Origin of the sequence: Microbispora sp. CSR-4, assembly GCF_008033685.1 — a bacterium.
Classification (GTDB): Bacteria; Actinomycetota; Actinomycetes; order Streptosporangiales; family Streptosporangiaceae; genus Microbispora.
The window spans coordinates 1-57,671 of record NZ_VJVX01000007.1; the positions used below are offsets into that span (position 1 = coordinate 1).

Annotated in this window: 49 protein-coding genes (1 of these 49 running past the window's edge); 21 read left to right on the top strand and 28 right to left on the bottom strand. The window is 70.6% G+C overall.

Annotated features, from left to right (window positions below):
* Positions 1-479: 479 nt before the first annotated feature.
* From FLV34_RS08495 to FLV34_RS08505, 3 genes are all read right to left on the bottom strand, one after another.
* On the bottom strand, positions 480-854 hold the full coding sequence (locus FLV34_RS08495) for an FKBP-type peptidyl-prolyl cis-trans isomerase (RefSeq protein WP_142645787.1): 375 nt from the start codon (positions 852-854) through the stop codon (positions 480-482).
* Between the two features lie 155 nt (positions 855-1,009).
* Complete coding sequence (locus tag FLV34_RS08500; RefSeq protein WP_187280576.1) at positions 1,010-1,702, bottom strand: general stress protein; 693 nt, start codon at positions 1,700-1,702, stop codon at positions 1,010-1,012.
* Between the two features lie 50 nt (positions 1,703-1,752).
* Positions 1,753-3,192, bottom strand: a complete 1,440-nt coding sequence (locus FLV34_RS08505) for a GuaB1 family IMP dehydrogenase-related protein (RefSeq protein WP_147942810.1) — start codon at positions 3,190-3,192, stop codon at positions 1,753-1,755.
* A gap of 104 nt (positions 3,193-3,296) precedes the next feature.
* On the opposite strand from FLV34_RS08505, the gene FLV34_RS08510 reads away from it, so the two are divergent.
* Entirely contained in the window at positions 3,297-3,806 is a 510-nt protein-coding gene (locus tag FLV34_RS08510) for a GyrI-like domain-containing protein (RefSeq protein WP_142645785.1), read from the top strand.
* A 7-nt stretch (positions 3,807-3,813) separates the two neighbouring features.
* Here the strand turns inward: FLV34_RS08510 and FLV34_RS08515 are convergent, their stop codons facing one another.
* The 6 genes from FLV34_RS08515 to FLV34_RS08540 form a co-directional block, all read right to left on the bottom strand.
* Positions 3,814-4,359: a hypothetical protein gene (locus FLV34_RS08515; RefSeq protein ID WP_142645784.1), complete on the bottom strand. Its 546-nt coding sequence runs from the start codon at positions 4,357-4,359 to the stop codon at positions 3,814-3,816.
* A complete protein-coding gene (locus FLV34_RS08520) occupies positions 4,356-4,589 on the bottom strand; it encodes a helix-turn-helix transcriptional regulator (protein WP_076434397.1) in 234 nt (77 codons plus the stop codon). Before FLV34_RS08520 ends, FLV34_RS08515 begins: the two co-directional genes overlap by 4 nt.
* Positions 4,590-4,619: 30 nt before the next feature.
* Positions 4,620-5,411, bottom strand: a complete 792-nt coding sequence (locus tag FLV34_RS08525) for an ABC transporter permease (RefSeq protein WP_142645783.1) — start codon at positions 5,409-5,411, stop codon at positions 4,620-4,622.
* Positions 5,408-6,280, bottom strand: a complete 873-nt coding sequence (locus FLV34_RS08530) for an ABC transporter ATP-binding protein (RefSeq protein WP_147942811.1) — start codon at positions 6,278-6,280, stop codon at positions 5,408-5,410. The genes FLV34_RS08525 and FLV34_RS08530 overlap by 4 nt, the downstream gene beginning before the upstream one ends.
* A 96-nt stretch (positions 6,281-6,376) precedes the next feature.
* Positions 6,377-7,024: a nitroreductase family protein gene (locus tag FLV34_RS08535; RefSeq protein WP_142645781.1), complete on the bottom strand. Its 648-nt coding sequence runs from the start codon at positions 7,022-7,024 to the stop codon at positions 6,377-6,379.
* 211 nt (positions 7,025-7,235) lie between these two features.
* Positions 7,236-8,354, bottom strand: a complete 1,119-nt coding sequence (locus tag FLV34_RS08540; protein WP_142645780.1) for a CaiB/BaiF CoA-transferase family protein — start codon at positions 8,352-8,354, stop codon at positions 7,236-7,238.
* 76 nt (positions 8,355-8,430) lie between these two features.
* Here FLV34_RS08540 and FLV34_RS08545 point away from each other — a divergent pair, with 76 nt between their 5' ends.
* From FLV34_RS08545 to FLV34_RS08555, 3 genes are all read left to right on the top strand, one after another.
* The gene (locus FLV34_RS08545; RefSeq protein WP_142645779.1) at positions 8,431-9,420 is read left to right on the top strand and encodes a 2-hydroxyacid dehydrogenase; all 990 of its coding nucleotides are present in this window, start codon (positions 8,431-8,433) and stop codon (positions 9,418-9,420) included.
* 185 nt (positions 9,421-9,605) lie between these two features.
* Positions 9,606-10,976: an FAD-binding oxidoreductase gene (locus tag FLV34_RS08550; RefSeq protein ID WP_147942812.1), complete on the top strand. Its 1,371-nt coding sequence runs from the start codon at positions 9,606-9,608 to the stop codon at positions 10,974-10,976.
* 25 nt (positions 10,977-11,001) lie between these two features.
* Positions 11,002-12,261, top strand: a complete 1,260-nt coding sequence (locus FLV34_RS08555; protein ID WP_142645777.1) for a class I SAM-dependent methyltransferase — start codon at positions 11,002-11,004, stop codon at positions 12,259-12,261.
* A 6-nt stretch (positions 12,262-12,267) separates the two neighbouring features.
* On the opposite strand, the gene FLV34_RS08560 is transcribed toward FLV34_RS08555, so the two are convergent.
* Positions 12,268-13,794 (bottom strand): long-chain fatty acid--CoA ligase, encoded by a 1,527-nt coding sequence (locus FLV34_RS08560; RefSeq protein WP_142645776.1) that lies wholly within the window; start codon positions 13,792-13,794, stop codon positions 12,268-12,270.
* 147 nt (positions 13,795-13,941) lie between these two features.
* On the opposite strand from FLV34_RS08560, the gene FLV34_RS08565 reads away from it, so the two are divergent.
* A complete protein-coding gene (locus tag FLV34_RS08565) occupies positions 13,942-15,210 on the top strand; it encodes a cytochrome P450 (RefSeq protein WP_147942813.1) in 1,269 nt (422 codons plus the stop codon).
* Between the two features lie 9 nt (positions 15,211-15,219).
* Here the strand turns inward: FLV34_RS08565 and FLV34_RS08570 are convergent, their stop codons facing one another.
* Positions 15,220-15,639 carry a hypothetical protein gene (locus tag FLV34_RS08570; RefSeq protein ID WP_142645774.1) on the bottom strand — a complete coding sequence of 140 codons (420 nt, stop codon included), beginning with the start codon at positions 15,637-15,639 and terminating at the stop codon, positions 15,220-15,222.
* A 203-nt stretch (positions 15,640-15,842) separates the two neighbouring features.
* Here FLV34_RS08570 and FLV34_RS08575 point away from each other — a divergent pair, with 203 nt between their 5' ends.
* Positions 15,843-17,117 carry a cytochrome P450 gene (locus tag FLV34_RS08575; protein WP_147942814.1) on the top strand — a complete coding sequence of 425 codons (1,275 nt, stop codon included), beginning with the start codon at positions 15,843-15,845 and terminating at the stop codon, positions 17,115-17,117.
* Positions 17,118-17,145: 28 nt separating this feature from the next.
* Here the strand turns inward: FLV34_RS08575 and FLV34_RS40290 are convergent, their stop codons facing one another.
* On the bottom strand, positions 17,146-18,777 hold the full coding sequence (locus FLV34_RS40290; RefSeq protein ID WP_187280577.1) for a hypothetical protein: 1,632 nt from the start codon (positions 18,775-18,777) through the stop codon (positions 17,146-17,148).
* 440 nt (positions 18,778-19,217) lie between these two features.
* Here FLV34_RS40290 and leuS point away from each other — a divergent pair, with 440 nt between their 5' ends.
* The 3 genes from leuS to FLV34_RS42260 all read left to right on the top strand — a co-directional run bounded on the left by leuS (position 19,218) and on the right by FLV34_RS42260 (position 26,927).
* Positions 19,218-21,680 carry a leucine--tRNA ligase gene (gene leuS / locus FLV34_RS08585; protein WP_147942815.1) on the top strand — a complete coding sequence of 821 codons (2,463 nt, stop codon included), beginning with the start codon at positions 19,218-19,220 and terminating at the stop codon, positions 21,678-21,680.
* An 81-nt stretch (positions 21,681-21,761) separates the two neighbouring features.
* On the top strand, positions 21,762-24,953 hold the full coding sequence (locus FLV34_RS08590; RefSeq protein ID WP_147942816.1) for a S41 family peptidase: 3,192 nt from the start codon (positions 21,762-21,764) through the stop codon (positions 24,951-24,953).
* A 312-nt stretch (positions 24,954-25,265) separates the two neighbouring features.
* Positions 25,266-26,927: a cellulase family glycosylhydrolase gene (locus FLV34_RS42260; protein ID WP_147942817.1), complete on the top strand. Its 1,662-nt coding sequence runs from the start codon at positions 25,266-25,268 to the stop codon at positions 26,925-26,927.
* Between the two features lie 9 nt (positions 26,928-26,936).
* Here FLV34_RS42260 and FLV34_RS08600 read toward each other — a convergent pair whose 3' ends face one another.
* On the bottom strand, positions 26,937-28,031 hold the full coding sequence (locus FLV34_RS08600) for a MalY/PatB family protein (RefSeq protein WP_142645769.1): 1,095 nt from the start codon (positions 28,029-28,031) through the stop codon (positions 26,937-26,939).
* An 88-nt stretch (positions 28,032-28,119) separates the two neighbouring features.
* Entirely contained in the window at positions 28,120-28,833 is a 714-nt protein-coding gene (gene lexA / locus FLV34_RS08605; RefSeq protein ID WP_142645768.1) for a transcriptional repressor LexA, read from the bottom strand.
* A 437-nt stretch (positions 28,834-29,270) separates the two neighbouring features.
* Here lexA and nrdR point away from each other — a divergent pair, with 437 nt between their 5' ends.
* Together nrdR and FLV34_RS08615 are read left to right on the top strand one after the other, a co-directional pair.
* Positions 29,271-29,750: a transcriptional regulator NrdR gene (gene nrdR, locus FLV34_RS08610; protein ID WP_142618207.1), complete on the top strand. Its 480-nt coding sequence runs from the start codon at positions 29,271-29,273 to the stop codon at positions 29,748-29,750.
* Positions 29,751-29,868: 118 nt separating this feature from the next.
* Positions 29,869-32,754: a vitamin B12-dependent ribonucleotide reductase gene (locus FLV34_RS08615; RefSeq protein WP_147942818.1), complete on the top strand. Its 2,886-nt coding sequence runs from the start codon at positions 29,869-29,871 to the stop codon at positions 32,752-32,754.
* Between the two features lie 63 nt (positions 32,755-32,817).
* Here the strand turns inward: FLV34_RS08615 and FLV34_RS08620 are convergent, their stop codons facing one another.
* Positions 32,818-33,624 (bottom strand): alpha/beta fold hydrolase, encoded by an 807-nt coding sequence (locus tag FLV34_RS08620; protein ID WP_142645766.1) that lies wholly within the window; start codon positions 33,622-33,624, stop codon positions 32,818-32,820.
* An 11-nt stretch (positions 33,625-33,635) separates the two neighbouring features.
* A complete protein-coding gene (locus FLV34_RS08625) occupies positions 33,636-35,099 on the bottom strand; it encodes an MFS transporter (protein ID WP_222709449.1) in 1,464 nt (487 codons plus the stop codon).
* Positions 35,100-35,222: 123 nt separating this feature from the next.
* Between FLV34_RS08625 and FLV34_RS08630 the strand changes: the two genes are divergently transcribed.
* A complete protein-coding gene (locus tag FLV34_RS08630) occupies positions 35,223-35,690 on the top strand; it encodes a MarR family winged helix-turn-helix transcriptional regulator (protein WP_240971011.1) in 468 nt (155 codons plus the stop codon).
* 28 nt (positions 35,691-35,718) lie between these two features.
* A complete protein-coding gene (locus FLV34_RS08635; RefSeq protein ID WP_142645764.1) occupies positions 35,719-36,345 on the top strand; it encodes an NADPH-dependent F420 reductase in 627 nt (208 codons plus the stop codon).
* A 79-nt stretch (positions 36,346-36,424) separates the two neighbouring features.
* On the opposite strand, the gene FLV34_RS08640 is transcribed toward FLV34_RS08635, so the two are convergent.
* The gene (locus tag FLV34_RS08640; protein ID WP_147942819.1) at positions 36,425-37,522 is read right to left on the bottom strand and encodes a Gfo/Idh/MocA family protein; all 1,098 of its coding nucleotides are present in this window, start codon (positions 37,520-37,522) and stop codon (positions 36,425-36,427) included.
* Positions 37,523-37,613: 91 nt separating this feature from the next.
* Here FLV34_RS08640 and FLV34_RS08645 point away from each other — a divergent pair, with 91 nt between their 5' ends.
* Positions 37,614-38,249, top strand: coding sequence for a TetR/AcrR family transcriptional regulator (locus FLV34_RS08645; protein WP_142645762.1), 636 nt, complete (start codon positions 37,614-37,616; stop codon positions 38,247-38,249).
* Positions 38,250-38,419: 170 nt separating this feature from the next.
* Here FLV34_RS08645 and FLV34_RS08650 read toward each other — a convergent pair whose 3' ends face one another.
* The gene (locus FLV34_RS08650) at positions 38,420-38,854 is read right to left on the bottom strand and encodes a YbjN domain-containing protein (RefSeq protein WP_168065677.1); all 435 of its coding nucleotides are present in this window, start codon (positions 38,852-38,854) and stop codon (positions 38,420-38,422) included.
* Positions 38,855-38,973: 119 nt separating this feature from the next.
* On the bottom strand, positions 38,974-39,540 hold the full coding sequence (locus tag FLV34_RS08655; protein WP_142645760.1) for a TetR/AcrR family transcriptional regulator: 567 nt from the start codon (positions 39,538-39,540) through the stop codon (positions 38,974-38,976).
* 72 nt (positions 39,541-39,612) lie between these two features.
* On the opposite strand from FLV34_RS08655, the gene FLV34_RS08660 reads away from it, so the two are divergent.
* Positions 39,613-40,335, top strand: coding sequence for an SDR family oxidoreductase (locus tag FLV34_RS08660; RefSeq protein WP_142645759.1), 723 nt, complete (start codon positions 39,613-39,615; stop codon positions 40,333-40,335).
* A gap of 244 nt (positions 40,336-40,579) precedes the next feature.
* Here FLV34_RS08660 and FLV34_RS08665 read toward each other — a convergent pair whose 3' ends face one another.
* From FLV34_RS08665 to FLV34_RS08700, 8 genes are all read right to left on the bottom strand, one after another.
* A complete protein-coding gene (locus tag FLV34_RS08665; protein WP_142645758.1) occupies positions 40,580-41,215 on the bottom strand; it encodes a pyridoxamine 5'-phosphate oxidase family protein in 636 nt (211 codons plus the stop codon).
* 113 nt (positions 41,216-41,328) lie between these two features.
* Positions 41,329-41,514 (bottom strand): hypothetical protein, encoded by a 186-nt coding sequence (locus tag FLV34_RS08670; protein ID WP_147942820.1) that lies wholly within the window; start codon positions 41,512-41,514, stop codon positions 41,329-41,331.
* Between the two features lie 273 nt (positions 41,515-41,787).
* A complete protein-coding gene (locus tag FLV34_RS08675) occupies positions 41,788-42,237 on the bottom strand; it encodes a carboxymuconolactone decarboxylase family protein (protein ID WP_147942821.1) in 450 nt (149 codons plus the stop codon).
* A 2-nt stretch (positions 42,238-42,239) separates the two neighbouring features.
* Positions 42,240-43,151, bottom strand: a complete 912-nt coding sequence (sigJ, locus tag FLV34_RS08680) for an RNA polymerase sigma factor SigJ (RefSeq protein WP_260617127.1) — start codon at positions 43,149-43,151, stop codon at positions 42,240-42,242.
* Positions 43,152-43,202: 51 nt separating this feature from the next.
* Complete coding sequence (locus FLV34_RS08685; protein ID WP_147942822.1) at positions 43,203-44,204, bottom strand: LacI family DNA-binding transcriptional regulator; 1,002 nt, start codon at positions 44,202-44,204, stop codon at positions 43,203-43,205.
* A 44-nt stretch (positions 44,205-44,248) separates the two neighbouring features.
* On the bottom strand, positions 44,249-45,130 hold the full coding sequence (locus FLV34_RS08690; RefSeq protein WP_147942823.1) for a carbohydrate ABC transporter permease: 882 nt from the start codon (positions 45,128-45,130) through the stop codon (positions 44,249-44,251).
* Entirely contained in the window at positions 45,130-46,026 is an 897-nt protein-coding gene (locus tag FLV34_RS08695) for a carbohydrate ABC transporter permease (RefSeq protein WP_142645874.1), read from the bottom strand. Before FLV34_RS08695 ends, FLV34_RS08690 begins: the two co-directional genes overlap by 1 nt.
* A gap of 2 nt (positions 46,027-46,028) precedes the next feature.
* Positions 46,029-47,345, bottom strand: a complete 1,317-nt coding sequence (locus FLV34_RS08700; RefSeq protein ID WP_147942824.1) for an ABC transporter substrate-binding protein — start codon at positions 47,343-47,345, stop codon at positions 46,029-46,031.
* A gap of 205 nt (positions 47,346-47,550) precedes the next feature.
* On the opposite strand from FLV34_RS08700, the gene FLV34_RS08705 reads away from it, so the two are divergent.
* Entirely contained in the window at positions 47,551-49,548 is a 1,998-nt protein-coding gene (locus FLV34_RS08705; RefSeq protein ID WP_261985708.1) for a beta-galactosidase, read from the top strand.
* Positions 49,549-49,932: 384 nt separating this feature from the next.
* Here FLV34_RS08705 and FLV34_RS08710 read toward each other — a convergent pair whose 3' ends face one another.
* The gene (locus FLV34_RS08710) at positions 49,933-50,169 is read right to left on the bottom strand and encodes a hypothetical protein (protein WP_142645751.1); all 237 of its coding nucleotides are present in this window, start codon (positions 50,167-50,169) and stop codon (positions 49,933-49,935) included.
* A 158-nt stretch (positions 50,170-50,327) separates the two neighbouring features.
* On the opposite strand from FLV34_RS08710, the gene yicI reads away from it, so the two are divergent.
* From yicI to FLV34_RS08735, 5 genes are all read left to right on the top strand, one after another.
* Positions 50,328-52,610: an alpha-xylosidase gene (gene yicI, locus FLV34_RS08715; protein WP_147942825.1), complete on the top strand. Its 2,283-nt coding sequence runs from the start codon at positions 50,328-50,330 to the stop codon at positions 52,608-52,610.
* Between the two features lie 20 nt (positions 52,611-52,630).
* The gene (locus FLV34_RS08720; protein WP_142645749.1) at positions 52,631-53,947 is read left to right on the top strand and encodes an extracellular solute-binding protein; all 1,317 of its coding nucleotides are present in this window, start codon (positions 52,631-52,633) and stop codon (positions 53,945-53,947) included.
* Between the two features lie 116 nt (positions 53,948-54,063).
* A complete protein-coding gene (locus tag FLV34_RS08725) occupies positions 54,064-54,978 on the top strand; it encodes a carbohydrate ABC transporter permease (RefSeq protein WP_147942826.1) in 915 nt (304 codons plus the stop codon).
* A complete protein-coding gene (locus tag FLV34_RS08730) occupies positions 54,975-55,814 on the top strand; it encodes a carbohydrate ABC transporter permease (protein ID WP_260617126.1) in 840 nt (279 codons plus the stop codon). The genes FLV34_RS08725 and FLV34_RS08730 overlap by 4 nt, the downstream gene beginning before the upstream one ends.
* Positions 55,815-55,855: 41 nt before the next feature.
* Positions 55,856-57,671, top strand: partial view of a glycoside hydrolase family 3 protein gene (locus tag FLV34_RS08735; protein ID WP_147942827.1) — the 5' portion only. The gene runs 1,115 nt beyond the window's last position; only the first 1,816 of its 2,931 coding nucleotides appear in the window; its start codon is at positions 55,856-55,858; its stop codon lies beyond the right edge, outside the window.

Genomic DNA, 57,671 nt, shown 5'->3' on the forward strand with positions numbered 1-57,671 from the left:
CCGCCGTGTCAACGTCCTGCACGCGATTCTGCGGCACAGGAGGCCGTACGACCCTAGCCATGTCCGGGCTGCGGTGGCTTGACAAAAGCATTAGGCAGCCTCCCGGAAGCCGGCGTTCGCGGGGGGCCGCCCCGCGGGCGGCCGTGAGGGGAGGAACCCCGATCGAAGGGGGTCATGGAGAGGCGGTTCGGGGGGGTATCTGCCACCCGGCCATCATCCTCGAACCGCTTCCGCTCTCCTACCCCCGAATCCGGTACCCCTGAATCCGGGACCCCTGAATCCGGGACCCGTGAATCCGGGACCCGTGAATCCGGGACCCGTGAATCCGGGACCCGTGAATCCGGGACCCGTGAATCCGGGACCCGTGAATCCGGGACCCGTGAATCCGGGACCCGTGAATCCGGGACCCGTGAATCCGGGACCCGTGAATCCGGGACCCCCGAATCCGGGGACGCCGCGGTCGCCTCACCGCGGCTCGGTCAGCCGACGCCGAGCAGGTCGACGACGAAGATGAGCGTCTCGCCGGGCTTGATGACGGCGCCCGCGCCGCGGTTGCCGTACCCGAGGTGCGGGGGGATCGTCAGACGCCGCCGTCCGCCGACCTTCATGCCGGCCACACCACGGTCCCAGCCGGCGATGACCCGGCCGCCGCCGAGCGGGAACTGGAACGGCTGGCCGCGGTTCCAGGAGGCGTCGAACTCCTCACCCGTGGAGAACGCCACCCCTACGTAGTGGACGGTCACGTTCTGCCCCGGCTTGGCCTCCGGCCCGTCCCCTTCGACGAGATCGACGATCTCCAGGTCCGCGGGCGGGGCGCCCTCGGGAAAGTCGATCTCCGGCTTCTCCAGTGCCACGTGGGCCTCCTGCTTCTGTAGTGCCCCAAGCGCTTGCGGTGCCGGTGGTTCCGGCAGGCTGACGACTCTACCGGGGGCGGCCGGCACGACAACGCCTTCCCCACCCGGGTGGGGAAGGCGCCGGAACTCCGCCGATGCCGAGAGGCGGCGAAGGGTCACGGGCGGCGGCCCCTCGGCAGGTCCGCCCGGTCGTCGTCGCGGGCCTGCGCCTGATCCACCGCCCGATCCTCCTCCGCCGGGTAGGCGGCGGCCTGCGGAGCGGTGTCGGCCGCGGCCGGCGACGTCGTGACGGGGCCGGCCGTCGGCGGGCGCTGGACGACGACGGTGTCGGCCGGCGGCGCACCGCCCTGCAGCAGGGCCTGGGCCTGGTCGAGCAGGGAAGAGGCCACCAGCACGTCGTAGCGCCCCGCGACGATCGAGCTCCGGGAGGAGAAGTCGCGCGTCCCGCCGGTGAAGGCGTGGCTGGTGAAACCGAAGGCCGCCCCGGCGATGGCGCCCCAGAGGATCGACCACAGCACCAGCCCGAAGAACGAGGTCGTGGTCGAAGTGAACAGCCCGAGGAACAGGCCGACGACGAACCCGAACACCGCGCCGGTGATCAGGCCGGACAGCGCCGCCCTGCCGTTGGTGAGCCGCCCGGTGACGGTCTCCTCCAGGCGCAGGTCGCTGCCGACGATCGCGGTGTTCTCCACCGGGAACCCGGCGTCGGACAGGGTGTCCACGGCGCGCTGCGCCGCGGTGTAGTTGTCGTAGCTGACCAGCAGCCGTCTGTCGGCCGCCATACTGACCGGCCCTCCGGCCGGGGAGTACTGCATGATCGCCTCCGCGGGGTAGTGCGGTCGGTACACGAACGCACTACCCCCGGAGAGCCCGATATTCCTCTACGGAACAGGAGGGGTCACCAGCTCTGGTGCAGCGGCATGCCCTCGCTGTAGCCGGAGGCGCTCTGCACGCCGATCACCGCCCGCTCGTGGAACTCCTCCAGGGTGGCGGCGCCCGCGTAGGTGCAGGAGGAGCGCAGACCGGCCACGATGGCGTCGATCTGGTCCTCCACACTGGGCCGCGCCGGGTCGAGGTACATCCGCGAGGTCGAGATGCCCTCCTCGAACAGCGCCTTGCGGGCCCGCTCGAACGGCGTGTCGTCGGCGGTGCGCAGCCGTACGGCTCGGGCCGAGGCCATGCCGAAGTTCTCCTTGTACTTCCGGCCGTCGGGGGCGGTGCGGGTGTCGCCGGGCGACTCGTACGTGCCGGCGAACCACGAGCCGATCATGACGTTGGAGGCTCCGGCGGCGAGCGCCAGCGCGACGTCGCGGGGGTGGCGCACGCCGCCGTCGGCCCACACGTGCCGCCCCAGGCGGCGGGCCTCGGCCGCGCACTCCAGCACGGCGGAGAACTGCGGCCGCCCCACGCCGGTCATCATCCGGGTCGTGCACATGGCGCCCGGGCCCACGCCGACCTTCACGATGTCGGCGCCCGCCTCGACGGGGTCGCGTACGCCCTCCGCCGTGACGACGTTGCCCGCCGCGACCGGCACCGAGGGCTTCAGCGCCCGCACGGCCCGCAGCGCCGAGATCATCTTCTCCTGGTGGCCGTGCGCCGTGTCGACCACGAGCACGTCGACACCGGCGTCGAGCAGTTCCTTGGACTTGGCGGCCACGTCGCCGTTCACCCCGACCGCCGCGGCGATCCGCAGCCGGCCGTTCGCGTCCACGGCGGGCTGATAGAGCGTGGAGCGCAGGGCGCCGGTGCGGGTGAGGATGCCGACCAGGCGGCCGTCCTCGTCCACCACGGGCGCCAGCCGGTGGCGGCCCTCGTGCAGCGCGTCGAACGCGGACTGCGGGTCCACGCCCCGCGGCAGCGTCTGCGGCGAGGCGGTCATGACCTGGGAGAGCTGGGTGAACATGTCGACGCCGTGGCAGTCGGCCTCGGTCACCACACCGACCGGGCGGTTGTCCCAGTCGACGACGATGACCGCGCCGTGCGCCCGCTTGGGCAGCAGGGTGAGCGCCTCGCCCACGGTGTCGTGAGGGGTGAGGGTGATGGCCGTGTCGTGGACGAGGTCACGGCTCTTCACCCATTCGATGACGTCGGCCACCACGTCGATCGGGATGTCCTGGGGGATGACGGTGATGCCGCCGCGCCGGGCGACGGTCTCGGCCATGCGGCGGCCCGCGACGGCGGTCATGTTGGCGACGACGACGGGGATCGTCGTGCCGGTTCCGTCGCCGGTGGACAGGTCCACGGCCAGGCGCGACCCGACCGAGGAGCGGGACGGCACCATGAAGACATCGCTGTACGTGAGATCGTAGGGCGGCGTCACATCATTGAGGAATCGCACGTTTGTCCAGCCTACGTTGTGAGCGGGTCATAAACGGCATTCCCGGCCGACGCCTGAGCAGACCCGGACACGGGATACATTGACCTCGCCTGAAAGGAGAGCACGTGATCATCGTTGACCGTCCGGAGGCGCTCGTCGTCGGCTATGCCGTGCGGACGACCAACGCGGCGGAGGCGGACCCGGCCCGCGCCCAGTTGCCGGGCCTGTGGGCCCGTGCCGGAGCGCCCGGAGCCTTCGCGCACGTGCCCGGCCGGGTCGACGAGAACCTGTACGCCGTGCTCACCGACTACGAGAGCGACCACAACGGCGCCTACACCCAGATCGTCGGCGTGGCCGTGCGCACGGCGGCGCGACTGCCCGAGGGCATGGTCGCCGTACGGGTGCCGGGCGTGCCGGCGCTGCTGTTCGAGGCGCGGGGACCGCTGCCGGGGGCGCTCGCCGAGGTCTGGCAGCAGGTGCGGCAGCACACAGAGTCGGGCGGCGTCCCGGCCCGCGCCTTCACCACCGACCTGGAGATCCACCACCCCGACGGCGTCGATCTCTTCGTGGCCACGCTGCCGTCGTTCGGTGAGCCCTCCGGGCCCCCGGCGCAGGCTCAGGCCACGCCGGCCTGACCGCCGGTCACTGCTCGTCGCCGGGGTCGTCGTCCGGCGGCGGGTCGGGCAGCCGCCACCCGGCGACCAGCAACGGCAGCACGTAGTGCGTGAGCCACACCGCGATGAGGCCGAGAGCGATGGCGGCCCCCGGCACCCGGGCCGCGGGGCCGTCTCCCCACATCGCGGCGAGGACCAGGGCCGTGACGACCGTGAGGATCAGCCGCATCAGCGTGTTGGCCACCGTGTAGGCGCGCAGCCGTTCCGCGATCTGCCGTTCGTCCAGGCGGCGCTCCGGCAGCGAGGCCAGTCCGCGCGTGGCGGCGTTCAGCGCGGTCACCGAGGGCAGGTAGCACACGAGCGCGATGGTCAGCAGCACGAAGTTGACCGTCACGGCCGTGTCGCTCGGCGCGATGTACCAGGACACGATGGCGTCGGCCCATATCACCAGCAGGCCGGTCGCGCCCACGGCGACGAGCAGGCGGCGCCGGGCGCGGGTGCGGTACAGCGGCACGAACATCGGGTGTTCCATGCTGCGGGCGGCGTGCGCGTGCCATCTTTCGCCCCAGTTCACGATGTGCTCCCGAGTTTGGGGAACGGCTTGAGGGAGAAGACGACCTCCACGGGCACCTCGAAGAACTCGGCGATCCGCAGGGCCAGGTGAAGGCTCGGGCTGTACTCGCCGCGCTCCAGGTAGCCCACCGTCTGGTAGTGCACCCCGAGCGCGGCCGCCAGATCCCGGCGCGAGACGCCGCGGTCGGCCCTCAGCACCGCGATGCGGTTGAACACCGGCTCCTCGGCCACGTCTCACCTCCGTCGGGCCTGCGAGTCCGCTCACCGTCCACGGACCCGGCGCAGCAACCAGGGGGCTAGAACCATACCGCCGACGGCCCACGCGCCCAGAACGGCCGCGGCCCGGCCGAGCGGCCAGCTGTTCCCGAGCTCGGCCGGGAGGACGGAGTCGGGCAGGAACACCGCGCGCAGTCCGAGGCCCTGCCAGTAGAGCGGGAAGACCTGGGCGATGCCGCGCACTATGCCGGGCATCATCTCCAGCGGGACCATCACCCCGGAGATGAGCATCAGGAGCATCGTCGGCAGGGCGAGCATGGCCGCGGCCGCCTTCGGGCCGGACACCAGGGTGCCGATGGCCGCGCCGATGGGGACGACGGCCAGCGTGCCGAGCACCAGGACCCAGACGAGCGTCAGCCACCGCCCGGGTGTCGGCGGCGTGGCCGCCCCGCCGAGCGGCACGGCCGCCACCAGGACGAGCGCGGCGTTGAGCCCGATCGTGAGCAGCGTCGTGACGGCCCGCCCGGTCAGGTAGACCCGGATGCCTCCCGGCAGCGTCCGGGCGCGCATCAGCGTGCCCTCCTCGCGATCGGCGGCGATCAGCATGGGCAGCCCCATCAGCCCGGTCGAGAACGCCGCGAACGCCAGGAACCCCGGCGTCATGAACGCCGCCATCGACACGGGCGTGCCCGGCACGTTGTTGCCGCCGATGAACAGGATGAGCACCACGTAGGTGCCGACGGTCCCGACAACGGCGTTCAGCAGTTCCTTGCGGTCGCTCCAGAGGTTGAGCTGCTCGGTCCAGCCCCGCCGCAGCCCCAGAATGGTCGCGTTCATCGTGCCCCTCCCACGGTCGCCGTCTCGCGCGTTCCCCGCGCCTCCTCGATGAGATCCAGGTAGCTCTCCTCCAGGGTCGGCCGCCTGATCTCCAGCCCGGGGACCGGGCCGCCGTACCGCTGGTGCAGTTCCCAGGCCACCCCGGAGGGATCGGCGGTCTCCAGCTCGCCGTCCGCCCAGCGGACCAGCGACGGCGCCTGTACGGCGTGCGCCAGCTCGGCGGGGCTGCCGCAGGTGACCACCCGCCCGGCGACGAGCACGGCGATCCGCCCCGACAGCCGCTCGGCCTCGGCCAGGTCGTGCGTGGTGAGCAGCACGGTCAGGCCGTCCTCGCCGGCCAGCCGCTCGATCAGCTGGTGGAACTCCCGCCGGGCCTCGGGGTCGAACCCGGTCGTGGGCTCGTCGAGGAACAGCACGTCGGGGCGGCCGACGATGCCGAGCGCGACGTCGAGCCTGCGGCGCTGGCCCCCGGACAGCACCCCGGCCCGGTTGCGCGCCGCCTCGGTCAGGCCGAGCGCGGCGAGCAGCTCGTCGACGTCGTGGGGATCGTCGTAGTGCGCCGCGACGTGCGCGAGCAGGTCGCGCACCCGCCAGCGGGGGTGGTCGCGCCACGACTGCATGACCACGCCGAGCCGTGCCCGCCAGGCGTCCCCGGCGTGCGCCGGGTTCTCGCCGAGCACCTCGACCTCGCCGGACCAGCCCGTACGGAACCCTTCCAGGATCTCGACCAGGGTGGTCTTGCCGGCGCCGTTGGGCCCCAGCAGCGTGAACACCTCGCCCCTGCGCAGGTCGAGGTCGACGCCGTTCAGGACCTGAACAGGCCCGTACGCCATGCGGAGTCCGCGTACGCGGATGGCGACGTCAGGCATGCGCCCTCCAATGAAGTAGCCGTGCTCTCGAATGTAGTAGATGTACTACATTCGATTCAAGACCTGCTTCATTGGAGGGCGATCAGCGTGATCGGCTCAGGGCGTCCAGAGGGGCTCGGGGATCTCGAAGCCGACCGGCTCACCCCACTGGTTGCGGAAGGACACCTCGTGGGCGGGCCGGCGCGGGGCCACACCCCACCGGCCGGTCGGGTAGCCGAAGGTGACGGTGCAGGCGATCTGCCAGCCCTTGCCCTCGGGCACGCCGAGGATCCGCATGGTCTCCTCGCCGTGGAACAGCCCCAGCACGGTGGTCAGCGCGCTGCCCACCCCGAACGCGCGGGCGGCGAGCTGGGCGCTCCAGACCGAGGGATAGATGGAGCCGCCGCTGGTGTCGTTGCGGGTGAAGGCGAACAGCATCAGGGGATAGGACTCGAAGTGGTCGGCCAGGTGCTGGGCCGACCGCATGACGCTGAGCGTGCGGGTGTCGCCGGTCGCCTCGGCCCGCTCGCGCATCGGCTTGTAGTGCGTCTCGAACAGGACGCCGAGCGCCTGCCGGTAGAGCGGCCCGAGCTGCTCCTTCACCCTGGTGTCGTCCACCAGCAGGAACCGCCAGCTCTGGGTGTTGCCCGGGCTGGGGGCGCGGACGGCGGCGTCCAGGATGCGTTCCTGCACCTCCATCGGGATCGGGTCGGGCTTGACCCGCCGCATGGCGCGGGTCGTGTAGAGGGCTTCGAAAACGTCCATGTGCGGGGGAACTCCTCGATCGTCACAGGGGGGAACGGGGGAAACGGGGGGGCAGGGGGCTAAGGGGCAGAGGCGGCGGGCAGGGGGCGGGAGGCAGGGGGCGGCGGGCAGGGGTCAGGCCGGAACCGCGGGGGAGCCGGTCGGGCCGGAACGGCCGAGGGGGCGGGGCCGGGGTCGAACTGCCGAGAAGGTCGGGCGCTGCGGGAACCGGTCAGGCGAGCACACCGGCGGCGCGCAGGGCCTTCGCCTCGTCGGCGGGCAGGCCCCAGGCGCTCAGGTCGTGCAGCCGGGTGGCCGGGGACAGGTCGCCGCGCGGCGCGCCGACCAGCCGGGGCGCGGGCGCGGCCTGCGGCAGCCCGTCGACCTCCACGAACGTGCCGCGCGCCCGGTTGTGCGGATGCCGTACGGCCTCGCGCGGGTCGAGCACAGGGGACACGCACGCGTCGGACCCTTCGAAGACCGCCTCCCACTCGGCCCGGGTGCGCGACCGGAAGATCTCGGTCAGCCGCTCCCTGATGGCCGGCCAGTTGGCCGGGTCGTCGCGGTCGGGCATGTCCTCCACACCCATCCGGGCGAGCATCTCGGCCCAGAACCGCGGTTCGAGCGGGCCCACGGCGAGATGGCCGCCGTCGGCCGTCTCGTACGTGTCGTACATGGGCGCGCCGGTGTCGAGGAGGTTGGTGCCGCGCGGGCCCCAGTGACCGGAGTGCACCCCGGCGTAGAACATCGAGAACAGCAGCGCCGCGCCGTCGACCATCGCGGCGTCCACCACCCGGCCGCGTCCGGTGCGCTCGCGTTCCAGCAGCGCCAGCAGCACGCCGTACGCCAGCATGAGCCCGCCGCCGGCGAAGTCGCCCAGGATGTTGATCGGCGGGGTGGGCTTCTCGCCCGCGCGGCCCAGCATCGACAGCACCCCCGCGATCGCGATGTAGTCGATGTCGTGCCCCGCCGTGGAGGCGAGCGGGCCGTCCTGTCCCCAGCCGGTCATGCGGCCGTAGACCAGCCGCTCGTTGACCGCGTGGAGGTCGGCGGGCCCGATGCCGAGCCGTTCGGCGACTCCGGGCCGGAACACCTCGATCACCACGTCGGCCCGCTCGGCCAGCCGCTTGAAGGCGGCCACGCCCTCCGGCGACTTCAGGTCGAGGCCGATCGTGCGCTTGCCGCGGTCCATGACGTCGCGGCGCGGGGTGTCGCTCACGGCCTTCACCCGGTCGACGCGCAGCACCTCGGCGCCGTGGTCGGCCAGCATCATCCCGGCGAACGGCCCGGGTGCGAGACCGGCCAGCTCAAGCACCCGGATCCCCGTCAGCGGCCCCCGCGACTCCTCCATCCGAACCCTCCTCGGAGCGGTATCACTTCACGCGCATTAGTAGAACATGTTTCTGTAGGCATGCGAGACTGCGCCCGTGACGTGGAATGTTCTTGCCCTGCCACCGCTCCCGGAGGACGCGGTGCGCGGCCTGCTCGCCGACCTCGACGGCCGCGTCGAGGTGCGCGTCCCCGCCCGCCACGACCGCGCGGCGCTGCTCGACGCACTGCCCGAGGCCGAGATCGTCGTCGGCGACTGGAGCGGGGCCCTGGCCCTCGACGCGGAGGCCGTACGGCTGGCGCCGCGCCTGGCGTTCGTGCAGCAGCCGTCGGTCGGCGTCGACGGGCACGACCTGGAGGCGCTGGCCCGCGCCGGGGTGCCCCTCGCCAACACGGCGGGGGTGAACGCCGCCGCGGTGGCCGAATGGTGCCTGGCCGCCGCGCTGGCGCTGCTGCGCCATCTCGCGGACGGCGACCGGGCCATGCGGGCGGGGGAGTGGCCGCAGTTCGCCTACCAGCGCCGCGAGCTGTCCGGCTGCCGGGTGGGGGTGATCGGTTTCGGGCCGATCGGCGCGGCCTGCGCCCGCATGTTCGGCGCGCTCGGCTGCCGGGTCTCCTACTGGTCGCGCACGCCCAAGCCCGAGACGTACGGCGCGGACTACGCGGATCTCGACACGCTGGTGGCGGGCAGCGACGTGGTCGTCCTGGCCGTGGCGCTCGCGCCCGAGACCGTCGGGCTGATCGACGCGGCGCGGATCGCCCGCATGCCCAGGGGATCGGTGCTGGTCAACGCGGCCAGGGGCGCGGTGGTCGACAACGCGGCGCTGTTGACCGCGCTGGAGTCCGGTCACCTCGCCGGAGCGGCGCTGGACGTGTACGACAGCGAGCCCCCGGCGCCGGACGACCCGTTGCGCTCCTGTCCGCAGGTCCTGCTGTCGCCGCACGCCGCCGGGGTGACGCCCGAGGCGACGACGCGGCTGATCCGGTGCGTGCTCGACAACCTCACCGCCGCGACGGAAGGCCGTCCGGTGGTCAACGTGGTCAACGGCGCCGATCCCCTGGTCCGCCGTCGCGTGCCCGGCGGATGACGAATTCCCCTGTTACGGCAGGGGCGCCGGAGGCGATGAAAAAGAGCAGGATACGATCTACGCCGACGGTGCGCCGCGGGAATTCCAGATAGTTTTCCGGGGCGTAACGTGTCTACTCTGGTCTGCGTTCCCCGCCGGGGATAGCGTGCCAAGAGCCGATCTCTACGATCCATGGGGGTGGTGTCATGCCAGAGCGCACGGCCAGTATGACCGCCCATCAGAAGGCCGTCGAGCAGATCAGGGACTCCTACGCGGCCATACCGGAGGACTCCGCTCCCCGGCTCGCCAAGGCCACGACGAACCTGTTCCGCTTCCGCGCGCCGGCCAAGACGGCGACGCTGTCCGCCCGCGATCTGGACCAGGTCATAGACGTCGACCCGGTGACCATGACCGCCGAGGTCCAGGGCATGACGACGTACGAGAACCTGGTGGACGCGACGCTTCCGTACGGGCTCATGCCCTACGTGGTGCCGCAGCTCAAGACGATCACGCTGGGCGGCGCGGTCACGGGCCTCGGCATCGAGTCGACGAGCTTCAAGGACGGTCTGCCGCACGAGTCGGTCGAGGAACTGGAGATCCTCACCGGCGACGGGCGGATCGTCGTGGCCCGGGCCGACAACGAGCACGCGGACCTGTTCCACGCGTTCCCCAACTCCTACGGCACGCTCGGCTACGCGCTGCGGATCCGCATCAAGCTGGCCAGGGTGAAGCCGTACGTCAAGCTGACGCACATCCGCTTCAGCGACGCCGGCAAGTGCATGCTCGCCATGCAGGAGATCTGCGACAGCCGCGAGCACGACGGCGAGCGGGTCGACTTCGTCGACGGCACGTTCTTCGGCCCGGACGAGCTGTACATCACGGTGGGCTCGTTCTCCGACCGGGCGCCCTACACGTCCGACTACACCGGCATGCGGATCTACTACCAGTCGATCCGCAGCCGCGTCCGCGACTGGCTGACGGTGCGCGACTACCTGTGGCGCTGGGACACCGACTGGTTCTGGTGCTCGCGCGCCTTCGGGGTGCAGCAGCCGCTGGTCCGCTCGCTCCTGCCGCGCCGCTACCTGCGGTCGGACGTCTATCGCAAGCTCGTCGGCCTCGACCAGAGGTACGGCGTGACCGCCCGGATCGACCGCTGGCGGAACAACCCCGTGCACGAGTCGGTCATCCAGGACGTCGAGGTGCCCATCGAACGCGGCGCCGAGTTCCTGGAGGTCTTCCACGACAGGGTCGGTATGACCCCGGTGTGGATGTGCCCGCTCAAGGCGACCGACCGGTGGGCCCTATACCCGCTGGAACCCGGCCGCCTGTACGTGAACTTCGGTTTCTGGGGCATGGTTCCGCTGCCGCGCGGCCAGTACGACGGGTACTACAACCGGCTGATCGAGCGGGCGGTGCATTCGCTCGACGGCCACAAGTCGCTCTACTCCACCTCCTTCTACGAGCGGGAGGAGTTCTGGCGGCTTTACAACGGAGACGCCTACTGGCCGGTCAAGCGCGCCTACGACCCGGGCGGCCGGCTGCTGGACCTCTACGACAAGTGCGTCAGAGGCCGGTAGGCGTCGATACGTCGGGAGAGGTGCAATGACTCTTGCGAAGATCTTCGAGAAGATCGTCGGTCCTGACGCCGGCGTCGAGTTCGTCGCCTATGACGGCAGCAAGGCCGGATCCTCGGGGGCGGACCTCCGCATCGAGGTGAAGTCGCCCGTGGCGGTGGCCTACCTCGCGCAGGCGCCGGGAGAGCTCGGCCTCGCCCGCGCGTACATCTCCGGGCACATCGACGTGCACGGGGACATGTACACCCTGCTCGACCGGATGTGGTCGCTGACCCTGAACGACCTGCCGCTCAGCGAGAAGATCGCCGCGATCCGGTCGCTCGGGATCAAGCCGCTGCTGATGCGCGTCCAGCCGCCGCCGCAGGAGGCGCGGCAGAGCACGCTGGCGAAGCTGGGCAGCCGGCACGCCAAGCAGCGCGACGCCGAGGTGATCCATCACCACTACGACGTCTCCAACCGCTTCTACGAGTGGGTGCTCGGCCCCTCCATGGCGTACACGTGCGCGGTCTTCCCGCGGCCGGACGCGACGCTGGAGGAGGCGCAGTACGCGAAGTTCGACCTGGTCGCCAAGAAGCTCGACCTCAAGCCCGGCATGCGGCTGCTCGACGTCGGCTGCGGCTGGGGCGGCATGGTCATGCACGCGGCCAGGGAGTACGGCGTGAAGGGCCTGGGCGTCACGCTGTCGCGCCAGCAGGCCGAGTGGGCGCAGAAGGCCATCGCGGAGGCCGGGCTGTCCGAGCTCGCCGAGGTCCGCTACATGGACTACCGCGACGTCGCGGAAACCGGTTTCGACCGGGTCAGCTCGATCGGCCTCACCGAGCACATCGGCAAGGACAACCTGCCGTCGTACTTTTCCTTCCTGTACGGCAAGCTCAAGCCGGGCGGGCGCATTCTCAACCACTGCATCACCCGCCCGACCAGCACCGAGAAGACCATCAACAAGGGCGGCTTCATCAACCGCTACGTCTTCCCGGACGGCGAGCTCGAGTCGGTGGGCTACCTGATCCGCCAGATGGAGGACACCGGTTTCGAGGTCCGCCACGAGGAGAACCTGCGCGAGCACTACGCGCTGACGCTGCGCGAGTGGTGCAAGAACCTCGACGCCCACTGGGACGAGGCGGTCGAGGAGGTCGGCCAGGGCACCGCCCGGGTCTGGCGGCTCTACATGGCCGGCTGCGTCGTCGGGTTCGAGCGCAACAAGGTGCAGCTGCACCAGGTGCTCGGCGTCCGGCTCGACGACGAGGGACAGGCACACGTGCCGCTGCGCCCGTCCCTCGACTGGCCGTAAAGAGCTCTAGCGCAACTCGCGCTTGAGGATCTTGCCGGTGGCGGTCATCGGCAGGGACTCGCGGAACTCCACGATCCGCGGGTACTTGTAGGCCGCCATCGTCTCCCGGCACCACGCCACCAGTTCCTCCTCGGTGATCGTGGCACCGGGCTTGCGGATGACGTACGCCTTGACCTCCTCGCCGTGGGAGTCGTGGGGCACCCCGACGACCGCGGCGAGCGAGACCGCGGGGTGGGTCATGAGGACCTCCTCGATCTCCCGCGGATAGACGTTGAAGCCGCCGCGGATGATCATGTCTTTGGCCCGGTCGACGATGAAGTAGTAGCCGTCCTCGTCGCGCCGGGCCACGTCGCCGGTGCGGAACCAGCCGTCCTTCATGACCTGGGCCGTCGCCTCGGGCCGGTTGTAGTAGCCCTTCATGATGTTGTGGCCGCGGATGGCGATCTCGCCGATCTCGTCGGTCGTGTTCCACTCGGCGTCGACCAGCTTCATCTCCACGCCCCAGATCGGCGTGCCGATCGAGCCGGCCTTCGCGGGCCTGCCCGGCTGGTTGAACGAGGCCACGGGCGCGGTCTCCGACAGGCCGTACCCCTCCAGGACGTTCACGCCGAACGTCGCGCTGAAGTCCTTGAGCACCTCGACCGGCAGCGCCGAACCGCCGGAGGCCGCCGTCACCAGCGACGACGGCACCTCGGCCGCGCCGGCGTGCACGGCAGTGAGCATGGCCCAATACATGGTCGGCACACCCGCGAACAGCGTGACCTTCTCCCGGTTCATCAGCGTGAGGGCCTCGACCGGTTCGAAGCGCGGCATCAGCACGAGTGTGGCTGCGCGCAGGAACCCGGCGTTCATCAGCACCGTCTGCCCGAAGGAGTGGAACAGCGGCAGCGCGACGAGATAGGTGTCCTCCCCCTGCCGGGGGAACATGCCTTCGCTGACCATGGCGTTCATGACCATGTTCTGGTGGGTGAGCTCGGCGCCCTTCGGCTGGCCGGTGGTGCCGCTCGTGTAGAGGATCACCGCCGTGTCGTCGGCGGAGGTCTGCACGGTCTCGAACTCGCCGGACACCCCGTCGAGGGCCGCCCACAGCGTCTCGCCGAGCTCGGACTCGGTGGCGAACGGCGTGGCGGGCAGCACGAAGAAGTGCTCGGCGCCCTCGGCGTCGGCGAAGCCGGCCCGGCCCCGCTCGCCCAGCGGCAGCTCCGGCGAACCCTCGAAGCAGAAGAAGGCCTTGGCGTCGGAGTCGTCCAGGTGATAGGCGATCTCCCTGGCCTGCAGCAGCACGTTCAGCGGGACGACGGTCGCGCCCGCCTTGAGGATCCCGTAGTAGACGAACGGGAAGTAGGGCACGTTGGGGCAGGCCAGTGCCACCTTGTCGCCCCTGCCGATGCCGCGCGAGACCAGCAGGTTGGCGACCTGGTTGGCCACGGTGTTCACGAGCGAGTACGGCAGGCGCATGTCGCCGAAGACGACCGCGGTGGCGTCGGGCTTCTCCCGTGCGCTGTCTTCCAGCACGACGGCCAGGTTGAGCATTGCCGCTCCCTCTTCTATCGGACCCCTCGGTCCATACCAACCGGTAGGTACCTCAGCGTAACGGCTCAAGGTCCGGATTTTGAGGGTCTGGTTACAAGGGCGTTCCCGACCCTTGACGATGCCGTGCCCCCGCACAAGAGTGGCGGCATGGACACGGCTGCCGACCTGTCCCGCATCCCGTTCTGGGGCCTGCCCCAGGCCGAGCGGCACGAGGCGTTCCGCCGCCTGCGGGCGCTCGACCACCCCGCCTTCTTCCGCGAGAACAAGATCCCCTTCATCGGTCACGGCGCCGGTTACTACGCGCTGGTGCGGCACGCCGACGTGACCGAGGCCAGCCGCGACCCCGCCGTCTTCAGCAGCGAGCCGACGGCCAACAGCATCCCGGACATGCCCCGCTGGCTGGCGGTCTACTTCGGCTCGATGATCAACATGGACGATCCCCGGCACGCCCGGCTGCGGCGGATCGTCTCGCGGGCGTTCACCCCGCGCATCCTGGCCAAGATGGAGGAGGACCTGAGCCGGGCCGCCCGGGAGATCGTCGGCGCCGCCGTACGGGAGGGGCCGGGCGACTTCGTCACCCAGATCGCCGCCCGGTTACCCGTACGGGTGATCTGCGACATGATGGGCATCCCGGCCGATCATCACGACCGGGTGCTGCGCCGTACGAACACGATCCTGGCCAACGCCGACTCCGAATATTCGGGGGTCGCGGCCGACCCGTCCCGGCCGGACGGCTCCTTCGGCCGCTGGACCACGGCCCGGGGCCTGGCCGCGCTGCTGCGGGCCGGGCACGACCTGAACGCGCTGGCCCGCCGCCTGGCCGCCGAGCGCCGCCGCCGGCCCACCGACGACCTGACCAGCAGGCTCGTGAACGGCGAGGAACGCCTGACCGCCCAGGAGCTCGGCTCGTTCTTCATCCTGCTGGTCGTCGCGGGCAGCGAGACCACGCGCAACGCCATCGCCCACGGGCTCAAACTGCTCACCGACCACCCCGGCCAGCGCGCGCTGCTGCTGGAGGACTTCGACGGGCGCATCGCGGGCGCGGTGGAGGAGATCGTCCGCTACTCCAGCCCGGTCATCCAGTTCCGGCGCACCGTGACCCGGGACCACACGATGAACGGCCACGACTACCGCGCGGGCGACAAGGTCCTGCTGTTCTACAACTCGGCGAACCGCGACGAGACGGTCTTCCGCGACCCCGACGTCTTCGACATCACCCGCAGCCCCAACCCCCACGTCGGCTTCGGCGGCCCCGGCCCCCACTACTGCCTGGGCGCCCACCTCGCCCGCCGGGAGATCACCGTGATGTTCCGGGAGCTGTTCGACCGCATGCCCGCCATCCGGTCCGTCGGCGAGCCGTCCTATCTGCTGTCCAACTTCATCAACGGCGTCAAGCACATGAGCTACCGGTTCTGAACGCCGGCCTCAGTGGGCGTACTCGTCGAGGCGCCGGAACATGGCCGCCAGCATCAGCGGGAACATCAGGACGTGGGCGGCGACCATCACGGCCATGCCGTCGATCATGCCCAGCCACAGGAGCGGGAAGAGCGGCACGACCGGGACGAACATCGCGGCGCACATCTCCAGGGTCGGAGCCCAGGAGTGCCCGCGCACCCGCATCCACGCCGCCATGCCGGCCGACATGTCGAACGCCATCAGCAGGTAGGCCGGCTCGGGATCACTGTCGTACGAGGGGTCGAACCCCAGGGCGGACCACAGCAGGCCGAGCGCGAACATCCCGGCGAACATCGCGATGATCATCTCGACGTAGTGGAGGGCGAAACGTCCCCAGCGCCGGATGCCGCTCCGGTTGCCGGTGTGTCCTTCAGGCGTCGTGTCAGTCATGGCCCAACTGTCCGGGCGCCCCGGCGACGCGCCAAGGAGCGAGACGAGAACAGGTCCGAAATCCTGCGCTCCCCGTCCGTCCGGCCCCGTCCGTCCTCCCGCCGCCGGCGCATGGGCGTCTGAGCCGCTGCGGGTGAACGGTCCGGTGTGGCAGACTAGAAACCGAATGTGGTTCTAGTCACTCGGAAGGGCCGGCCCCCACCATGACGACACAGCCCACGGAGCGTACGCCCATCACCTCGGCGGCGGACATCGACCTGAACGACTGGGACTTCTGGGGCCGCCCGGACGAGGAGCGGGAGCACGCGTTCCGGCTGCTGCGCGACCTGGACAAGCCGGCCTTCTTCCCCGAGCCCGAGTTCAGCCTGGGCGGCATCACCGGGCCGGGTTACCACGCGCTCGTCAGGCACGCCGACATCCTGGAGGCCAGCCGCAACCCCGAGGTCTTCTGCTCGGGCGACGGCGGGGCCACCAACATCCCCGACCTGCCGGGGGAGTTCGCCGAATACTTCGGCTCGATGATCAACATGGACGACCCGCGGCACGCGCGCCTGCGGCGGATCGTCTCGCGCGCCTTCACGCCGAGGATGATCAAGCAGTTCGAGTCCGACGTGGACGCCGCCGCCTCGCGCATCGTGGACGAGCTGCTGGAGACCGGCCCCGGCTGTGACTTCGTCACCGAGGTGGCCGCCAAGCTGCCCCTGAAGATCATCTGCGACATGATGGGCATCCCGGAGAAGGACTATCAGTTCGTCTTCGACCGCTCGAACATCGTCCTCGGCGCCACCGACCCCGAATATGTCAGCAAGCGCGAGGACATCGCCCACGCGCTGCTCACCGCGGGGATGGAGCTGCAGCAGCTCGTGCAGGACCTGGCCGCGCTGCGGATGGAGACCCCCACCGACGACCTCACCTCGTCCCTCGTCAACGCCAACATCGACGGGGAGCGGCTGACCGCCCAGGAGCTCGGCTCGTTCTTCATCCTGCTCGTCGTGGCGGGCAACGAGACCACGCGCAACGCCATCTCGCACGGCATGCGGCTGCTCACGCTCAACCCGGACCAGCGCCGGCTGTGGCTGGAGGACTTCGAGGGCCGGGCGCCGCGCGCGATCGAGGAGATCGTCCGGCTGGCCGCGCCGGTCAACTACATGCGCCGCAAGGTCACCCGCGACCACGAGATGAACGGCAACCTCTACCGCATGGGCGAGAAGGTCCTGCTGTACTACTGGGCGGCCAACCGCGACGAGCGGGTGTTCGACGACCCGCTGCGCTTCGACATCCTGCGCGACCCGAACCCGCACGTCGGATTCGGCGGCCCGGGCCCCCACTTCTGCCTCGGCGCGCACCTGGCCCGCCGCGAGATCACCGCGATGTTCCGCGAGCTGCTGCGGCGGGTCCCGCAGATCGAGGCGGGCGCACCGGAGCGTCTGCTGTCCAGCTTCATCAACGGCATCAAGCACATGCCCTGCGAGTTCTGACCGGCCGGGCTCCGGGCCCGGCCGGCGGTCAGCCGAGGGGCTTGATCGACCGGAAGACCGTGTTGATGTCGGGGAGCAGGTCGTTCTTGAGCTCCGGCACGGCCATGTAGACGATCGTGGGAAGGTCGGCGCCGGTGTTCACGGCCGCGACGACGACCGTGGTGGTCGCGCCGTCGGCGGTCACCTTGTAGGCCGCCGCGAGCCCGGTGAGGTTGTTGCGCGCCAGGCGCTGCTGGGCCACCTTGGCGATCTTGTTGTCCTTGGGGAACTGGGTCTGCCGTGCCCGGTACATCACCGCGTTGATCACCGGGCCCAGATTGTCGGGCGTGGTGTACTTCGCGGCCAGCGACTGCGCCAGCGTGCCCGACATGACCACGGCGAACTCGCGCTTGCCCTTGGTCGTCATGCCGGCCGGCACGTACTGCCTGGTGGTGAAGCCGTACGTCGCCTTGACCTGCGCCGGGTCGGCGTCCGCCTGCCAGGGGCCGCCGAGCTTGGGCAGCGTGACGCGGCCGGCGGTGTCGGTGAGCACACCGTTCACCGGGGAGGCGGTGCCCTTGTAGACGGGCAGCCGTGACGCGGTCTGCGTCTGCGGCTTGGTCGTGGTGGCGGTCTTGGCGGGGGTCGGCTTCGCCGACGTCGAAGCCTCGGCCGCGTCGCCGGAGCTGAGCGGCCCGGCGGCGAACGCCCACACGAGCACCCCGACGAGCGCGGCGACGACCGAGGCCACCAGCGCGTAGAGCCAGACCGGCCGGCCGTCCTCGTCGTCCTCGTACTCGTCGATGGCCTGGTAGTTCTCCCCGAACACCGTGTTCCACAGCTCCTGCTGCCGGTGCGCGGGAGGGGTCTTGGGCCCGCTGATCTGTCCCGCCGTCACGAACGGCCGGTACGGATCCTCCGGCTGGGGCGGGGCCTGCGGCGCGCCGGAGGCGTGCGGCGGGGTGGCGGAGGCGTGCGGAGCAGCCGGGGCGGACTCGGCGTACGAGCGGACCGACGGGGTGAACGGCGCGGACGGCCGGGAGTGGTCAGGGCTCCCGGGCATCGCACCACCGGGCATCTGGGCGCCTGGCGTCGCGCCGTGGGCCGGGCCTTCGGGCATCGCACCACCGGGCATCGCACCACCGGGCATCTGGCCGCCGGGCATCGCACTCCCCGGCATCGCATTTCCCGGCATGGCGCCGCCGGAGAACTGACCTCCGTACGGGCCGGGCTGCCCCGACCCCTGGCCCTGACCATGCCCCGCGGGCCCCGCGGGCCCCGCGGGGCCCTGTGTGCCGTACGCCGGCGAGGGGCTCCCGAATCTCTCCGCGCTCCCGAATCTCTCCGCGCCACCGAAGCCTTCAGCGCCGCCGAATCTCTCCGTACGGCCGAAGTTCTCCCCGCCGCGGAAGTTCTCCGTGCCTCCGGCGCCCCCCGAGCCGCTGTAGCCGTCCCGGGTGAAGGCGGGGTAGGACCGCTCCGGAGCCGCGCCCGGAAGCGGGCCCCCCGCCATGGTCGCGGTCGCGTCCGCGGACTGCTGGGGCGTCCCCGGCGTCCCCTCGACGAACGACCTGACGGTCGGGGTGAAGGATGACGAGGACGGAGGTGGCGCCTCGGGCCAGGCAGGCGGGATCTCCGGCCACGACGGCTCCCGCTGGTGTTCGCTGCGGTCCGTGGGCACGGTACCTCCCGAGATCATGCCCGAATTGGGGGTGCCTGGCATGATCTCATGCGAGCCGGGGGCTGCCGCAGCGAAACCGCGGAATGCCTCTCGGAACTGCTCACCTGTGGGGTCGGTGGGCGGGTCCTGCATCGGCAAATCCGCGGGCGGAAATGAGTTGGCCACAGAAGCACAGTAGGGGAATGGACATAAGAGCCCACAACGGAACTATCACCATCGTGTATCGCGCTCTGACACGCGAGGTCAGCCCGCAAGATCGATCGGCGACCCGGTTGTGGTCTGCGCTACGCTTGACATGCGTGCCGCCACCCCGCTGAGCGGGCAGCCGCCTCGGAGCGCGAGAGCGCGGAGACGGGGCTGCCTCGACTGTGACGCAGGGACCTGCCCCCGGCGGACGCCATCATCTGTGTGTGATTCCAGCCGCCTGGCGAGGAGTGGAAGTGGACGAGCCGGTGTACGACCCGGAGGCGCTGCAGGCCAAGTGGCTGCCGCGGTGGGAGGAGCTGAACCCCTTCGCGGCGGTCGAGGACCTCGCGGACACCAGGCCGCGCAAGTACATGCTCGACATGTTCCCCTACCCCTCCGGCGACCTCCACATGGGGCACGGCGAGGTCTTCGCGATCGGCGACGTCGTCGCGCGCTACTGGTTCCAGAAGGGCTACAACGTCCTGCATCCGATCGGGTGGGACTCCTTCGGCCTGCCCGCCGAGAACGCGGCCATCAAGCGCAACGCCCACCCCGCCGAGTGGACGTACAAGAACATCGAGACGCAGGCGAACTCGTTCAAGCGCTACGCCATCTCCTTCGACTGGTCGCGACGCCTGCACACCAGCGACGCGGAGTACTACCGCTGGAACCAGTGGCTGTTCACCCGCTTCTACGAGCGGGGCCTGGCCTACCGCAAGGGCGGCCTGGTCAACTGGTGCCCGCAGGACCAGACCGTGCTCGCCAACGAGCAGGTCGTGGCGGGCAAGTGCGAGCGCTGTGGCGCCGACGTGATCCGCCGCGAGCTGACGCAGTGGTACTTCAAGATCACTGACTACGCCGACCGGCTGCTCGACGACATGGCGCAGATCGAGAGCGGCTGGCCCGAGCGCATCCTCACCATGCAGCGCAACTGGATCGGCCGCTCCACCGGCGCCGACGTCCAGTTCCGCATCGAGGGCCGCGACGAGCCGGTCACCGTCTACACCACGCGCCCCGACACGCTGTACGGCGCGACGTTCTTCGTCGTGGCCGCGGACGCCCCGCTGGCGGAGGAGATCTGCGCCCCCGAGCAGGCGGAGGCGCTGGCCGCCTACCGCGCCGAGGTCGCCAAGCTCTCCGACATCGAGCGGCTGTCCACGGAGAAGGAGAAGACCGGCGTCTTCCTGGGCACGTACGCGATCAACCCGGTCAACGGGGAGCGCATCCCGGTCTGGGCCGCCGACTACGTGCTGTCCGACTACGGCCACGGCGCGATCATGGCGGTGCCGGCGCACGACCAGCGCGACCTCGACTTCGCGCGGAAGTTCGGCCTGCCGGTCAAGGTCGTCGTGCACACCGGCCTCGCCGATCCGGGCGAGACCGGCATCGCCACGCCCGGCGAGGGCACGCTGGTCAACTCCGGCCCGCTGGACGGGCTGACGAAGACCGAGGCGATCAAGAAGATCATCGAGGTCCTGGAGGAGCGCGGCACCGGCAGGGCCGCGGTGAACTACCGCCTGCGCGACTGGCTGCTGTCGCGGCAGCGGTTCTGGGGCACGCCGATCCCGATCATCCACTGCCCGGACTGCGGCGAGGTCCCGGTGCCGGACGAGCAGCTCCCGGTCACGCTGCCCGACCTGCGCGGCGCGGCCCTGCAGCCGAAGGGCGTCTCGCCGCTGGCCGCGGCCACCGAGTGGGTCAACGTCGCGTGCCCCAAGTGCGGCGGCCCGGCCCAGCGGGACACCGACACGATGGACACCTTCGTCGACTCGTCGTGGTACTACCTGCGTTACTGCGACCCGCACTACGAGGACGGGCCGTTCGACGTCGAGAAGGTCCGCAAGTGGGGGCCGATCGACCAGTACGTGGGTGGCGTCGAGCACGCCGTGCTCCACCTGCTGTACGCGCGGTTCTTCACCAAGGTCCTGCACGACATGGGCCTGGTCGACTTCACCGAGCCCTTCGAGCGCCTGCTCAACCAGGGCCAGGTCATCAACCGGGGCAAGGCGATGTCGAAGTCGCTGGGCAACGGCGTGGACCTCGGCGAGCAGATCGACACGTACGGCGTGGACGCCGTCCGGCTGACGATGATCTTCGCCGGGCCGCCGGAGGACGACATCGACTGGGCCGACGTCTCGCCGGCCGCGTCGCAGAAGTTCCTCGCCCGCGCGTTCCGCGTGATGGCCGAGGCCGGTGCCGCCAGCGCGCCCGGCGTGGACTTCTCCACCGGCGACGTCGAGCTGCGCAAGGTGACCCACCGGACCATCGACGAGGTGACCAAGCTCGTCGAGAGCTACCGGTTCAACGTCGCGGTGGCCCGCATGATGGAGCTGACCACGGCCGCCCGCCGGGCGATCGACTCCGGGCCCGGCGCGGCCGACCCGGCCGTCCGCGAGGCCGCCGAGACCCTGGCGATCATGCTGTCGCTGGTCGCGCCGTACTGCGCGGAGGAGGGCTGGGAGCGGCTCGGGCACGCGCCGTCGGTCGCCAAGGCCGGCTGGCCCGAGGCCGACCCGGCGCTGCTGGTCCAGGAGTCGGTCACGGCGGTGGTGCAGGTGGCGGGCAAGGTCCGCGACCGGCTGGAGGTCTCCCCGGACATCTCCGAGGCCGACCTGCAGGCCCTGGCCCTGGCGTCGGACAAGGTCCGCCCCTATCTCGACGGCGAGCCGCGCAAGGTGATCGTGCGGGCGCCCAAGCTCGTCAACGTCGTCCCGTAACGGGTGACCCCGGCTCCGCCGTACCGTGATCGAACCTGCCCGGTACGGCGGAGCCGTCGTCGTTCGGAATAGGGTGCGCACGTGGCTAATGGCGCATACCTGAGATACCCCCATCTGAACGGCGACCTCCTCACGTTCGTGGCGGACGACGACGTCTGGCTGGCGCCCGCGGGCGGCGGCAGGGCGTGGCGGTTCACGGCCGATCGGGTCGAGGTCTCGCATCCCCGGTTCTCCCCTGACGGCACCCGCATCGCCTGGACGAGCACCCTTGAGGGCGCTCCCGAGGTGTTCGCCGCCGGCCTGGACGGCGGAGAGGGCGAGCGGCTCACCCACTGGGGCGACGCCATGACCGGCGTACGCGGCTGGACCGAGGACGGGAACGTGCTGGCCGTCACCGCCGCGGGTCACGGCTCCCGCTCGTGGCAGTGGGCCCACGCGGTGCCGCTGGACGGCGGCCCGGCGACGGCCCTGCCGTACGGCAGGGTCAGCGAGACCGCGGTGAGCGGCGCCAGGGTGGCGACCGTGTCGGCGGTGTGGCGCGAGCCGTCGCAGTGGAAGCGATACCGCGGCGGCACGGCGGCCAAGATCTGGGTGGACGCGACGGGCGACGGCGAGTTCACCCACCTGTTCGAAGGCGATCCCGCGCAGCACTGGTCGGTCATGTGGGTGGGGGAGCGCCTGGCCTTCCTCGCCGACACCGACGGCGACGGCAACCTCTACTCCTGCCTGCCCGACGGCTCCGACCTGCGGCAGCACACCACGCACCGCGGCTTCTACGCGCGCCATGCCACGTCGGACGGCTCCCGCGTCGTCTACAGCCTCGCCGGCGACCTGTGGCTGCTGGACAGCCTCGACGCCGAGCCGCGCAGGCTGGACATCACGCTGAGCGGGCCGCGCCCGGCCAGGGCCAGGCGGCCGGCGCCGAACAACGTCGGCGGTTTCGCCCCGGACCGCACCGGGCGGGCCAGCGTGGTCGAGATCCGCGGCACCGCCCACTGGCTGACCCACCGCGACGGCCCCGCAGGCACGCTGCGCGCCGAGCCCGGCGTCCGGGTGCGGCTGCCGCGGACTCTCGGCTCCTCCCCGCAGTCGCAGACCGGCCGGGCCGTCTGGGTGTCGGACGCCTCCGGCGAGGACGCGCTGGAGATCGGCACGCCGGGCGGTGAGATCCGCACCCTGGCCGCCGGGCAGCTCGGCCGGGTGCTCGACCTGGCCGCCGCGCCGGACGGCACGCACGCGGCGGTCGCCACCCACGACGGGCGGCTGCTGGTGGTGGACCTCGACTCGGGGAACGTCCGTGAGGTCGACCGCACCACCCACGGCGACGTGCAGCACCTCACGTTCTCGCCCGACTCGGCCTGGCTCGCGTGGGCGCATGCCTACCAGCCCTGGCGCTACCACCTCAAGCTCGCCCGCGTGGACGGCAGCACCACGATCGAGGTCACCCCGCCGCGCTTCAACGACTACAGCCCGGCCTTCACGACGGACGGCAAGCACCTGGCCTTCCTGTCCGACCGCACGTTCAACCCGGTCTATGACAGGCACGTCTTCGACCTGTCCTTTCCCGCCAGTTGCCGGCCCTATCTGGTGCCGCTCAAGGCCACGACGCCCTCGCCGTTCGATCCCTCGCTGACCGGCCGCGGCTTCGGCGGGGAGGACGACGCCGGCGCGGACTCCCGGGGCTCCGAGAACACCCAGGACGCGAAGAGCGACGGCAAGTCCGACCCGCCGCGGGTGACCGAGGTGGACGCCGACGGGCTGGCGGACAGGATCGTGGCCGTGCCGGTGCCCGCCGGCGTCTACTCCAACCTGCGCGCCGCCAAGGGCGGCCTGCTGTGGCTGTGTCATCCGCTCACCGGCGAGCTCGGCGACGGCACCGAGCCCGGCGAGCCGGTCCTCGAACGCTACGACCTGGTCAAGCGCAAGGTCACCGAGCTGGACGGGGAGTTCGGGGCCTTCGAGGTCAGCGGCGACGGCACGCGCCTGGTGGCCACCGGCGCACACGGCCTGCAGACCCGCTCCACCGGCGAGGACGACGAGGTCGTCACCATCGACCTGGACCGCGTGGCCGTGACCATCGACCCGGTCGCCGAGTGGCGGCAGGCCTACAACGAGGCCGGGCGGCTCATGCGCGACCACTTCTGGCGGGAGGACATGAACGGTGTCGACTGGGCGGGCACGCTCGACCGCTACGCCCCCCTCGTCGAGCGGATCGGCGCCTACTCCGAGCTGATCGACCTGCTCTGGGAGGTCCAGGGCGAGCTGGCCACCTCGCACGCGTACGCGCGGCCCGTCGGCGCGGGCCGCGATCCACGGCGCCGCCAGGGCCTCCTCGGCGCCGATCTCGCCCGGGACGAGAGCGGGGTGTGGCGGATCCGCCGCATCCTGCCGGGGGAGTCCTCCGACCACGAGGCCCGCTCGCCGCTGCTCGCGCCCGGCGTCGCCGTACGCGAGGGCGACGCGATCGTCGCCGTCGGCGGGCGCCCGGTGGACCCGGTACGCGGGCCGCTGGCGCTGCTGTCCGGGATGGCGGGACGGCCCGTGGAGCTGACCGTACGGCCCGGCTCCGGCGGCGAGACCCGCAGGGTCGTCGTCAGGCCGGTCGCCGACGAGACGCGGCTGCGCTACCACGACTGGGTGGCCGGGCGGCGGGCGTTCGTGCGCGAGGCGTCGGGCGGGCGGGTCGGCTACCTACACGTGCCGGACATGATGTCCACCGGCTGGGCGCAGTTCCACCGGGACCTGCGCGCCGAGATGGACCGCGACGCGCTTGTCGTGGACATCCGCGACAACGGCGGCGGTCATGTCTCCGAGCTGGTGCTGGAGAAGCTGCAGCGACGGGTGACCGGGTGGCAGCTCAGCCGGGGATACGAGCCGGGGCGCTACCCCGAGGACGCGCCTCGCGGGCCCGTCGTGGCCGTCACCGACGAGTTCGCCGGATCGGACGGCGACATCGTCAGCGCCGGGATCAAGAACCGCGGCATCGGGCCGCTCGTGGGCACGCGGACCTGGGGCGGCGTGATCGGCATCGACTCGCGCTACTCGCTCGTGGACGGGACCGTCGTCACGCAGCCGCGCTACTCGTTCTGGCTGGAGGGCGAGGGGTGGGGCGTCGAGAACCACGGCGTCGACCCGGACGTCGAGGTCGTCGCGACGCCGCAGGACCTGGTCGCCGGGCGGGATCCGCAGCTGGCGCGGGCGGTGGAGCTGGCCCTGGCGGCGCTCGAGGACAGGCCGCCGGCCGCTCCGCCGGAGCTGCCGCCGCTGCCGTGACGCCGTGCCCCCGTGCCCCCGTACGGTGCCATGGTGCCGTGCGGGGCATGTGCTCGATTGCGTGCACAGCACGGTGCTCGATTGCGTGCACAGCATGGTGCTCGATTGCCTGCGGGGCATGGTGCCGTGACGGGACGTTGACGATGGACTGGCCTTCCGGACAAAATTCCGCCCGAGCCACAAAACCAGTTCATATCGATGTAGGCGTGCGGTCAGGGCATGCCGCGACCACCACCGCTCCGGCGGTGGTCTGGGGTGCGCGCCTGACCGTATGGCTCGCCGTCGGCGTGCGCCCCGCGTGGGAGGCACGTCTTGTACAGACGAATTCTCGGCGGGCTGACGACCGCCGCCGCGGTTGCGGCGACCGTGCTCGTCGTCACCGGGTCACCGGCTAACGCCGCCGGCACGGGCACCGGCTACCTGCACACCAGCGGGAACAAGATCGTCGACAGCACCGGCGCGACGGTCCGGCTGACCGGCATCAACTGGTTCGGCATGGAGACCGACAACAAGACCTTCCACGGGTTGTGGGCGAACAACCCGTGGAAGAGCCAGCTCGACCTCATGGCGAGCCTCGGTTACAACACCATCCGGGTGCCGTTCTCCGACGACGCGCTGAAGCCGGGCGCGCAGGCGACGAGCGTCAACACCTACTCCAACCCCGACCTGATCGGCCTGTCCCCGCTGCAGATCCTCGACAAGGTCGTGGACTACGCGGGCCAGAAGGGCATGCGGATCATCCTCGACCGGCACCGCCCGACCAGCGCGGGCCAGACGGCGCTGTGGTACACCTCCGGCGTCCCCGAGTCGACCTGGATCAACGACTGGAAGTCGCTGGCCCAGCACTACGCGGGCAACCCCACCGTCATCGGGGCCGACCTGCACAACGAGCCGCACGCCGACGGCACCAACCCGAACGCGAAGGGCTCCTGCTGGGGCTGCGGCGACGAGTCGCGCGACTGGCGCCTGGCGGCCGAGCGGGCCGGCAACGCGATCCTGTCCGTGCAGCCCAACTGGCTGATCTTCGTGGAGGGCGTGAGCTGCCCGAGCGGCGGCGAGTCCAACGTCTGGGACAACGACCCCAGCAACGACGAGGACTGCGGCTGGTGGGGCGGCAACCTCACCAAGGCCGGGCAGTATCCGGTGCGGCTCAACGTGGCCAACCGGCTCGTCTACTCGCCCCACGAGTACGCCACCTCGGTCTTCCACCAGAACTGGTTCGACGACCCGTCCTACCCGGCCAACATGCCGGCCATCTGGGACAAGTACTGGGGCTACCTCTACAAGCAGAACATCGCCCCGATCATGGTCGGCGAGTTCGGCACGACGCTCGCCAGCAACATCGACAAGATCTGGCTCCAGGAGCTCATGAAGTACATGGGCACCGGCGTGAACGGCATGTCGTTCACCTACTGGTCGTGGAACCCCAACTCGGGTGACACGGGCGGCATTCTCAAGGACGACTGGGCGACGGTCGACCAGGCCAAGCAGAGCATCATCTCGCCCTACCTGATCCCGCCGACCGGCGGTGGTGGCACCCCGACGCCGCCAGTGTCGCCCTCGCCCTCGGCCTCGCCGTCGGCGTCTCCGACTCGGTCGCCCTCCCCATCGCCGTCTCCCTCGCCGTCTCCCTCCCCGTCGCCGTCCGCGTCTCCCTCGTCGCCGGGCGGGAAGACCTGCACGGCCACGTACAAGGTCGTCAACGAGTATCCCGGCGGCTTCCAGGGCGAGGTCACGGTCAAGGCGGGTTCGTCGGCCATCTCGGGCTGGACCGTGAACTGGTCCTTCCCGAACGGCCAGAGCATCACGCAGCTCTGGAACGGCACGCTCAGCGCGAGCGGGTCCAACGTCACGGTGACGAACATGTCCTACAACGGCACGCTGGGCGCCGGCGCCTCGACCGCGTTCGGCTTCAACGGAAGCTGGTCGGGCAGCAACGGCGTTCCGTCCTCGGTCACCTGTACGGCGAGCTGAGCGGGCGCGTCACGTCAGCACGGCGGCGATCCTCGACAGGATCTCCTCCAGGATCGCCGCCGATGTCGCGAAGTTGAGGCGGGCGAAGGTGTCGCCGCCTCCGTACATCGGGCCCGGGTTGAGCCTGACCCGGGCCTCCCGCTCGACGAACGCCGCCGCGCCGGGCACCCCGAAGTCGAGCCACGCGAGATAGGTGGCCTCGGGAACGCGGTAGCCGACCGACGGGAGCCGCTCGGCGACGAGCCTGCGGTTGCGGTCGAGGATCGCCAGCACCTCCTCCAGCCACGCGTCGCCGTGCCGCCAGGCGGCCACCGTGGCCTCCACCCCGAGCACGCTGGGCGCGCCGAAGATGTGGGCGGGCTGGCGGCCGAGTGCGTCCCTGGCCTCCTTCGCGCCGAGGTGGGCCACCGAGCAGTGCAGTCCGCCCATGTTGAAGGCCTTGCTGGCGGAGGTCAGCGTGACCGTGCGCTCGGGGAGGATCGTGGCGAACGGGATGTGCCGCTTCGGGGCGTACGTCAGGTCGGCGTGGATCTCGTCGGCGATCACCAGCGTGCCGTGCCGATCGGCGTACGCGGCGACGCCTTCGAGCTCCTCACGGGTGAACGAACGGCCCGACGGGTTCTGCGGGTTGACCAGCAGGAGCACACTGACGGGCTCTCCGGGGACCTCGAACCTGCCGTCGGCCGTCAGCGGCATGGGCACCAGGCGGCGGTTCATCCCGGTGATGGTGGTGAGGAAGGGGTCGTAGGCGGGGACGTGCAGTGCCACGGCGTCGCCGGGCTCGGTCAGGACGTGCAGCAGCACCTGGAGAGCCTGGTTGAGGTCGGTGAAGGACCGCACGTGGGCCGGATCGGCCCGCCAGCCGTGCCGCGTCTCCATCCGCTCGGCGAACGCCTCCGCCAGTGGTCCCGCGGTCGGGGTGTCCAGCCAGGCGGGATAGCCGAGGTCCTTGGCGGCGCGTCGCGCTATGGCCTCCGTGACCACGTCGGGCACGGGGAAGTCCATGTCGGCGACCCAGGCGGGGATGACGCCGGGCGCGGCCTGCGCCCACTTGATTCCGTCACGGCCCCGGGCCGCGTCGAGGGAGAGGGAGTCGAGCTTCATCCGACTCACCCTAATTGCCGGTTGACGACCGCCGAAAAGGCGGCCGCCGCGCCCCGCGATCCCGTCGTGCCGCGGGGCGCCGGCGCGGCTACAGCTTGCGAAGGACAGCCGTGACCTTGCCGAGCACGGTGGCCTCGTCGCCCGGGATCGGCTCGTAGTTGGGGTTGTGCGGCACCAGCCACACGTGCCCGTCCTTGCGCTTGAAGGTCTTCACGGTGGCCTCGCCGTCGATCATCGCGGCCACGATGTCGCCGTTGTCGGCGACCGGCTGCTGCCGGACCACGACCCAGTCGCCGTCGGCGATGGCGGCCTCGATCATCGAGTCGCCGGAGACCTGGAGCAGGAACAGCGTGCCCTCGCCCACGAGCTGCTTGGGCAGGGCGAACACGTCCTCGATGCTCTGCTCGGCGAGGATGGGCCCACCGGCCGCGATGCGGCCGACCAGCGGCACGTAGGCCGCGGTGGGCCGGCTGAACCCGGGCTCCTCCTCGGAGGTGGCGTCGGGGTCCACCCACAGCACCGGCTCGCCCGGCAGCCGGACCTCCAGGGCCCGGGGCCGATGGGGATCACGCCGGAGGTAGCCCTTACGCTGGAGCGCCGTGAGCTGGTGCGACACGCTGGAGGTGCTGGTCAGCTGGACCGCTTCCCCGATCTCCCGCATGGACGGCGGATAACCGCGCTGCTGGACCGAGTCGCGGATCACCTCGAGAATCTTCCGCTGCCTGGGGGTGAGGCCAAGCGAGTCGCGCCTGCGAACCGCGAGGTCGCTGACGCCATTCGCCTGCTCACTTCGGTCACTCACGATGCCACCTCTCAATCCGTGTTCCTCGTGTCGCACAGAGCGACCGTACCGCGATTCAAGATCACCGTCAAACAATTGTTCGATATCCAGCGAAATCGCCGATCTCGCCGTCCGCCTTCATCGTACGGGAGTTCGATCGATCCCGTGTTCGATTTCCCCGATCTTCTTCGGCCGCTGTAGGCGCAGGTCAGAAGCCGTGCGAAAAACGGCCGGGAAAAGGCGCGTAAACGGCCTATTCCGCGACGGCCGGGGCGCGTGATGCGGCCGTGACCCGGGGTGCGACACGCGGGCGGAGCAGGGACTTCCTTGCCCAAGGCCGGTTCGACTTGCGTTCAAGGTCGGGCGCTCCTACGGTTGGACCACAACATCTAGTAGTCACACCGGTGTAAGTTCACCACACCTTGTGTTCGGGGATGTGCGTTCAGGGAGGCGATGAAGTGCACTGTCCGTTCTGTCGCCACCCGGACACCCGGGTCGTGGACAGCCGCGCGGCAGAGGACGGGGCGGCGATCCGTCGCCGGCGCACCTGTCCCGAGTGCGGGCGCAGGTTCACCACGCAGGAGACCGTACTGCTGATGGTGAGCAAGCGCAGCGGAGTCACCGAGCCGTTCTCCCGCGAGAAGGTCATCGCCGGCGTGCGGCGGGCCTGTCAGGGGCGCCCGGTCAGCGAGGACTCCCTCGCCCAGCTCGGGCAGCGCGTCGAGGAGAGCATCCGGGGCACGGGCGCGGCCGAGATCGCCTCCCACGAGGTCGGCCTGGCCATCCTGGGCCCGCTCCGCGATCTCGACGAGGTGGCCTACCTGCGCTTCGCGTCGGTCTACCGCAGCTTCGAGACGCTGGCGGACTTCGAGGCGGAGATCGAGCGGCTCCGCGCGGCCCACGGCACCGCAGCCCATGGCACCGGGGGCGAGGAATAAGACGCCTTCCGGGGGACCGGGACGAGGCGGGCGGGGCGCGACGGCGCACCGCGACTATGTGGTTTCAACGAGCGTGGTCCGGAGAAGGGGCTCCATCGGGCCCTGGGAGGGGGAAGTCATGACGGAGACCGTGAGCGGCACGGTGTCGGGTGCGGGGGGTCACCCGGGCAAGCGCCCGCGCAAGGGCCTGAAGATGAAGCGCATCTTCACCACCCCGGGTGTCCACCCGTACGACGAGGTCCGCTGGGAGCGGCGCGACGTCGTGATGACGAACTGGCGGGACGGCTCGGTCAACTTCGAGCAGCACGGCGTGGAGTTCCCGGACTTCTGGTCGGTCAACGCGGCCAACATCGTCACCACCAAGTACTTCCGCGGGGCGGTGGGCACCCCGCAGCGCGAGTCGAGCCTCAAGCAGCTCGTCGACCGGGTCGTGGGCGTCTACACCAGGACCGGCGTCGAGAACGGCTACTTCGCCTCCGACGAGGACGCGGAGATCTTCGACCACGAGCTCAAGCACGCGCTGATCCACCAGGTCTTCAGCTTCAACTCCCCGGTGTGGTTCAACGTCGGCACCCGCTCCCCCCAGCAGGTGAGCGCCTGCTTCATCCTGGCCGTGGACGACACGATGGAGTCGATCCTCGACTGGTACAAGGAAGAGGGCGTCATCTTCAAGGGCGGCTCCGGCTCCGGGGTCAACCTCTCCCGCATCCGCTCGTCCAAGGAACTGCTGTCCAGCGGCGGCACGGCCAGCGGCCCGGTGTCCTTCATGCGCGGCGCCGACGCCTCCGCCGGCACCATCAAGTCGGGCGGCGCCACCCGCCGGGCGGCCAAGATGGTCGTCCTCGACGTGGACCACCCCGACATCGAGGAGTTCATCGAGACCAAGGCGCGCGAAGAGGACAAGATCCGCGCGCTGCGCGACGCCGGGTTCGACATGGACCTCGGCGGCAAGGACATCGTGTCCGTGCAGTACCAGAACGCCAACAACTCGGTGCGGGTCTCCGACGAGTTCATGCGGGCCGTCGAGGCGGGCGACAAGTTCGGCCTGCGGGCCCGGCTGACCGGCGAGGTCATCGAAGAGGTCGAGGCGCGGTCGCTGTTCCGCAAGATGGCCCAGGCCGCCTGGGAGTGCGCCGACCCCGGCCTGCAGTACGACGACACGATCAACGACTGGCACACCTGCCCCGAGACCGGGCGCATCACGGCCAGCAACCCCTGCTCGGAGTACGTCCACCTGGACAACTCCTCGTGCAACCTCGCGTCGATCAACCTGCTGAAGTTCCTGCGCGACGACGACTCCTTCGACGTCGCGACCTTCGTGAAGGTCACCGAGCTGATCATCACCGCGATGGACATCTCGATCACCTTCGCCGACTTCCCGACGCAGAAGATCGCCGAGACCACCCGGGCGTACCGCCAGCTCGGCATCGGCTACGCCAACCTGGGCGCGCTGCTGATGGCGACCGGGCACGCGTACGACTCCGACGGCGGCCGGGCCATCGCGGCCGGGATCACATCGCTGATGACCGCCGTGTCCTACCGCCGCTCGGCCGAGATCGCCGGGATCGTCGGCCCGTACGACGGCTACCAGCGCAACGCCGAGCCGCACAAGCGGGTCATGCGCAAGCACGCCGCGGCCAACGACGACCTGCGCACGCTCGGCGACATGGACAAGGCCCTGCACACCGAGGCCACCCGGCAGTGGCAGGAGTGCCTCAAGCTGGGCGAGAAGAACGGCTACCGCAACGCCCAGGCGTCGCTGCTCGCCCCGACCGGCACCATCGGCCTGATGATGGACTGCGACACCACCGGCATCGAGCCCGACCTGGCGCTGGTGAAGTTCAAGAAGCTCGTCGGCGGCGGTTCGATGCAGATCGTCAACCAGACGATCCCGCGGGCGCTGCGCCGGCTCGGCTACCCGGAGGAGCAGGTCGAGGCCATCGTCGAGTACATCGCCGAGCACGGCCACGTCGTGGACGCCCCCGGCCTGCGGCCGGAGCACTACGAGGTGTTCGACTGCGCGATGGGCGAGCGGGCCATCGCCCCGATGGGCCACGTCCGGATGATGGCGGCCGTCCAGCCGTTCCTGTCCGGCGCCATCTCCAAGACCGTCAACCTGCCCGAGTCGGCCACCGTGGACGACATCGAGCAGGTCTACCTGGAGGGCTGGAAGCTCGGCCTCAAGGCCCTGGCCGTCTACCGCGACAACTGCAAGGTCGGCCAGCCGCTGTCGGTCGCGAAGAAGACCTCCGAGGAGGCCCCCGCAGAGGCGGCGGACAAGGAGCCGGTCGTCCAGGTCGTGGAGGTCGCGCGGCCGACCAGGCGGCGGATGCCCAACCAGCGGCCGAGCACCACCACCCGCTTCACGGTGGGCGGCGCCAAGGGCTACATGACCGCCTCGTCCTACCCCGACGACGGTCTCGGCGAGGTCTTCCTCAAGATGTCCAAGCAGGGCTCGACCCTCGCGGGCGTGATGGACGCCTTCTCCGTGGCGATCTCGATCGGCCTCCAGTACGGCGTGCCGCTCGACACGTACGTGCAGAAGTTCGTCAACATGCGCTTCGAGCCGGCGGGCATGACCGACGACCCCGACGTCCGGATGGCGCAGTCCGTGATGGACTACATCTTCCGGCGGCTCGCGCTCGACTACCTGCCGTACGAGGACCGGGCCGCCCTCGGGATCTTCTCCGCGTCCGAGCGGGCCGCGCAGCAGCGCGGTGAGGACCCGGCCGCGCTGCAGGACGTGGACACCGCCGCGCTCGCCCAGTCGGCGCCGATCGAGAGCGGGCAGGCGCCGGTCGAGAAGGCGCAGCCCGCGCCGGTCGAGAAGGCCCCGGCAGCGCCGGTGGCCGTGCCGGAGCCGCGCCGGGTCGGCGCCTCGCTGGAGAGCCACCAGGGCCGTACGGCGGACGCGCCGCTGTGCATGACCTGCGGCACCAAGATGCGCCCTGCCGGGAGCTGCTACGTCTGCGAGGGTTGCGGCAGCACCAGCGGCTGCAGCTGATCGGTTCGCCGTCAGGCGGGGCGCCGGAGAGATCCGGCGCCCCGTCGGCGTGTTCACGGGACCTCAGACCGCCGCGGCCATGCGGTCCAGGCGGCCGGTGATGACGGCGGTGAACGCGGCGGGGTCCTCGAACGGCAGGCCGTGGCCGCCGGGGACCGTCACGAGCTCGGCGTGGGGAATGAGCCGGGCGAGCTCGCGCTGGTGGTGCGGCGGCACGATCCGGTCGTCGGCGCTGGAGACGATCAGCGTCGGTGCGGACACGTGCGGCAGGAGCCCGGTGATGTCGACGGAGATGTCGGCCAGGGTCTGCCTCTCGAACCCGTCCTCCGCGCCGCCGAGCATCGCCGTGAACGCGGCGGCGGCCTGCTCGAAGTCCTCCGCCGACCGGGCGCGGAGCGTCTCCTCGCCCATCGCGGTGAACTGGAGCAGACGGGCCAGCAACTCGCGGTCGGTGCGCACCAGGCGGACCCACAGGTCCATCTGGAAGGCCATCCACGGGTCGGTCCTGGCCCATCCGGCGTGCGCCGTCAGCGACAGGATCTTCTCCGGCCGGGTGCCCGCCGTCGCCACTGCGACGACGGCGCCGAGCGAGTGGCCGACGAGGTGGAAGCGCTCCAGACCGGCGTGCTCGGCCGCGCCGAGCACCTGGGCGACCAGGTCCTCGACGCGGATCGGACCGCCCGCGTCCACGGTGGCGCCGGAGCCGGACAGGTCGGGGGCGACCACGGTGAAGCGGCCGGAGGCGGCGTCGATGAGCGGGCCCCAGTTGGCCTGCGCGTCGGCGCCGGTGCCGTGCACGAGGACGAGACCGGGGCCGGTGCCGGTGACGAGATAGTTGACGGTGCTCGAACCGACGGTGACGACGGGCATGGTCGTTCCTTTCACGTGGTGATCCGCGCGGGTTCGCGGACGGACATCAGGAGGCCGACGGCGAGCGCGCCGGCCAGGGACAGGAGGGTCAGCAGCCACAGGGCGGTGTGCAGGGCGTCCGCGTAGCCGGCGCTCGCCAGGCGGGCGAACTCCAGCGGTCCGGCTCCCGCCGGCACGGCCCCTGTGATGTCGCCCTGCAGCAGGCGGGAGGTCGCCCGGGCCGCGCGCGCCTCGCCGTACGGGCCGGTCAGGCTCGCCTGGGTCAGCGCGGACAGCACGGCGCCGAGCACGGCGATGGCGACGACCTCGCCGGTGATGCGGGCCGTGTTGAACAGCCCGGCCGCCATGCCGGCCCGCGCGGGCTCGACGGAGGAGACCGCCGCCCCGTCGACCACGGCAAGCGACACGCCGAAGCCGGTCCCGATCAATATCAATGGCAGGGCGAGCCGCGCCGAGCCCGACGCGGCGGGCACCGTCGCCAGCAGACCGGTCCCGGCCGCGACCAGCAGCAGCGTGGTCACCAGCAGGACGCGCTGCGACAGGCGGCGGGCCAGGGCGCCGGTGACGGGCGGCATCACCAGCGTCGGCCCGGTCAGCAGCAGCAACGTCAGACCCGCCTGCCGGGCCGAGTAGCCCGAGGTGGCCATGAGGTACGGCGGCAGCACGATCGTCAGCGCGACGAAGCCGAAGGCGAGCAGGAACGGTATGGACGCGATCGCCGCGAACCGGGGCCGGGCCAGCAGCGACAGGTCGACAAGCGGCGCGGGATGACGGCGCTCGGCCAGGGCGAAGGCCGCCGACAGGACCGCGCACGCGGCGAAGGCGGCCGGCACCGCCGGGTGCGTCCACCCGAGAGCAGGCCCCTCGATCACGCCGAAGGTGAAGGCGGTGAGCGCGAGGGTGAAGGTGACCGCGCCGCCCCAGTCCATGGGGCCGTCCGAAGCGGCGCGTGACTCCTCCAGCAGCGCGCTCAGCAGCAGCACCGGCAGCAGCGCGATCCCGGCCGCGCCGAACAGGACGCGCCAGCCGACGGCGCCGACCAGCGTTCCGGCGATCACCGGGCCGAAGGCCAGCCCCAGCCCGATCGTGGTGCCGAACCACGCGAACGCCCTGGTCCTGCCGGCGCCCGAGGGGTAGGCCTGCGCGAGCAGCGCGGTGCCGCCGGTCATGGCCGCGGCGGCGCCGGCGCCCGCGAGCGCCCTGGCCGCGATCAGTGTGCCGATGTCCGGGGCGGCCGCGGCCAGGAGCATCGCCGCCGTGAACACCCCGGCGCCGAGGGCGAACATCCTGCGCCGCCCGATCCGGTCGGCCAGCGCCCCGGTGCTCGCCATGAACGCGGCGAAGGTGAGGAAGAAGGCGTTGACCACCCACTGGGTGGCGTCCAGCCCGGCGCGCAGGCCCGCGCCGATGTCGCCGAGCGCCTCGGCGCTCCCCGTCGCGGTCACCGGGACGAGCAGCACCGCGGCGCAGACCACGGTGAGCGACGGCGCCCAACCATCAGAACCCTGATGGAGATCAGAGGATGGATGAGTAGGGGTAGGTCTGTCAAACCGGTGATAGAGTCCGCTTGTCAGAGCCCTGATGGCCCGGGGAGGGTGATGATGGGAGCCGAGGAGGCGAGGATCGCCGAGGCGATGGCGTGGCGCCCCGGCAACGCCATCAAGCGCGCAGAACAGGCGCTGATCGCGGAGAAGACCCGTGTGCTGCGGCCGTTCGGGCTGACCGTCCCGCAGTACGCCGCGATGTACGCGCTGTCGCTCGCGCCCGGCATCTCCGGGGCGAAACTGGCACGGTTCTGCTCGGTCACCCCGCAGAGCATGACGACCGTGCTCAAGACGCTGGAGTCGCGTGGGCTCGTGGAGCGGCGTCCGTCCAGCGATCACGCCCAGGTGCTCGTCACCCGGCTCACCCGGGCCGGGCAGGCGCTGCTGCGCAAGGCCGACGCGGCGGCCGTCTCCGTGGAGCGCCGGCTGGTGGAGGAGTTCACGCCCGACGAGGCCGAGCGGCTACGTGACCTGCTGGAACGGGCCGTGGTCGTCCTGGGGGAAACGCCGGCGGGGGAATGAGGCCGAAGATCGTCGCGTTGCCGCAAGCATGCTCATCGGATTCATCGGCAGTGGGAACATCGGCGGCACCCTCGCGAAGCTGGCGGTCGACGCCGGGCACTCGGTGGTGCTGAGCAACTCCCGTGGGCCGGACACGCTCGCCGAGCTCGTGGCGGAGCTGGGCCCGAACGCGCGCGCCGCCACCGCGGCCGAGGCCGCGGCGGCGGGGGACATCGTGGTCGTGACGATTCCCTTCGGCAGATACCGGGAGGTGCCGGTCGAGCCGCTGAATGGCAAGATCGTCATCGACACGAACAACTACTACTTCGAGCGGGACGGCCACTTCCCCGAGCTCGACGCGGGGGAGACCACCGACACCGAGCTGCTCGCCGCACATCTGCCGGGGTCGCGGGTCGTGAAGGCGTTCAACTCCATCCACTACGCCCACCTCGCCGAGCAGGGGCAGCCCGCGGGCACGGAGAACCGGCGGGCGCTGCCCATCGCGGGCGACGACGACGAGGCCAAGAAGACGGTCACCGAGCTGATCGACCAGTTCGGCTTCGACGTGGTCGACGCGGGCCCGCTCGCGGAGGGACGACGGTTCCAGCGGGACAAGCCCGCCTACGGCCCCCGCTTCACCGCCACGGAGCTGCGCGAGGCCCTCGCCAGGGGCTGACGGATCAGCCGGGGGCGACCGTCCGGCGGTCTCCCGCCGGACGGTGGATCGGCGGTCGCGGCCTCCGCGGAGCGGCGGATCAGGCGGGAGTCACCGTCTGGCGGGTGCCGGTCTCCGCGGAGTGGCGGACCGCGTCGAGCAGGCCGTGCAGGCGCAGGCCGTGCGCGAAGTCCGGCACCCGCTCTCCGCCCGTTCGCAGGTCGGCGGCGAGCGCGGCGTAGAGTTCGGCGACGTTGCGCGCGTCGCCCGTCACCCCCGGCACCCGGACGTACTCCTCGGGAACCGGCAGCTCCTTCCATGTGCCGCCGGCCGTCCCGTGCAGGCGCAGCTCGCTGATCTGCGCGTGCGCGCCGCGCGACACGAGGGCGAGGTCGCCCTCCGTGCCGGAGATCTCGATCCGCGCGCCCGGTTCGGTGACCTTGCCGTCGTGCAGGTGCATGGAGAGCACCGCGCCGCTCGTCATGGTGGCGGAGAGCGCGAGCTGGTTGGGGGTGTCTGCCTCGATCGTCTCGCCGCTTTCCTCGATGACGTACTGCTCGCGCTGCACGGCGAGTGTGGCCGACAGGGCGCCGACGCCGCCCAGGAGATGCTCCACGAGGTCGAGCGTGTGCCCGCCCATGACCTCGAGCAGCCCGGCCGCGTTGGCGCGACCGGCCGTGTACGCCCACGAGGACGGCAGCATGCCCCCGGCGCCCTTGCCGGTCGTCGAGTGCACGTTCACCGAGACCACCCGGCCCACGGCGCCGTCCGCGAGCAGGTCGCGGGCGTACGCGACGACCGGGGAGAACCGGCCCTGCAGCCCGAGCGCGTGCCGCACGCCGGCCGCCCGCGCCCGGTCGAGCAGGTCCCGCGCCTCGTCGGTCGTCCGGGCCAACGGCCACTCGCACAGCACGTGCGTGCCGGCGTCCACCGCGGCTTCCACGAGCTCGGCGTGGTGAGGGACCTTGACCGTGACGGCGACGAGGTCCACCTCCGGGTGCGCGGCGAGGGCGCGGGGGTCGGTGAACGCGTGAGCGGCGCCGAACCTGCGTGCGGCCTCGCGGGCGCTGTCCTCCCGGGTGGTCGACACGGCCGTGATTTCGTAATCCGGCAGCGCCCGCAGCGCCGGGACGTGCGCGCGCACCGCCCAGCCGTGCTCGGGACTGGCGCCGACGATGCCCACACGGATTCTGCTCATTGTCCGCCTCCGTTCATTAAACGGACTTGCTCCGTCCGCTTACGACGCTAGCATAACCGGACGTAGCGAGTCCGCTTGATAAAGTGCCTTCATGAGCAGTAGGGACGGGGCGGTCGGCGCTCTGCTGGCCGCCGAGCCGGGGCGGACGCCCCGGGCCGACGCGCGGCGCAACATGGAGCGGCTGGTGGAGGCCGCGCGGGCGGCGGTGGCCGAGACCGGAATCGAGGTCACCGCGCACGAGATCGCCCGCAGGGCCGGAGTGGGCATCGGCACCTTCTATCGGCGCGTCTCCTCCCGCGAGGCGCTGCTGGAGGCGGTTCTCGACGAGGTGCTCGCGGAGATGGCCGACCTGGCCGCGAACGCCGCGGCCGACCCCGATCCCTGGCACGCGTTCGAGACCTTCGCCGCCACGTACGTGCGGCTGCGCGCGGAGAGCTGCGGCATCCGCGAGGCAGTGGGCGGCGCCTGCGGGCCGAATCTCGACCCCGTTCTCGGGGAGATCCAGGAGGGCCTGCGGCTCCTGGTGGAGCGCGCGCAGAAGGCCGGGGTGATGCGGGCCGACGTGGCCTGGCAGGACGTGCCGTTCCTGCTGGCGGCCGTGGCGACCGGTCCGCGCACGCTCAGACTCCGGGCAGGGGACGAGCAGTGGGGCCGGAACCTGCGGGTCGTGCTCGACGGATTGCGTACGCCGGGGACGCAGGGGCTTCCGGGGACTCCGCCGGCCTGATCGGTCGCCGCCGACGAGCCGGTCCGGGGAGGTCCGTGCCGGTTCAGCCGGTCCTGGCCAGGCCGTGCTGGTTCGGCCGTGCTGGCCGGGTCGTGCCGGTTCGGCCGCCGCTGGTCGGTCTGCGCTGGTCGGTCTGTGCTGGTCGGTCTGTGCTGGTCGGTCTGGGCTGGTCAGTCGGCCTCGAAGGCGAGCCGGTCGGTGAGCCAGCGGTAGAACTTGATCGAAAACCTGACCCAGTGGGCCACCATCGTGGTCAGGTGCTCCCTCGTCACACCGGCCCCGACGTAGATCTGGGAGTCGCCGACGACCCGCATCAGGCCGTTGTCCTGGGTGAACGTGTACACCTTCGGCCACATCGTGTCGGCGTTCCACTCGTTGAGCGCCGTGAGCAGCATCCGCTTGTCGTCCACCGAATACTGCCTCACGTAGAGGGCCCGTACGGTGAACATGTCTCCTTCCCCGCCGAACAGGAAGTAGATCGTGAGGTGGGCGGTGGAGATCGTCAGGTCGCCCTCGGTGTCTGTGGTGTGCTCGATGTCCAGCTCGTCGAGGATCTCCTCAAGGAGGTCCCGGTCCGGCTGGACGACCGCTGGGGAAGGCGTCACCGCTCCATCCTGCCCCATGGCGCCGTCGATGAAGTGGCAGATGTGACACAGGATGCGGGGGAGAAACCCGGTGTCCGTCACGCCCGGCTTTTCCGGCACACCGCGCTTCGAAGGGCGCGTCAGCCCGGGCGCTCCTCGTCGGGTCCCGGGCTCGCGCCGATCCTGGCCACGAGCGTCGTGATGTCCTCCGCGAGGGAGGCATCGAGCGGGGCGTGCCGGTTGAGCAGCCGATACCACATCACCCCGAAGATCATGTCGATCAGGAGGTCGAGGTCGGTGCCGGGGGGTGGCGGCATCCGCTCCAGCACCGCCCGCAGGGTGGCGCGCCGCGGGCCGATCAGCCGCGCCCGCAGGCGCTCGCCCAGGGCCGGATCGCTCTGGGCCTCCGCCATGAGGCCGGCCACCACTCTGCCGACCGCGCCGTCCGCGAGCGCGAAGGTCTCGCGCAGGAACGTCTGCAGGTCGGCCTGCGACGGCGCCCGGGAGCTTTCCACAAGGTAGGTCATCGCCTCGAGCAGCAGGTCGGCCTTGGTGTCCCACCAGCGGTAGAGCGTCTGCCTGCCGGTGCCCGCCTCCTCGGCGATGCCCTTCAGTGTCACGTTCGGATAGCCGTCGCGCTCGCACAGCCGCAGCGCGGCCTCGAGTATCGCCCGGCGTGCCTGCTCGCTGCGTGGCCTCCCCACCATGCGCTCACTTTACAGGACACAGTGTCTCGCTTTATAGTTTCGAGGCATCATGTCTCGAATTTGGGAGAACCGATGAGTGAGCGCGTAGTGATCATCGGGGGCACGAGCGGCATCGGCCTGGCCACCGCCGTACGGCTGGCCGCGTCGGGCCGCGAGGTCGTCGTCACCGGCCGCACGCCCGAACGGCTGGAGCAGGCCGTCAAGGAGATCGGGGAGCGGGGCTCCGGTGCGGTGGCCGACGCCCGCGACCCGGAGGCGATGCGCGCCCTGTTCGCCGAGGTGGGCCCGGTGGACCACGTCGTCGTCAACGTGTCGGGCCGGAAGGGAGGCGGGCCGTTCCGCTCGCTCTCGCCGGACGAGCTGCGCGCCGCCCTCGACGACAAGCTGATCGCGCATGTGGTCACCGCGCAGGCCGCGCTCCCGGCGCTGCGGCGGGACGGATCGCTGACGTTCGTCGCGGCGGCCAGCGCGAACAGCGCGATGGCCGAGGTGGCCGGGCTGGCGGCGGTGAACGGCGCGATCCAGTCGATGATCCCCGGCCTGGCGGTGGAGCTCGCCCCGCTCCGGGTCAACGCGGTGTCGCCCGGTGTGATCGACACCGAGTGGTGGGACGGGCTGGGGGACGGCCGGCAGAGCACGCTCGACGCGTTCGCCGCCGCGACCACAGTCGGCAGGATCGGCGCCCCCGGCGAGGTGGCGAACGCGATCGCCTACCTGATCGACACGGGCTACGCGACGGGCACCGTGCTGACCGTCGACGGCGGCGTCCGGCTCAAGCCGGGCGTCCAGTCGTAGCGACCGCCCGGCCGGGGCCCCGGCATGGTGCCGCTGCCGGTGTGGTGAGCCGAGCCCCGGCTCGCCGCGACCCCCGTACGGCGCGGCGGTCAGCACGGCGTAGCGGTCAGTGGCCGGGATCAGCACAGCGCCGTGGCCGGTGGGGGCGCCGTGGTCGATGGGGACGGGGCGCGGGAAGTTGACGTACTGCGGTCGGCGGGGTGCTGTGGTCGGCAGGGCGCCGTGGTCAGTAGGGGTGCCGTGGTCAGTGGGGTGTGGTGCGGGCGAGGATGTGCGGCGGGACGGGATGCGCGGCCGCGTGCGGGTCGGTCACCGGGGCCTGCCACGACCGGGTGAGCGGCAGGATCCCGGCCCAGACGTCGTGCGGGTCGTCGGCGTCCTCCGGGTGGCCCTCGCGCACCTTGACCGACGCCTCGGCGAGCGGCACCGCGAGGATCGTCGTCGCGGCCAGCTCCTTGCGGTTCGGCCGCCGGGCGTAGTCCCACTGGCCGGGTGCGACGTGCTCGGTCAGGCATCGCAGGGCGGCGAGCTTCTCGTCGCCCTCCAGCACCCGCGGCACGCCGTAGATCATCGCGCTGCGGTAGTTCACGCCGTGCTCGAAGACCGACCGGGCCAGCACCAGGCCGTCGACGTGGGTGATCGTCACGCAGACCGTCGTGCCGCGGGTGAGGCTGCGGCCGGCCACCGAGCCGTGCACGTAGAGATGGCCGTCGTCGAAGCCGTACACCGTCGGCACCACCATGGGGTCGCCGTCCACGACGACGCCGAGGTGGCAGACGAACCCGGCCCGGAGCACCTCGAACAGCGCCTCCCGGTCGGTGCGGCCCTGCTCTCGCAACCGGCGGTGCCGGGTCCGCTCGGTGGCGGACAGATCGCTCATGAGGCGACATTCAACCAGCAAAGCGGTCAGCCCGCCCGGCGGGGACGCCGGGCGGGCCGATGCGTGGATCGTTGCGGAGGACGGGAAGACGTGCCCGTCAGTGCCCGCGCCGCTCAGGCGGCGGACGTCGGACCGGATGTCCTCGGGAACCGGATGACGTTTCCGCCGGTGTAGGCGCTGAAGTCGACGATCTTCCTGTCTTTTCTGTTCCGCCTGGGCCTGCGCCGCAGCGCGGTCCTGATGTCCCTCACTTTGGCGAGCGACTGGACTTCGGCGAGCGACGGCACCACCGTGACCATGTTCGTTTCCCCCCGACCGTGATGGTTCCGTGACCTTCCCGGTATAGATATCGGAGAGCCGGTAAAAGGGGCGTAAAGCCTCTCACGTCACACCGGTTTCCGGGAGCCGTTCAGTACGGAAGCGCCCGGCCGGAGGGGGTGCGCAGGTCGAGCTCGGCTGCGGGACGACGGACGCGGCGGGGCCTGCGGATCCTGATGCGTCTCATGGCCCTTCCTCCTTCCTGACGTTACGCAGACTATTCGCCCAGGCTGCCGCCGTCTTCCCCTTTTCGCTCAAAGAGAGCCGGGCACCCTGCGGCTCACGACGCAGATCCGGTTCCAGGCGTTGATCTGCGCGATGGCGACGACCAGCGCGGCCAGTTGCTCCTCGGTGTAGTGCTCGGCGGCGTCCGCCCAGATCTCGTCCGGCACGGGGTCGGGCCGGTCGGCGAGCCGGGTCGCGGCCTCGGTCAGCGCCAGAGCGGCCGGCTCGGCGTCCGTGTAGAAGGGCGCCTCCCGCCAGGCGGCGACCGACCACAGGCGCTCGTCGGCCTCCCCGGCCTTCTTGGCATCGCGGACGTGCATGTCCAGGCAGAAGGCGCAGCCGTTGATCTGGCTGGCCCTGATCTTGATGAGTTCCAGCGTGGCGGGGGGCACGTCGCACGCGTGCAGGAAACGCTCCACACCGCGCATGGCCTGGTAGGCCTCGGGAGCCAGCTCGCGGACGTTGATCCGCTCGGTCATCGTCATTTCCTCGTCTCGTCGGCCCGCATCACTCGGGCGAGTTTCTCGGGGTTCAGGACCATGTCGACGGCGGTGATCCGGCCGCCGGCGACGGTGAGGCCGATCACGGTGACCAGCCGTCCGTCCCGATAGCGCAGCAGGCCCGGCCAGCCGTTCACCACGGCGGGGACCAGCTCGAACCGGCCGAACCTCCCGATGCCGGACAGCAGCCTGGCCACCTTGGCCGCTCCGCTGACGGGCCGCCTCCCGGCGCGCACCCGGCCGCCGCCGTCGCTGCGCAACACGACGTCCGGGTCGAGCAGCGCGACCAGGGCGTCGATGTCGTCGCCGAGGCAGGCCCGGGCGAAGGCGTCGACCACCCGCCGGTGCTCGGAGGGGTCCACGTCGAACCGGGGAGCGCGCGACGCGACGTGCGCCCGGGCCCGGGCGGCGAGCTGCCGGCAGGCCGCCGGGCTGCGCCCGACCGCCTCACCCACCTCGGCGAACGTCAGGCCGAACACGTCGTGCAGCACGAACGCGGTCCGCTCGGCCGGGCTGAGCGACTCCAGCACGACGAGCATCGCCATGCTCATCGACTCGTCCAAGGTCACCCGCTCCGCAGGATCGGGCTGAGCGATAACAGGTTCGGGCAGCCACGGGCCCACGTACTCCTCCCTGCGGTGCCGCGCCGAGCGCAGCACGTCGAGAGCGAGCCGGGAGACCGTGACCACCAGCCAGCCGGTCACGTCCCTGATCTCGTCGCCGCCCGCGGCCTCGGCCGACCGCAGCCGCAGCCAGGCGTCCTGCACGACGTCTTCGGCCTCGTCGAGGCTGCCGAGCAGGCCGTACGCGACGCCGAGCAGCCGGGGCCGCATCGCCAGGAACGTCTCCTCGAACGTCGCCTGGGTCTCGGTGCCGTCGTCATGGTCGTTCACATTCTGAGGACGAGACACCCCCTCAGTGTGTGACATCCCCGGGGGCGCGGATCAGGCGGACTCCCGCACGATGAGGCGGGTGGGCAGGATCACCGGCTCCACCGGGCCGCCCCCGTCGATGAGCGCGAGCAGCAGTCGTACGGTCTCCTCCGCGACCTCGGCGAGCGGCTGGCGGATCGTGGTGAGGGGCGGGTGGGTGGTGGCGGCGACCGACGAGTCGTCGAAGCCGCCCACGGCCACGTCGTCGGGCACCCGGCGTCCGGCGGCCCGCAGCGTGGACAGCGCGCCGGCCGCCATGAGGTCGGAGGCCACGAAGACCGCGTCGAGGTCGGGGGTGCGTTCGAGCAGCCGTGCCATCGCACTCTCGCCGCTGAGCTGGGTCCAGTCGCCGTGCTCGATCAGCTTCTTGGACGCCTTCCTGCCGAGCACGTCGGCGAAGCCCTCCAAACGCTGGATGCCGCCCGGGGTGTCCATCGGGCCGGTGATCGTGGCGATCTTCCTGCGGCCCTGCTCGACCAGATAGCGGGCCATCTGCCGGGCGCCCTCGCGGTCGTCGGCCGCGGCGTAGGGGATCACGTTCTCCTTGCCGATGACGGCGCCGCAGGCGACGGCCGGGATGCGCAGCGACTCCAGCTCGTCCACGAGCGGGTCGCCCGCGTGCGTCGACATCAGCAGCACCCCGTCGGCGTGGCCGCCGCGCACGTAGTGCACCACCCGGTCACGGTCGCCGTCGTCCCCGGCCAGCATGATGACCAGGGAGACGTCGCGGTCGCCGAGCCGCCGGATCGCCGTACGGATCGTGGTGCTGTAGTTGGGGTCCTCGAAGACCTTCTCGTGCGGCTCCGACAGCACCATGACCACCGACCCGGTCCGCTGGGTGACCAGGCTGCGGGCGTTGCGGTTGACGATGTAGCCGGTCTCGGCGATGGCGCGCCGGACGGCGGCGTGGGCGGCGGGGCTCACGTAACGGTCGTCGTTGAGCACCCGCGACACGGTGCCACGGGAGACGCCCGCCGCCGCGGCCACGTCATGAATGGTCGGACGTTTCGCCATGGTCGTATTGTCCCCCCGCCGATCAGCCTGTTCCCCCGCGTCCATCAGCTTTTCACGGCCCCGCCGGACAGGTCCGTACGCCAGTAGCGCTGCATCGTGAGGAACAGCGCGATCAGCGGGATGAGCGACAGCATCGTGCCCGTGATGATCAGGTTGTAGAGCGACGGCTGGTTGGCGCCCGCGGCGAGCAGGGTGTAGAGGCCGACCGTCAGCGGGAACTTGTGGTCGTCGCCCAGCATGATGAACGGCAGCAGGAAGTTGTTCCAGATCGCGACGAACTGGAACAGGAAGATCGTCACCATGCCCGGCGTCAGCAGCGGCAGCGCCACCCGGAGCAGCAGCCGCCACTCGCCCGCGCCGTCCAGCCGCCCCGCCTCCATCAGCGAGGCGGGGATCGCCGCCTGCGCGTAGATCCTGGCCAGATAGATGCTGTAGGGGTGCAGGATCTGCGGCAGCAGCACCGACCAGTACGTGTCGGCCAGGCCGGCCTTGGAGAACAGCAGATACTGCGGGATCGCCAGCACGACCGACGGCACCAGGATGCCGCCGATGAGCAGATTGAAGATCAGATTGCGGCCGGGGAAGGAGTATTTCGCCAGCGCGAACCCCGAGATCGTGGACACCGCGGTCGACAGCACCGCGCCGCCCCCGGCGTACAGGGCGGTGTTGAGCAACCAGAGCCAGAAGACGCCGTCGCGGTAGGCGAACAGGTCGGCCAGGTTGGACAGCAGGCCGGTGCCGGGCGCGAAGGTCGAGGTGGAGAACAGCTCGGCCTTCGACTTGGTGGCCGCGACCACCACCCAGCTCACCGGGAACAGGGTGTAGATCGCACCCAGCACGAGCACCGCGGTCGGCACGATCCCCAGCGGGCGGCGCGGCGAGGGGCGGGCGTGCCCGCCTGTCCCCGGCAGTGCGGTGGCGGCCATCAGCCCTCCCCGAACGCGTGGTTCTTGACGATCCGCAGGAACCCGAACGACAGCACGAGGGAGATCGCGGCGATCACCATGGACGTCGCGGCGGCCGAGTAGAGGTCGCCGGTGACGAACGCGTCGCGGTACACCTTCATCAAGGGGCTCCAGGTCGAGCTGATCGTGTTGGTCAGCGGCCGCAGGGTGGTCGGTTCCGTGAACACCTGGACGGTCGCGATGACGGAGAACACCGTGGTCAGGATGATCGACGGCGCCAGGATCGGGATCTTGATGCGCAGGGCGATGCCCAGCTCGCTCGCGCCGTCGATCCTGGCCGCCTCGTAGTACTCCCGCGGCACGGCCCGCAGGTTCGTGTAGAGCACCAGCATGTTGAAGCCGGTGCCGCCCCAGACGGCCACGTTCGCCATCGAGAACGTCACCAGGTCGGCGCTCAGGAACGGGTGATCGCCGAACGGGCTGAGGCTGGGCAGGTAGAGGAAGCCCCACATCAGCGTCGCCGCCACACCCGGCACGGCGTACGGCAGGAAGATCGAGATCCGGGTGAGGCGGGCGAGCCGCACGTGCGCCGCGTCGAGCATCAGCGCGAACACGAGGGCGAGCCCCAGCATCAGCACGAGCACGAGGGCTCCGTACGCGAGGACGCGCAGCCATCCGGCCCACAGTTCGCCGTCGCCGACGGCGGCGGCGTAGTTGCCGAGCCCGGCGAAGATCTCCTTGCGGGCGCCCTTGCCGAGGCCCAGGCCGGAGACCTTGGTGCGCCGCAGGCTCAGATAGATCGTGTAGCCGATGGGCAGGGCCATGAAGAGCGTGAACAGCGCCATCGCCGGGGCGAGGAACAGGTAGGGCACGGCGCCCGCGCGGTGCGCGCGGGCGCTCTTGTTCCGCGACGTCATGGTCACTGGGCGAGAGTGAAGCCGGACTTCTGCATGTCGGCGATGGTGGCGTCCTGCATCGCCTGCACGGCGGCGGCGAAGTCGGACTTGGCGGCGACGGCCTTGTCGAAGGCGTCCTTGTACGCGTTGTAGGTCACGTTGACGTTCGGGCCGAACGTGAAGCCGCGGGCCGTGGCGCCGATGGAGGCGGCCTGCTGCCAGAAGTCGGGCTGGCTGGAGAAGTAGTCGGGAGCGCCGGTCATCAGCGCGGCGCCCTTGGCGGAGGCCGGATAGATCGCGCCCTCCTTGATCAGCAGCCCGAGCGCCTCCGGGTCGGTGTTGAGCCAGGTGGCGAACCGCGCGGCGGCCGCCTTGTTGGGCGACTTGGCGGCGACGGCGGTGGAGGAGCCGCCCCAGAAGCCGCTGTAGTTCTCACCCGCGTTCCACTGCGGCAGCGGGGCGATGGCCCACTTGTCCTTGCCCTTCGGCGCGTTGGCCGACAGCACGCCCGGGCCCCACACGGCCGACGGCCAGGTGAGCAGCTTGCCGTCGTTGAGCGCCTTGTTCCACTCCGGGGTGAAGTAGGGCATGCCGTCGATGACGCCCTCCTTCACCAGGCCGCCCCAGTAGGAGGCGACCTTCTTGGTGGCCTCGTCGTTCACCGCGACCTTCCAGGCGTCGCCGCTGATCGACCACCACTGCGCGCCCGCCTGCTGGGAGAGGCCGGCGAACCAGCCCGGGTCCTTGCTGGAGAAGGTGCCGAGGAAGACCTTTGGGTCCTTCTTGTGCACCGTGCGGGCGGCCTCGGCGTACTCGTCCCAGGTCTTCGGCACCGCGATGCCGTACTTCTCGAACAGGTCCTTGCGGTAGTAGAGCATCATCGGCCCGCTGTCCTGCGGCACCGCGTAGACGGCGTCGGTGCCGAGGGTCACCAGGCTCCAGATGCCGTCGCTGAACTCGCCCTTCACCTGCGTGGTCTCGGCCGTGAGGTCGGCCACGGCGTCGGCGGCGACGAAGGAGGGCAGCATCTGATATTCGGCCTGGACCAGGTCGGGCGGGTTGCCCGCCTTGGCGGCGGTGAGGAACTTGGCCGCCGCGTCGTCGCCCCCCGCCTGCTTGCTGACCTCGACCTGGATGTCGGGGTGGGCCTGGTTCCACACTGCGACGATCTTGTCCATGTTCGGGACCCAGGTCCAATAGGTCAGCTTCACCGGGCCGGCCGGCGCCGCGCTCTGGCTCGCGGCGGGGGCGGACGGCTCGTCGGAGCCGCCCGAGCAGGCCGTCGCGAGCGTGGCGGTGAGGATCGCGGCCGCCGCCACTGCTAACCGGTTCACGCGCATATGTTCCTCCAGGCGGATGGGCGGGGGACAGGAGGCTGGAATGTCTGGGAGCGTTCACAGACTGAAAGGTGCCCACTGTGCTGTCAATGGTCGTTACGTGGTTGTTAACGACCCGCCTTGATCAGGACAGATCGTTCGTACCTTCTCGGCGAGGCGGTTCTGCGCTACTGTGCACGTTCACAGAAGCAGAATCGAGGGGGAGACGTTGCCCGGATATCCCGTCCTGCCCGAGGGGCTCGCCTACGGCGGGGACTACAACCCCGAGCAGTGGCCGGAAGAGGTGTGGCAGGAGGACGTCCGCCTGATGCGCGAGGCCGGGGTCACCCTGGTCACCGTCGGCGTCTTCAACTGGGGACTGATCGAGCCGCGGGAGGGCGAATACGACTTCTCCCGGCTCGACCGGATCCTCGACCTGCTCCACTCGGCCGGGGTGTACGCCGACCTCGCCACCCCCACCTCATCGCCGCCCACGTGGTTCCGCCGCCGCTACCCCGGCAGCCGGCTCGTGGACAGGGAGGGCCATGTGCTCGGCGGTGGCTCGCGGCACAGCTTCTGCCCGAGCTCACCCGACTACGCCGCCGCGTCCGAGCGGGTCGTCGCCGCCCTGGCCGCGCGGTACGCCGGCCATCCCGCCGTGGCGATGTGGCACGTGCACAACGAATACGGCTGGGCCAACGCCCACTGCTACTGCCCGACGTCGGCCGAGGCGTTCCGCGCCTGGTTGCGTGAGAGGTACGGGGACGTGGGCGCGCTCAACGCAGCCTGGGGCACCACCTTCTGGGGGCTGATCTACGGCTCGTTCGACGAGGTCGAGCCGCCCGTCGCCGCGCCGGTGGGCCTGGTTCCCGGGCTCCAGCTCGACTTCATGCGGTTCTCGGTCGACGCCCACATCGCGTGCTTCCGCAGGGAGCGCGACACGATCCGGCGGTTCAGCGACCTGCCCGTCACGACCAACTTCATGATCCCCAACTGCAAGCCCATGGACTACTGGCGCTGGGCGGCGGAGGTCGACGTCGTGGCCAACGACCACTACCTCGACTCGGCCCGCGCCGATTCGCACATCGAGCTCGCCATGGCCGCCGACCTCACCCGGTCGGTCGCCGGGGGCCGTCCGTGGATGCTGATGGAACACTCGACGGGCGCGGTCAACTGGCAACCGCGCAACCTGGCCAAACGGCCGGGGGAGATGCGCCGCAACACCCTCGCCCACGTGGCGCGCGGCTCGGACTCGGCGATGTTCTTCCAGTGGCGCGCCTCCCGATATGGCGCGGAGAAGTTCCACTCGGCGATGGTGCCGCACGTCGGCACCGACTCCGGGATCTGGCGCGACGTGGTCGCGCTCGGCGCGGACCTGCGCGCGCTGGCGGAGGTCAGGGGCGCGCGGGTGACCGCCGAGGTCGCCGTGGTGTGGGACTGGGAGTCCTACTGGGCGCTCGAATTCGAGTGGCGGCCCTCGGCCGACCTGCGCTTCCGGGAACGGATCGAGGCCTACTACGAGGCGCTGTGGCGCGAGCACGTCACCGTCGACTTCGTGCACCCGTCGGCCGACCTGTCGCCGTACCGGCTGGTCGTCGCGCCCAGCGCCTACCTGCTCGCCGAGGCGGCGGCGAAGAACCTGCACCTCTACGTGGAGGCGGGCGGCCATCTGCTCGTGTCGTACTTCTCCGGCATCGTAGACGAGAACGACACCATCCACCCGGGGCCTTATCCCGGGGGGCTGCGCGACGTGCTCGGTGTGGCAGTCGAGGAGTTCCACCCGCTCCGCGAACACGAGACCGTCACGCTGCGCTCGCCGGGCTCGCTGGTGCCCGGGGCTACGGGCCGGATCTGGTCCGAGCGCGTACGGCTCGCGGGTGCGGGAGCCGTACGCGAGTTCGCCGACGGGCCCGACGCCGGCCATCCCGCCGTCACCCGGCACGACCTGGGAGCGGGCAGCGCCTGGTATGTGTCCACCGCGCTCGACGGGGAGTCGGGCCTGCGCGACCTCGTCGCGGAGGTGCTCGACCACGCGGGCGTGTCCCGGCCGCGCGGCCTGCCCGACACGCTGGAGCTCGTACGGAGGGGCGACCACCTGTTCCTCATCAACCACGCGGACGCGCCGGTGACGGTCGACGGGGTGACCGGTGCCGGCGTGCTCGACGGCGCCGCGTACGACGGCTCGGCGACGGTGCCGGCCGGAGGCGTCGTGGTCGTCCGCACCTGACGCCCCGGCGTCGTGCCGCACCTGACCTGCGGCACGCTGCCGGGTGACCCGGGGGAGTCCGCTGCCGTCCGCCGGGCTGTACCCCGGATGTCCGGCCACCTCCGCAAGTCAGGCGGCCCGCCAGGAACTTCGGTGTCTGACGGGGCGGTCTCAACAGGCCGGAGGACTACTCGGCGAACAGCTCGTCGGCCGTCGTGATGATGGCGACCTTGCGGGCCCAGGCGTCCAGCCGGTTCATGTCCTCACACCGCTGGACGGTTGCGGATGAGTTCGAGCGGCAGCTCGTGATCGATACCGGGCATGACGGAGACGTTACTGACTGTTGTCTGTCGATTGCCGCGTGTTCTCCAAAATGGCGGTGATTGGCGGCTTTGCTGGGCGGGGTCAGGACTCGGGAACGGCTTCCCACTCGTGGCAGGGGCTGAGCGGGTGGTGCTGGTAGATCACGCCGACGGCGGGGTGAGGCCAGCCGAGGATGACGGTCTCGCGCTCCGTGTGCGGAACCGGCTCGCCGAGGTCGGCGGCGGTGACGGGCTGGCCGCCCGGGCCGCAGACACACTCGGGGCTGCCCTCGTGGTCGATCACGTCGTCGAGCGGCATCACGTGTACGAACCTGTCCATGTCACCTACCTTGACGGGGGATTGCGGTCACATTACCCCAAACAGATACAAACAGGAATAACTTGGACAAATCCGGACTCCTGTCAACCCATTGACGTTTGTTGGGATGGACGGCAAACTAACTCCACAATCGCCGGATGAGCCGATGGAGTGCCGCAATGCCGTACCGTCCCCCATTGATCGCGCGCGAGTTCTTCGTGGCGGATCCTCCAGAGCTTCCGGTGCGCGAGCCGGGCGAGGAGGGCCTGTCCGCGCTGACCAGCGCGGAGGTGGTGGCCTCCGACGGGCAGGGCGTGACGCTCAAGGGCTCCACCACGGCCGAGGAGACGCTCGTCGTGCAGATCACGGTCGCGGGTGAGGGGGTGATCCGGGTGCGTCTGTCGGAGGATCCCGACGCGCGCACCCGGTCTGCCCGCGCGATCTCGATGGTCACCCCCGGTGAGTACGGCGGGGCCGTCGTGGAGGCGAACCACAGCCGTGTGGTGGTCGACGCCGGGTCGCTGCGGGCCGAGGTGCGGCTGAACCCCTGGAGGCTGCGCTTCACCGACCGGGCCGGCCGGACGCTGGTCGAGCAGGACCCGGGCCACCCCGACATCAGCGGCCGGCTGCGCACGCTGCCGTTCGGCCGCTCCTCCGTCGACGGCAAAACCGTCGCCTATCACGAGACGTTCGTGGCCCCGGCCGACGAGGCGTTCGGCGGTTTCGGCGAGTCGTTCACGCCGCTCGACAAGCGCGGCCAGCGCCCGCTCATGTGGAATTTCGACGCGTTCGGCGCCGAGTCGCAGCGCGCGTACAAGAACGTGCCCTTCTACCTGTCCAGCAGGGGGTACGGCATCTGCGTCGACAGCGGCACGCCGGTCGAGTTCGACGTGTGCCAGTCGACGCACAGCGCCGTGCAGATCATCGTGCCCGACGACCTCATCGACTACTACGTGATCGCGGGCCCCACCCCCGCCGAGGTCCTCGACCGCTTCGACGGGCTGACCTGCCGGCCCGAGCTGCCGCCGAAGTGGGCGTTCGGCACCTGGATCTCCTCGGGCTTCTTCCGCGACAGCCAGGAGCGCGTGCTGGAGCGGGCCAGGAAGATCAGGGAGCGGGGCATTCCATGCGACGTGCTCCACCTCGACTGCTACTGGCAGGCGGACGGGCACTGGTCGGATCTCCAGTGGGACCCCGAGACGTTCCCCGACCCGGCGGGCATGCTGGCCACGCTCAAGGAGCAGGGCTTCAAGGTCTGCCTCTGGATGAACTCCTACATCTCGCACCTCAGCCCGGCCTTCGCGGAGGCGGCGGAGAAGGGCTACTTCCTCAGGCGGCCCGATGGCGAGACGTACGTCGCCGACACCTGGCACGGCTCCTACCCCGCCTGCGGCATCGTGGACTTCACCAACCCGGAGGCGGTGGAGTGGTTCAAGGGTCTGCTGCGCGAGCGCCTGCGTGAGGGCGTGGCGGCGTTCAAGACCGACTTCGCCGAGGGGGTGCCCGCCGACGCCGTGGCCTTCAACGGCATGACCGGCACCGAGCTGCACAACGTCTACACGCTGCTGTTCAACGACATCGTCTCGGACGTGACCCGCGAGGTGAACGGGCACGGCCTGGTCTGGGCCCGTTCGTCCTACCTCGGGGGCCAGCGCCACTCGGCCCAGTGGAGCGGCGACGTCGACACCACCTACTCCGCGATGGGCAGCACGATCAGGGGCGGGCTGTCGCACGGCCTGTCCGGCATCCCCTTCTGGAGCCACGACGCGGGCGGGTTCACCGGCACGCCCAGCCCGGACCTCTACATCCGCTGGTCGCAGTTCGCCGCGCTGTCCCCGCTCGTACGGTTCCACGGCACGACCACCCGGGAGCCCTGGGAGTTTCCGCCGCACGCCGAGCAGGCCGCCATCGAGGCGCTGCGGCTGCGCTACCGGCTCATGCCGTACATCTATTCGGCGGCCGTCACCGCGGCCGAGACGGGCGCGCCGATCCTGCGCGCCCTGTGCGTCGACTATCCGGACGACCCGGTGGCCTGGCAGGCCGACCTGCAGTACCTGCTCGGCACCGACCTGCTCGTCGCCCCGATGACCTCCGCCGACGGCACCCGGAAGGTCTACCTGCCCTCGGGGGTGTGGGTGGACTACTGGACGGGGGAGACCGTCGACGGCGGGCGTTACGTCACGGTGTCGCCGCCGCTCGACCAGATCCCCCTGTTCGTACGGCACGGCTCGCTGATCCCGGTCACCGAGCCGGGCGACACGGTGGCCGACGACCCGCGGGTCTCGCTGCTCGCCTTCGGCCTGCCGGAGCGCGAGAGCCGTACGACGATCAGGGACCTGGACGGGGACACGACGGTCACGGCGGTGCGGGACGGCGACCGGCTGGTCGTCACCGCCGAGGGCCCCAAGCAGATCGACGGCGTCGAGTTCGTCGGCCCCGGCGCCCCGGTCGTCATCAACTAGAAACCCCCTGGAGAAAGACCATGTTCAGAGTAGGCAGGAGCGTGGCGGTGGCGGCGCTGGCCGCGGCCGCGCTCGCGCTCACCGCGTGCGGCGGCTCCTCTTCGGATGGTTCGGGTGGCAGCGGCGGCTCCGCCGAGGGCAGGACCCTCACCCTCTGGCACTACGAGACCGGCAACAGCGCCATGGGCACCGCCTGGGCGCAGGCGATGAAGGACTTCGAGGCCGGCCACCCCGGCGTCAAGGTGAAGTTCGAGGAGAAGGGCTTCGAGCAGATCCAGAAGACCGCGGGCATGGTCCTCAACTCGGACCAGGCCCCGGACATCATGGAATACAACAAGGGCAACGCCACCGCGGGCCTGCTGTCCAAGCAGGGCCTTCTCACCGACCTGACCGAGGAGGCGACCAAGCGCGGCTGGGACAAGCTGCTCAGCCCGTCGCTGCAGACCACCGCGAAGTACGACGACCGCGGCATCATGGGCTCGGGCAAGTGGTTCGGCGTGCCGAACTACGGCGAGTACGTGATGGTCTACTACAACAAGGACATGTTCGATAAGGCGGGCATCAAGGTGCCCACCACGTTCGACGAGTTCACCGCCGCGCTCGACGCGTTCGCGAAGAAGGGCACCACGCCGATCGCCATGGCCGGCGCCGAGTATCCGGCCCAGCAGCTGTTCTACCTGCTCGCGCTGAACAAGGCCGACCGGTCCTGGATCGACTCCTTCCAGCTCTACAAGGGCAAGGTCGACTTCCATGGGCCCCAGTTCACCTACGCCGCGCAGACCTTCTCCGACTGGGTGAACAAGGGCTACATCAGCAAGGACTCGGCCGGCATGAAGGCCGAGGACATGGGTGTGGCGTTCATCGGCGGCAAGTTCCCGATCATGGTGTCGGGCAGCTGGTGGTTCGGCCGTCTCCAGGCGGAGATCAAGGACTTCACGTGGGGCTCGTTCCTGTGGCCCGGCCAGTTCGCCCCGGGATCCAGCGGCAACCTGTGGGTCGTGCCCGAGAAGTCCGAGAACAAGGACCTCGCCTACGACTTCATCGACATCACGATGAAGAAGGAGATCCAGAACCTGCTCGGCAACTCGGGCGGCGTCCCGGTCGCGGCCGACCCGGCGGCGATCACCGACGCGCAGAACAAGGAGCTCATCGAGAACTTCAACAAGCTCTCGACGCAGGACGGCCTGGCCTTCTACCCTGACTGGCCGGCTCCCGGCTACTACGACGTGCTCGTCGCCGGCATCCAGGAACTGATCAACGGCAGCAAGAAGCCCGAGGAGGTCCTGGACGAGATCGCCCAGCCGTACGACGACAACCTGGCCGACATCGGCAACTAGTGACGGGCGGGTCCCGGTGGCCTGAGCACGGCGGGACCCGCTCTCCCCCCGACCCCGGCGGCGGGGCTACCTGACCGGTCTCCGCCGCCGGTCCCCCTCTGGAAAGGTCTGCACACATGGCACCACCCGTCGCGGGCGCGGCCCGCCCGCGCGGGAGGAGCGGCTACTGGCTCTACCTGGTTCCGAGCCTGGTGCTGTTCCTCGCGATCATCGTCGTCCCGTTCCTGATGAACGTGGCGACGAGCTTCACCCGCTGGTCCGGCGTCGGCACCCCGACCTGGATCGGGCTCGACAACTACACGAAGTTGTTCAAGGACGAGCGTTTCTGGGTGTCCTTCGAGCACAACGTCGCACTGATCATCGCGATGGCCGTGGTGCCGACGATCATCGGCCTGGTGCTCGCCGCAGCGCTGTTCGACTACATCGCCAAGCGGTTCGGCGGGCGTACGGCCTCGGCCCTGCGCGCGGCGTTCTACCTGCCGCAGGTGCTGCCCGTCGCGGTGGCCGGCGTCGTGTGGGGCTGGATGCTCCACCCGTCGTACGGCGCGGTGAACGAGATCTTCGGGATCAAGGTCAACTGGCTGGGCGACCCCGACATCGCGCTCGCGACGGTCATGGCGATCATGGTGTGGTTCCAGCTCGGCTACCCGGTCGTCATCTTCATGGCCGGGCTCCAGCGGGTCGATCCCTCCCTCTACGAGGCGGCCGAGATCGACGGCGCCTCGTGGTGGCGCAGGTTCTGGCACATCACGATCCCGCAGATCCGGCCGGAGATCTTCGTGGTGCTGCTGACCTGCACGATCGCGGCGCTCAAGGTGTTCGGACCGATCTTCGTGCTGACCAGGGGAGGCCCCGGCTCCTCGACCATGGTGCCGTCGTACTTCTCCTACCTGAACTTCTTCGAGAAGGTCAACGTCGGCTACGGCTCGGCCATCGCCACCGTGCTCGCCCTGATCATCGTCGTGGTGACCTTCCTCTTCCTGCGGGTCCAGGAAGGCGGCCAGGAGCGTGACCAGGAGAGTGGCTCGTGAACGCCGATCGCACCTTCCGCCAGCCGGGACGATGGGCCGTGCTCGCGGCGCTGGTCGTGCTCGCCGTCGTGATGCTCTTCCCCTTCGTCATCGTCACGCTCAACGCGTTCAAGTCCCCGGCCGAATACTCCGCGAACGGCCCGCTGAGCCTGCCCCACGGGCTCTACCTCGACGGGATCGTCGACTTCTGGAATCGCGTCGACTTCGGCCTGAAGCTCTGGAACAGCTTCCTGATCAGCGGCGTCGTCGCGGTCGCCGCGGTGGTGCTGTCGCTGCTCAACGCGTACGCGCTGGGCATCGGCAGGGTCCGCGGCCGGCTGTGGATCCTCGTGCTGTTCCTGGTCGCCAACACGCTGCCGCAGGAGTCGCTGGTCTACCCGCTCTACTACCTGTCGAAGGAGGTGGGGCTGTACGACTCGAAGCTCGCCGTCATCCTCATCTTCACGGTTATCCAGGCGGCCTTCGGGACCTACCTGCTGTCGTCGGTGCTCGGGCAGTTCCCCCGCGGCATCCTGGAGGCGGCCGAGCTCGACGGCGCGAGCAGGTGGCGCACGCTGTGGGGCATCGTCGTGCCCATCAGCCGCCCGACCCTCTCGGTGCTGCTCATCTTCTTCTTCATCTGGACGTGGAACGAGTTCTTCCTGCCGATGGTGTTCCTCATCTCCAACGACAACCAGACCGTGCCGGTCGCCCTGGGCGTCCTGCAGGGCGAGAAGATGATGGACGCCACCACCTCCAGCGCGTCCGCGCTGCTCGGCATCGTCCCCGCCGTGGCCTTCTTCCTCATCTTCCAGCGCACGCTGACCCGTGGCGTCACGGTCGGCGCCATCAAGTAGCACCCCCGAATACACGCGTCACTACCTGACCTGGAGGCGCAATGTCCCATCGCCGTTCGGCGATGCTGTCCGCGTCGGCCGCCCTGGCTCTGGCACTGAGCCTGGGCGCCGGCCCCGCGAGAGCGGCCGGCGACTATCCGTTCCGCGACCCGTCGCTGCCGCTCGCCCAGCGCGTCGACGACCTTCTCGGCCGGCTCACGCCGGACGAGAAGGTGGCGATGCTGCACCAGTACGCCCCCGCGATCGACCGCCTCGGCATCAAGCTGTTCAAGACGGGCACCGAGGCGCTGCACGGCGTCGCCTGGTCGACCGACTACACGAACAACGGCGCGGTGGTCACCGCCAAGGGCACCGTCTTCCCCCAGGCGGTCGGCCTGGCCAGCACCCGGGACACCGACCTGATCAAGCGGGTCGGCTCGGCCGTCGGCGACGAGGCCCGCGGCTACCACGCCGAGAACCCCACCGTCTGGGGGCTCAACCTCTGGGCGCCCGTGGTCAACCTGCTGCGCGACCCCCGCTGGGGACGCAACGAGGAGGGCTACTCCGAAGACCCGCTGCTCACCGGCGCCATCTCCGCGGCGTACGGCTCGGGCCTGGAGGGCGACGATCCCGACCACCTGAAGACGGCGCCCACGCTGAAGCACTATCTGGCCAACAACAACGAGGTCACCCGCGACACCTCGTCGTCGGAGCTGCCCCCGCGGGTGAAGCACGAGTATGACGAGGCGGCCTTCAAACCGGCCATCGAGGCCGACGCGGCGACCGGCGTGATGGCGTCGTACAACCTCGTCAACGGCCGGCCCAACACGGTCAACCCCGACCTGAACGACGTGGTCCGCTCCTGGACCGGCCGCACGCTGTTCAACGTCACCGACGCCGGTGCTCCGAACAACCTGGTCAACTCCGAGAAGTACTACGCCACCCAGGCCGAGGCCGACGCCGCGCTGATCAAGGCGGGGCTCGACAGCTTCACCGTGGACGACGCCAACGGCGCGCCGACGGTCGCGGCGGTCAAGGAGGCGCTGTCGAAGGGGCTGCTCACGCAGGCCGACGTCGACAACGCCGTACGGCACCAGCTCGGCATCCGGTTCCGGCTCGGCGAGTTCGACCCCGACGGCGGGCCGTACGGGAAGATCACCAAGGACGTGATCAACAGCCCGGCGAACCGGAAGCTGGCCCGCGAGACCGCGGCCAAGGCGATGGTGCTGCTGAAGAACTCCGGCGGCACGCTGCCGCTGAAGCCGGGCAAGAAGGTCGCCGTGGTCGGCCCGCTGGCGAACGTGCTCTACACCGACTGGTATTCGGGCAGCCTGCCCTACAAGGTGACCCCGCTCGACGGGATCAAGGAGCGGGCGGCGTCGGTGGCGTCTTCGGAGGGCGTCGACCGCATCGCGCTGAAGGACGTCGCGACCGGCAGGTACATCAGCGCCCCCGCGTCCGGCGGTGACCTCAAGGAGAGCGCGACGGCCCTCGGCGACACCGAGCAGTTCGACGCGTTCGACTGGGGTCAGGGCGTGCTGACGCTGCGCAGCGTGGCCAACGGCAAGTACGTCAGCCGGGCCAACTGGGCCACCCTCGCCAACACCGCCGACCAGCCGTCGGGCTGGTTCGTGCAGGAGCAGTTCACGCTCGAGCCGCAGCCGGACGGCACCGTCCTGCTGCGGTACGCCGGCTACGAGACGGCCTACGACTGGTTCGGGCCCGGCAAGTATGTGAAGGCGGAGGCCGACGGCTCGCTCGGCCTGACCACGGCCGACCAGGCCACGCACTACGCCAAGGAGATCGTCTCGCGCGGCGTGGACGACGCCGTCGCCAAGGCCAAGGCCGCCGACGTGGCGGTCGTCGTGGTCGGCAGCA

Excerpts from the sequence above, each read along its gene's own strand:
- FLV34_RS08525 (WP_142645783.1), bottom strand. The coding sequence starts at position 5,411 with ATGAACGCGACCATTCTGGGGCTGCGGCGGGGCTGGACCGAGCAGCTC.
- FLV34_RS08530 (WP_147942811.1), bottom strand. The coding sequence starts at position 6,280 with ATGCCTGACGTCGCCATCCGCGTACGCGGACTCCGCATGGCGTACGGG.
- FLV34_RS08535 (WP_142645781.1), bottom strand. The coding sequence starts at position 7,024 with ATGGACGTTTTCGAAGCCCTCTACACGACCCGCGCCATGCGGCGGGTC.
- FLV34_RS08540 (WP_142645780.1), bottom strand. The coding sequence starts at position 8,354 with ATGGAGGAGTCGCGGGGGCCGCTGACGGGGATCCGGGTGCTTGAGCTG.
- FLV34_RS08550 (WP_147942812.1), top strand. The coding sequence starts at position 9,606 with ATGCCAGAGCGCACGGCCAGTATGACCGCCCATCAGAAGGCCGTCGAG.
- FLV34_RS08555 (WP_142645777.1), top strand. The coding sequence starts at position 11,002 with ATGACTCTTGCGAAGATCTTCGAGAAGATCGTCGGTCCTGACGCCGGC.
- FLV34_RS08560 (WP_142645776.1), bottom strand. The coding sequence starts at position 13,794 with ATGCTCAACCTGGCCGTCGTGCTGGAAGACAGCGCACGGGAGAAGCCC.
- FLV34_RS08565 (WP_147942813.1), top strand. The coding sequence starts at position 13,942 with ATGGACACGGCTGCCGACCTGTCCCGCATCCCGTTCTGGGGCCTGCCC.
- FLV34_RS08570 (WP_142645774.1), bottom strand. The coding sequence starts at position 15,639 with ATGACTGACACGACGCCTGAAGGACACACCGGCAACCGGAGCGGCATC.
- FLV34_RS08575 (WP_147942814.1), top strand. The coding sequence starts at position 15,843 with ATGACGACACAGCCCACGGAGCGTACGCCCATCACCTCGGCGGCGGAC.
- FLV34_RS08600 (WP_142645769.1), bottom strand. The coding sequence starts at position 28,031 with ATGAAGCTCGACTCCCTCTCCCTCGACGCGGCCCGGGGCCGTGACGGA.
- FLV34_RS08615 (WP_147942818.1), top strand. The coding sequence starts at position 29,869 with ATGACGGAGACCGTGAGCGGCACGGTGTCGGGTGCGGGGGGTCACCCG.
- FLV34_RS08620 (WP_142645766.1), bottom strand. The coding sequence starts at position 33,624 with ATGCCCGTCGTCACCGTCGGTTCGAGCACCGTCAACTATCTCGTCACC.
- FLV34_RS08630 (WP_240971011.1), top strand. The coding sequence starts at position 35,223 with ATGATGGGAGCCGAGGAGGCGAGGATCGCCGAGGCGATGGCGTGGCGC.
- FLV34_RS08635 (WP_142645764.1), top strand. The coding sequence starts at position 35,719 with ATGCTCATCGGATTCATCGGCAGTGGGAACATCGGCGGCACCCTCGCG.
- FLV34_RS08640 (WP_147942819.1), bottom strand. The coding sequence starts at position 37,522 with ATGAGCAGAATCCGTGTGGGCATCGTCGGCGCCAGTCCCGAGCACGGC.
- FLV34_RS08645 (WP_142645762.1), top strand. The coding sequence starts at position 37,614 with ATGAGCAGTAGGGACGGGGCGGTCGGCGCTCTGCTGGCCGCCGAGCCG.
- FLV34_RS08655 (WP_142645760.1), bottom strand. The coding sequence starts at position 39,540 with ATGGTGGGGAGGCCACGCAGCGAGCAGGCACGCCGGGCGATACTCGAG.
- FLV34_RS08660 (WP_142645759.1), top strand. The coding sequence starts at position 39,613 with ATGAGTGAGCGCGTAGTGATCATCGGGGGCACGAGCGGCATCGGCCTG.
- FLV34_RS08665 (WP_142645758.1), bottom strand. The coding sequence starts at position 41,215 with ATGAGCGATCTGTCCGCCACCGAGCGGACCCGGCACCGCCGGTTGCGA.
- FLV34_RS08670 (WP_147942820.1), bottom strand. The coding sequence starts at position 41,514 with ATGGTCACGGTGGTGCCGTCGCTCGCCGAAGTCCAGTCGCTCGCCAAA.
- FLV34_RS08675 (WP_147942821.1), bottom strand. The coding sequence starts at position 42,237 with ATGACCGAGCGGATCAACGTCCGCGAGCTGGCTCCCGAGGCCTACCAG.
- FLV34_RS08685 (WP_147942822.1), bottom strand. The coding sequence starts at position 44,204 with ATGGCGAAACGTCCGACCATTCATGACGTGGCCGCGGCGGCGGGCGTC.
- FLV34_RS08690 (WP_147942823.1), bottom strand. The coding sequence starts at position 45,130 with ATGGCCGCCACCGCACTGCCGGGGACAGGCGGGCACGCCCGCCCCTCG.
- FLV34_RS08695 (WP_142645874.1), bottom strand. The coding sequence starts at position 46,026 with ATGACGTCGCGGAACAAGAGCGCCCGCGCGCACCGCGCGGGCGCCGTG.
- FLV34_RS08700 (WP_147942824.1), bottom strand. The coding sequence starts at position 47,345 with ATGCGCGTGAACCGGTTAGCAGTGGCGGCGGCCGCGATCCTCACCGCC.
- FLV34_RS08710 (WP_142645751.1), bottom strand. The coding sequence starts at position 50,169 with ATGGACAGGTTCGTACACGTGATGCCGCTCGACGACGTGATCGACCAC.
- yicI (WP_147942825.1), top strand. The coding sequence starts at position 50,328 with ATGCCGTACCGTCCCCCATTGATCGCGCGCGAGTTCTTCGTGGCGGAT.
- FLV34_RS08720 (WP_142645749.1), top strand. The coding sequence starts at position 52,631 with ATGTTCAGAGTAGGCAGGAGCGTGGCGGTGGCGGCGCTGGCCGCGGCC.
- FLV34_RS08725 (WP_147942826.1), top strand. The coding sequence starts at position 54,064 with ATGGCACCACCCGTCGCGGGCGCGGCCCGCCCGCGCGGGAGGAGCGGC.